Raw genomic sequence first — 57,671 nt, 5'->3', positions numbered from 1 at the left:
ACGCGGCCTTCTGCTGCACGACCGGTGCGGGGTCCGCGTTCAGGTCGTCGCCGCATGCGCTGAGGAGTGCGATCAGTGCAAGCAGGCCGGCGACCGCGATGGGCCGTAGGGCCGACTTTCGCATATCGTATCTCCGTGGGGGGGACGACGTGGCTCGAGCGCAGGAACGCGCCGGCCATCTCGACGGCGAGATGCTAATTACGGTGTGTTACACGGCGGTGTCGCACGGAGAGGCTTACAACGGGCTTAACGCGATGCGGCAGGCCATGCCATGCATGGCGACAAGGAACGGATTGCAGCGGCGAAAACGCAGCGTCCGGCAGGCCCGTGCGACGCTCGCTCGCGTGGCAATACGATCGAAGCGGCGGCCTCGCCATGGCGAAAACACGGCGCGTCGCCAGGCCGCCTCCGCAAGCCCGCGGCCACCGGCCCGCGTATCGCGTATCGCGCCAGCCCCGCTCAACGCGCGGCGTCGACGCTCAGCTCGCCGAGGCTCGTCGCCAGCTTGAGGCGTCCCGTATGCCATTTCGACACGGCCAGTGCCTGCAGCTTGCGTGCGTCGGCAAGCGCCGACTGTGCGGCCAGCAGCTCGGTCATCGTGCCGACGCCGGCCCTGTAGCGGCCTCGCGCGACGTCGAGCGATTGCCGCGCATCGGCGAGAAGCTGCTCGGTATTGTCGAGATTCGACGTGTCGGCCTGCAAATCATGAAAGCCTTTCCAGACGTCGAGCGAGACCTGCAGCTCGCTGCCGTGCAGATCCGCCTCCGCCGCATTCGCCTGCTCTTGCGCCGCCGCGATCTGGTACCCGGACGAGAACCCGTCGAACAGCGGAATCGACACCTGGATGCCGATCGTGTTGCCGCGGCTGCTCTTCACCGGAATTTGCGAAGGTTGCTGCTGATACGACGGATTGTTGAGTGCCAGGCTGCCCGTCAACGAAACGCTCGGCCGATTCTGCGCGCGCACGACGTCCACGTTTGCGCGCGCGGCATCCAGCTTCGCGCGCGCCTCGAGCAGTTGCGGATTCCGATCCATTGCCACGTCCATCGCCCGTGACACTTCCCGGACCACGTCATCGGGCGCGACGCGCGACGCTTCGGGCGCAAGCTGCAACGGTGCATCGGCCCTCAACCCCATTGCCACCGCGAGCGCTCCCCGCGCCGACTCGATGGCGCCGTCCGCGCTCACCCGGTCGAGCACCATCCGGCGATAGCTGGTTTGCGCCTGCAACTGGTCGCTCAGCGTGCCCGCGCCCGCGTCGTGTCGAGCCCGGGCTTCATCGAGGCTTTCCCTGGCCGCCGCCTCCGACGCCCGCGCCGCGTCGGCCGTCGCCTGCGCATCGCGAAGATCGTAATAAGCCTGCGCGGCATTGAACAGGACGGTCTGCAACGCGGACGCCTCCGCGGCATTGGCGGCCTCCAGCAGATCGCGCGCGTGCCGCACGCTGGCGCTGCGGCGCCCGAAATCGAACAGCAGCCAATTCAACTGGAGCATCAGATACCGGCTCGTGGAATTCTGCGACTGCGTGACCCCGCCATAGCCCGGCTCGGCGTAGGTCGTCGACAGGTTGTCACGCTCGACGCCCGTCGTCGCGTCGAGCCGCGGCAGATACGCGGCTTCCTCGACGCCGACCTGGGCGGCCTGGGCACGCGCGTTCGCCCACGCCTGACGGGCGAGCGGGCTCGCGCACACCGCCTGCAACATCACGTCGTCCAGATCGACCGGGCGATTTTCGATCGTCGGCTCGCATGACGCGTTCCGCAATACCGGGGCCGCGGGCGATGCGCCGGTCATGCCCCGGGTCCCGTACACGTCAAGCAACTGGGCGTCGGCGTATCGCATCGGCATCAGTGCGACGATCAGCGCCACGGCCACCCTGGCGAGGAACTCAGCCGACACGCGCGGCTCCCCCGGCGGTTGCCGCTGCTCCGTCACGTGCCACCTTTCCGGCGTCCATCACGATCACGCGCGACGCGGACGCGATCGTCTCCTGACGATGCGCGACGATCAGGCGGGTCATCCGCAACATGCCGATCGCCGTATTCACCTGCTGCTCCCGATCGACGTCCAGGTGACTCGTCGCTTCGTCCAGCACCAGGATGCGCGGCCGCTTGTAAAGCGCGCGGGCCAGCAGCACACGCTGCCGCTGCCCGCCGGACAGCACCGTTCCCATGTCGCCCACCAGGGTGTTGTAACCCATCGGCATCGCCGCGATGTCGGCGTGGACGGCAGCCATGCGCGCGCACTCGCGAATCCACTCCGGATCGGCGTCCGGTGCGAAGAAGCTGATGTTGTCGGCAATCGAGCCGGCGAACAGCACGTCGTCCTGCAACACCGTGCCGACCATCGAGCGCAGTCTTTCCTTGCCCAGATGCGCGATGTCGACGCCGCCGATGCGCACCGAGCCGGCGCTCGGCTCGACAATGCCGAGCAGCAGGTTCACCAGCGTCGTCTTGCCGCAGCCGGACGGGCCGGCGAGCGCGACGGACTCGCCGGCCTCGATCCGGAGCGACAGGCCGTCGAGCACCGCCGGCTCGCCGTCCGCGTATCGGAACACGATATCCCGCGCCTCGATGCTCGCGTCGAGATCGTCGGCTTCACCCGGCACGTATCGCGGGACGCCATCCGATTCCGCTTCGGCGAACACGATATCCGACAGGCGTTCGCCCTGCAGCTGCAGCATCTTCACGTCGAAGAATTTGTCGATCAGGCTGCCGACGCGACCGTCGAACTGCCCCTTGTAAGCATTGAAGGCCATCAGCGCCCCGACCGTGAAATGACCGTCCAGAACCAGCCGCGCACCCAGCCAGACGATCAGCACGCCCTCGACGCCGAACAGCAGGCCGTTGGCTTGCTGAAACAGCAATTGCAGCTTCTGCACGTGCAGTCCCGCGTTGACCTGGTCGACCAGCAGCGCGAGCCAGCTCGACCGGCGCTCGTTCTGGCGGTTGAACAGCTTGACGGCCTTCACCCCGCGCACGGTCTCGAGAAAATAGCCCTGCTGTCTGGCCGCATGCGTGATCTGGTCTTCCGCGGCGCGTTTCAGCGGCAGGTACAGGAACCCGCGCAACGCCGCATAGAGCGTCATCACGACCACGGCGATCAGTGCGAGCCGCCAGCTGTAGACGAACATCATCGTCAACGTGACCGCCGTCATGATCCCGTCGAGCACGGCGCTCAGGAACGAGGTCGTCAGCGTCTGCTGGATCGTGTCGATCGATCCGAATCGCGACACGACATCGCCGAGACGGCGGCGCTCGAAATACGCGACCGGGAGATTGAGCAGGTGCGTGAAAACGTTGATACGCCACTGCACGTTGAGCGTCGTGCCAAGATACATCATCGCCCACGATCGAAGCGCCTGCGTCGCCTGCTGCATCAGCATCAGCAACCCGAACCCGAGTGCGAGCAACGTGAGCAGATCCCGGTCCGCGCCGACGATCACCTCGTCGATCACCCATTGCAGAAAGAACGGGGACACCAGCGCAAATATCTCGATCACGGCGGACAGCACCAGCACCTGTCCCAACGAACGGGTCAGGCCCGTGACCGGCCCGAGCAGCGACCGCAGCCTGATGTTCGGCGCCGCCTTGCGCGGCGCGAACGCGCCGGTCGGCCAGACTTCCAGCGCAACGCCGGTGAACGCGCGGGACATCTCGTCGAACGACAGTCGTCGAACTCCCAGGGCCGGGTCGTGAATCGTCACGCTCCGCGCGCCGACCTGCTGGAGCACGACGAAATGGTTGAAGTTCCAGTGGAGCAGGCAGGGCACGCGCAGATTCCCGATCTGATCGAGATCCAGCTTGAGCGCCCGCGTGCCGAGATCGATCTGATGCGCGATCTCGATCACGCGTGCGAGACCGGTCCCCTTGAGCGAGACCCGATAGCGGTTTCGCATCTCCGCCAGATCGATGTGGTGGCCGTAATACCCGGCGATCATCGCGAGACATGCCAGCCCGCACTCCGCGGCCTCCGTCTGGAGCACCATCGGCAGCTTGTGTTGATGGCCGAAAGCAAGGCGATCTAGATTGAACATGAACGTTCCGGTCAGAGTTTGCCGGTCAGGCTGTAAAGCGGCGCCAGCACCCATTCGTACAGATGGCGGCGTTCCTGAAGGATGTCGGCCTGCAGCGCCATGCCGGCCTGCAACGGCTGCCGCTTGCCGTACGCGACGACAGATTCGTCCTGCAAGGCAACGGTGACCCGGTAGTAGAGCGCCCCCGCGGCCGCGCCCGCCGGGTATCCGCTGACCGCCAGTTCCGCCGCCGACAACGCGACATGTGCGATCGACAGGACATGCGCGCGGTACTGGCCGAATTTCTGATACGGGTAGGCCTGGTAGCGAATCAGGACCGGATCGCCGGTCCGGACAAATCCGATGGCGGCGCTCGACACGAACAGTTGCGCCTGCCAGTGCGAGCCGTCGGGCACGATGCTGGCCAGCGGATGCTCCGTATCGACGAACTGGCCGGGTTGCGCGATCATCGCGGTCGCGATGCCCGCCTCGGGTGCGGTCGCAACCAGAGTGCTTTTCGCTGCGCTTTCGATCAGCGACTGATCGACGTCCATCACGCTGCGGTCGATCTGCGCGAGCTGGTTCTGCTGCTTGAGCGGGAGTCCGGCGAGATCGCTCGTCGCGGCCGCGAGCTGCTGCACGATACCGGCGCGATCGCGCTGCAGACTTCGAAGCTTCGATTGCTGATCGAGGCTGTCGGCGTCGCGCTGCTGCGCCTGATCCTTCGACACGTAGTCCTGGGCCAGAAGCCCTGCATAGCGGGTGGCCGCGTCGGCCGCGATCGCCGCGCGCGTGCGCTGAGCCGCGATCTGGTCGTCGATGCCGGCCAGATCGGCCCGCAAGCTGTCGACCTTCGCCTGCGACGTACGTCGCTCGTCGCCCTGCAATTCGCGCGTGGCCGCGATTTCATGCTGCAGCGACGCCTTTCGCTCGTGCGCCTGCGTCATGAGCGCCGCCTGCGTCGGTCCGGCGCCCTCGCTGCGCACATCGGTCGAAATCGTGTACAACGCCTGTCCGCGCGCGACCCGCGCGCCTTCGACCGCCGCCTTGCTCAACACGAGACCCGGCTGCTGCGCATAGATCTTCACGAGCCCCGCGTCGGGAACGACCAGGCCGTCGACCGTCGTCCTGCGCGTATAGGTGCCGCATGCGAGCAGCACGATCACCGCCACCCCCATGCATGCGGCGACGGCCGTCATCACGGTCAGCGACAACGGTCGGATCAGCAGGATCTCGCCCAGGCTTCGCGCCTCCTGAGCCTGCCTGGCCTCCGAACGAAAGAGCGACGGCGGGGGTGTCACGGCACCGATCTCGATAAAAGGAGTGGAAACGATGCGACGCGGCATGCAGAACCCGCGACACGCAATTCGTCTGAATATTTATAAAACATCACGAACGGGAAAAACCGAAACGCGGCTTCAACCGAAACCCGTCATTTGAAATTGCCGACTCAATGCCGCGCAATTTATTTTAATCAGCCGCCAATCGATTTATTGTCATCTACCGCACACAAGCGCCGCGATCTTTAAATTACGCTGGCAGGTTTTGGCGATTTTTCCGGCTTTACCGACATGTCCGGAAATTTCAACGGCATCCGGTCGCGCCGCCGCGCCTCCTTGTGCGCCGCGAGGGCGGCAGCATGTCACTGCCGCCCTCGCGTTCCGCATCAGCTCTGCGTAACCGTGCTGTTACCGGAGTTGCCGGAGTTGCTGCCCGAGCAGCCCGACGACGGTGCGCCCGACCTGCAGCCATGCCGCGAATCGACGACATGGGTCACGCAATGGGCGACTCCGCCCGGAAGGCACGACGTGCCGCCCGAGACTGCCTGGATTTCCTGTTGATTGAGTTCCTGCATGGGTAAGTCTCCAAAAAAATTGAACGGACGCCGGCTCGATGCGAAAGACACGACCAACGCTGCAAACGAAGGTCCACACTGTTTCAAGGCGCCTGAATTTCTATTTTTCAGATGACTGGTTGCGTGTAAATCTTCATGGCGAAACATACACCCAACCGAAATTCTTCAAAGTGGTCCGGATAGTTAATTTACATTCAATGAAATTTCTTTGACGAAAATTTTAATTTTTAAAGGGGGGAGAATCATTCATTCCGCCTCGATCATCTACCTTCGTGGAATTCCCCAAAAAATTACTCATCGAGGAGAATCAATCGGCGTCCTGCGCTTCGCCGCGCACCGGCGATCGAGGCGTGCAGACAAAGAGGGGATGGGAATGGGAGGCCGCCGCAACCCGGCGCGTCCAGGGAATGACCGGACACTTCCGGCGGCAGGCCTGGTATCGCGGGCGCCGGTTCGGCATGCGGGAGGATCGGCGTGACGGGCCGTCCGAGGAACGATATCCGTGCGGAACGACGGGCTCACGCACATGCGCATCGCGGGTCCGGCGCGGCCGTCCGAAACACGTGACGCGGTGAAACAGCCGGCCCCGGATCGCCGCACGTCGGGTCGTGCGGCGATCCGGGGCCGGTCAGGCGCGTTGGCGAACGTCGGTCAGGCGTCGCTCATCATCAGCAACTGCGCACCGTCGGCGACCTGGTCGCCGACGCCGTACAGCACCTCCGCGACGACGCCCGCATTCGGCGCGCCGATCGTGTGCTCCATCTTCATCGCTTCCATCACGATCAGCGGCGTGCCGGCCTCGACCTTCTGGCCGGGCTCGACCAGCACCGCGATCACCTTGCCGGGCATCGGCGCGGTCAGGCGGCCGCCGCCCTGCTCCACGTCGCCCGCATGCGCAAGCAGGTTGCGCCATTCGAACGTCTCGGCCGCGCCCTGCGTGAACACATGGAACGTATCGCCGTCCGCGTACACGCGGCCGCTGCTGCGCACGCCGCCGAGCGTCACGTCGAATTCGAGCGGCGTCGCGCCGCGCGTCCATGCAAACGGCTGCGCGGCCGCATCGCCGATCGCGAGGCGCGCACCGGCGCCGTCGTTTTCATACGCGATCGTCACGTCCGCTTCGCGATCGACCGCATGCCATTCGAGCGTACGGCGATAGCCGCCGTTCAGCCGCCAGTCCGGCAGCGCGCCCCACGGCGACGCCCCCTGCGCGGCCGCCCCGCGTTCGCGTGCGAGCAGCGCCGCGCAAGCAAGCGCCAGCGTTGCGCGCGGCGGCTGTTGCGGCGCGAACAGCGCCTCGTGGTTGCGCTCGATCAGGCCCGTGTCGAGGTCGGCCGTCGCGAACGGGGCGCACGCGACGATCCGCTGCAGGAACGCGGCGTTCGTATGCAGGCCGACCACCTCGCACGCACGCAGCGCGCGCAGCATCAGGCCCAGCGCTTCCGCCCGATCCGTGCCGTGGACGATCAGTTTCGCAATCATCGGATCGTAGAACGGCGTGATCGCATCGCCTTCGCGCACGCCGCTGTCGACGCGCACCGCCGCGCCGATGGCGAACTCGACGCCGGCCGGCAGCCGCAGGTGCTTCAGCGTGCCCGTCGACGGCAGGAAGCCGCGCGCGGGGTTCTCCGCGTAAAGCCGCGCCTCCAGCGCGTGGCCCTGCACGCGCAGTGCGTCCTGCCGCAGCGGCAGCGGCTCGCCCGACGCGACGCGCAGTTGCCATTCGACCAGATCGAGCCCCGTGACCATTTCGGTGACCGGGTGCTCGACCTGCAGACGCGTGTTCATTTCCATGAAGTAGAACGCGTCGCCGGTCATGATGAATTCGACGGTGCCCGCGCCGACATAGCCGACCGCGCGCGCGGCCGCGACCGCCGCCTCGCCCATCGCGCGGCGCACGTCGCCGGGCAGGCCCGGCGCCGGCGCTTCCTCGAGCACCTTCTGGTGACGGCGCTGCACCGAGCAGTCGCGGTCGAACAGGTACACGGTATTGCCGTGCGTGTCGCCGAACACCTGCACCTCGACGTGGCGCGGCCGCGTCAGGTATTTCTCGATCAGCACGCGGTCGTTGCCGAAGCTGCTCGCGGCCTCGCGCTGGCACGACGCGAGCGCCGCCGGGAAATCGTCGGAGCGCTCGACCACGCGCATCCCCTTGCCGCCGCCACCCGCGCTCGCCTTCAGCAACACCGGGTAGCCGATCGCATCGGCTTCGCGATGCAGGTGCGCCGCGTCCTGGTCGTCGCCGTGGTAGCCGGGCACGAGCGGCACGGCGGCCGCATGCATCAGCGCCTTCGCGGCGGCCTTCGAGCCCATCGCCGCGATCGCGTCGACCGGCGGCCCGATGAAGACGATGCCGGCCGCTTCGCACGCATGCGCGAAATCCTCGTTCTCCGACAGAAAGCCGTAGCCGGGATGGATCGCCTGCGCGCCGGTCGCGCGCGCGGCTTCGATGATGCGCTCGATGCGCAGGTAGCTGTCCGCGGCGGCCGGGCCGCCGATGTGCACGGCTTCGTCGCACGCGGCCACGTGCTTCGCGTTCGCGTCCGCGTCGGAGTAGACGGCGACGCTCGCGATCCCGAGACGTTTGCAGGTCGCGGCGACGCGGCACGCGATTTCGCCGCGGTTGGCGATCAGAATCTTGTCGAACATGGCTTCGATGTCGTCCGGAAAGAGGGGGGCACGCGATCTGCGCGATCAATCACGCCACGACGGCGTGCGCTTTTCGAGGAAGGACGCAATCCCTTCGCGCGCTTCCGCGCCGGCGCGGGTGCGCGCGATCCAGTCGGCGGTCTGCTCGATCAGCGTCGCGTCGAGCGGGCGGCCGGCCACGTCGGCCACGAGCCGCTTGCATGCGCGCACCGCGTCGGGGCCGTTCGCGACGAGCGTCGCGGCCAGTTTCGCCACCGCGTCGTCGAGCGCCTCGGCCGGCACCGCGTCGTGAATGAAGCCGAGCGACGCCGCGCGTGCGCTGTCGAACACCTCGGCCGTCGTGAAGTAGCGGCGCGCCGCGCGCTCGCCCATCGCGCGCACCACGTACGGCGCGATCGTCGCGGGAATCAGCCCGAGCCGCGCTTCCGACAGGCAGAACTTCACGCCGTCGGCGGCAATCGCGATATCGGCCGCAGCCACCAGGCCCACCCCGCCCGCATAGGCATCGCCATGCACGCGCGCGATCACCGGCTTGCCGCAGCGATGGATCGCCTCGAGCATCCGCGCGAGCTTGCGCGCGTCGGCGCGGTTCTCGTCGTCCGAGTAACCGGCCATCTTCTTCATCCAGTTCAGGTCCGCGCCCGCGCAGAACGCGACGCCTTCCGCCGCGAGCACGATCGCGCGCACGCCTGCGTGCGCGTCGAGCCATTCGAACGCGGTGGTCAGCTCCGCGATCGTCGTCTCGTTGAACGCGTTGCGCACGTCGGGACGCGCGAGCGTGACGGTCGCCACGCGGCCGGCTTCGCTTACCTTGATCGTTTCGTATCGCATCGGTCAGTTCTCCCGGCCGTTACATGCGGAACACGCCGAAGCGCGTCTCGTCGATCGGCGCGTTCATCGACGCGGCGAGGCCGAGCCCGAGCACGTCGCGCGTCTGCGCGGGGTCGATCACGCCGTCGTCCCACAGCCGCGCGCTCGCGTAGTACGGATGGCCCTGGCGCTCGTACTGATCGCGGATCGGCTGCTTGAACGCGTCCTCCTCTTCGGGCGACCACGCGCCGCCCTTCGCCTCGATGCCGTCGCGGCGCACCGTCGCGAGCACCGACGCGGCCTGTTCGCCGCCCATCACCGAGATGCGTGCGTTCGGCCACATCCACAGGAAGCGCGGGCCGAAGGCACGGCCGCACATCCCGTAGTTGCCGGCGCCGAACGACCCGCCGATGATCACCGTGAACTTCGGCACCTTCGCATTCGACACGGCCGTCACCATCTTCGCGCCGTGCCGCGCGATGCCCTCGTTCTCGTACTTGCGCCCGACCATGAAGCCTGTGATGTTCTGCAGGAACACGAGCGGAATCTTGCGCTGGCAGCACAGCTCGATGAAGTGCGCGCCTTTCACCGCCGATTCGGAGAACAGGATGCCGTTGTTCGCGACGATCCCGACCGGGTGGCCCCAGATGTGCGCGAAGCCCGTGACGAGCGTCGTGCCGTAGCGCGCCTTGAATTCGTCGAACTCGGAATCGTCGACGATCCGCGCGATCACCTCGCGCACGTCGAACGGCTTGCGCGTGTCGACCGGGATCACGCCGTACAGGCTCTTGGCGTCGTAGCGCGGCGGCTTCGGCTCGCGCAGCGCCACCGGCGACGCGATCTTCGGCGCGAGGTGATCGACGATGTTGCGCGCGATCGACAGCGCATGCGCGTCGTTTTGCGCGAGATGGTCGGCCACACCCGACAGGCGCGTATGCACGTCGCCGCCGCCGAGATCCTCGGCGCTCACTTCCTCGCCGGTCGCGGCTTTCACGAGCGGCGGACCGCCGAGGAAAATCGTGCCCTGGTCCTTCACGATGATCGACTCGTCGCTCATCGCCGGCACGTATGCGCCGCCCGCCGTGCACGAGCCCATCACGACGGCGATCTGCGCGATCCCCGCCGCCGACATCGTCGCCTGGTTGAAGAAGATGCGGCCGAAGTGATCGCGATCGGGAAACACGTCGTCCTGGTTCGGCAGGTTCGCGCCGCCCGAATCGACGAGGTACACGCACGGCAGCCGGTTTTCGGCGGCGATCTCCTGCGCGCGCACGTGCTTCTTGACCGTTATCGGGTAGTAGGTGCCGCCCTTGACCGTCGCGTCGTTGCACACGATCACGCATTCGCGGCCGGCGATCCGGCCGATCCCGGTAATGACGCCCGCGCCCGGCGCGTCGTCGTTGTACATGCCGTTCGCCGCGAGCTGCGAGAACTCGAGGAACGGCGCGCCCGGATCAAGCAGTTGCGCGATGCGCTCGCGCGGCAGCAGCTTGCCGCGCGACAGATGCTTGTCGCGCGCGGCCTGGCCGCCGCCCTGCGCGAGCTGTTCGATCTTCGCGCGCAGATCGGCGACGACCGCCTCGAGCGCGGCGGCGTTCGCGCGGAAGTCTTCCGAGCGCGGGTTCAGTTTCGATTCGATGATCGGCATCGACGGGGCTCCGTTCGCGTGACGTGGGGCGTTACATCGTTTCCGCGAACAGCTCGCGGCCGATCAGCATCCGGCGGATCTCGCTCGTGCCGGCGCCGATCTCGTACAGCTTCGCGTCGCGCCACAGGCGCCCGACCGGGTATTCGTTGATGTAGCCGTTGCCGCCGAGGATCTGGATCGCCTCGCCGGCCATCCACGTCGCCTTCTCGGCTGTGTAGAGGATCACGCCCGCGCAGTCCTTGCGCACCTGGCGGATGTGGTCGGTGCCGGCCGAATCGAGGTGGCGGCCGACCGCGTACAGGTACGCGCGGCATGCCTGGAACGTGGTGTACATGTCGGCGACCTTGCCCTGGATCAGCTGGAATTCGCCGATCGCCTGGCCGAACTGCTTGCGGTCGTGGATATACGGCACCACCGCGTCGAGGCACGCGGCCATGATGCCCGTCGGGCCGCCCGACAGCACCGCACGCTCGTAGTCGAGCCCGCTCATCAGCACCTTCACGCCGCCGTTGAGCTGGCCGAGGATGTTTTCCTCCGGCACTTCGACATCCTGGAACACCAGCTCGCCCGTATGCGAGCCGCGCATGCCGAGCTTGTCGAGCTTCTGCGCGACCGAGAAGCCCTTCATCCCCTTCTCGACGATGAACGCGGTGATGCCGCGCGGGCCGGCTTCGATGTCCGTCTTCGCGTAGACGACAAGCGTGTCGCAATCGGGGCCGTTGGTGATCCACATCTTCGTGCCGTTCAGCACGTAGCGATCGCCGCGCTTGTCGGCGCGCAGCTTCATGCTGACGACGTCGGAACCCGCATTCGGCTCGCTCATCGCGAGCGCGCCGATGTGTTCGCCCGACACGAGCTTCGGCAGGTATTTCTGCTTTTGCGCGTCGGTGCCGTTGCGGTGAATCTGGTTCACGCACAGGTTCGAGTGCGCGCCGTACGACAGGCCGATCGACGCCGACGCGCGCGAGATCTCTTCCATCGCGACCATGTGCGCGGTGTAGCCCAGGTTCGCGCCGCCGTATTCCTCGGCCACCGTCATGCCGAGCACGCCGAGATCGCCGAATTTTTTCCACAGATCCATCGGAAACTGGTCGGTCCGGTCGACCTCCGCCGCGCGCGGCGTGATTTCCTTCGCCGCGAACGTCGCGACGGCGTCGCGCAGCATCTCGATGTCCTCACCGAGCATGAATTGCACACCGGGCAGGTTGATCATGTCTCCTCCGTCTCCAGAAAGTGTGTGGCACTCACCGATTTCTGAGTTTCGCTCAAATCGAATGAATGCGCAGATTCATTGACCAATACAGCGGAAATTTTGCACAGTTTCGCGCCTCGTCGGGTCGGGCGTCAATAGTTTTTTGAGTGTTACTCAGATATCATGCCGAGATGACAGCCGCTACCGCCGACACCATGACCGCCACCGTCAAAGCCGACCGCGCCGACGCGCCGCGCGCGCCCGCCGGGCGCAAATCCCAGCAGCGCGTGCAGGACATCCTGCGCGCCGGTCGTGAAGTGTTTGCCGAAAAAGGTTACGAACATGCGACAGCCGCCGAGATCGCGCAGCGCGTCGGCGTCTCCGAGGCGACGGTCTTCAGCTACTTCCGCGGCAAGCGCGAGCTGTGCGCGCGCGTCATCGCGGACTGGTACGACGAAATCATCGCCGCATTCGAACACGGGATGCCCCAGGATGCGTCGGTGCAGCAGCAGTTCGCATTCATCGTGCGCACCCACCTGCGGCTGATGCTGGTGAACGGCACGGGGCTGTGCGCGCTGGTGCTGTCGGAAGGCCGCGCGAAGCAGCATGCGCTGAGCGACGAGCTCACCGCGCTGCAGCGCCGCTATACGGCGCCGCTGATGGACGTGCTCGCGCGCGGCCAGGCGGCCGGGCAGGTCCGCGCAGATCTGCCGCTGAGCCTGCTGCGCTCGATGGTGTTCGGGCCGATCGAGCACGTGCTGTGGGACGCGATCCTCGGGCACCGCAAGCTCGATACGGAGGCGACGGCCACGCAGCTCGTCGACATGCTGTGGGCCGCCGTGCAGCCGCCCGCGCCGGAACAGGCGGCGCTCGTGCGGTTCAGGAACGAAGTCGCGGAAGCGATGCGGCGGCTCGAAGGCGACGGCACGCGCGGGTGACGCGCGGCCGCCGGACGGCGGCACTGCGATGCCGCCGCCGTGGCGCGCCGGTCAGTTGGCGAGGCGGCAGTGCGTCAGCTTCAGTCCCGGCAGTACAGGAGCGTCGATATAGCCTTCGTTCAGGCAACTGAAGCGAAAGGCCGCCGACGTGACGAACGGCTTGATCTCGCCGCCGGGGAATTTCGGCTTCAGCGCATCCTGGTCGGCCACGTCGAAATGCGTGTCGAACTGTTCGCCGTCCGCCGTCAGCGCGCCGAAATACGTGCCGCCCGGGTCGCCGCCCATCCGGATCACGGCGCCGACGAACACGAGGCGCTTGCCGTCGTACTTCGTCTTCGCGGCGGCCATGTCCTGTGTATAGGCTTCGATCACGGCGCCGTAATGGGCGTCGATCGCGGGTCCGGCGTCCGGAGCCGCGCAAGCGGTCTCGTGAACGCCCGCCAGCAGCGTGCATGCCGCAAGCGCGGCCGCCGCGAACGGCGCGGAAATCTTCTTCATGGGTGGTCTCCCGTCCAGCGTGGTGGTTGAAGTGATTGAAGCCCGGCGCAATGCCGGATGAATTCGCTTCCGTTGCTTTAATCGTTCGAATGGCGGATGACGGCTGCGATCACTTCATCGCCCGCATGGTCGTGCGCGGTGCGTGGCGCCGCGCGGAACGCGACGTGACAGGAAGATGACATGGTGCGGCCCCCGGTTCTCTCATTGAATTTCACTGCGTCTGATTTTGGCCGCTACGGTAGCAGACGGCCGACGCCCCGACAACCAACGCCCGCGTACCGCCACCCGCCTCATTACAATTGAAAATGATTATCATTACGTTTATCATACGCACCCCGGCCGCTGCGAAGCCCCTCGGCCCGCGACACGATCCTTAGTACTCCGTTCCGCATCGATTCATGCCATCCCGTCGAACACTCCACCACGCCCGGCCCCTCCGTCCGTGGCGTACCAGCCTGCCTGCCCTGATCACCCTTTGCATCGCGAGCGGCACCCATGCGTCCGCCGCCGAAAACGCCGCCGCCGAGCCCGCCGAGCCGACCTCTTCCGCCAGGCCATCCGCGCGGCCGGCCGTGCGCCAGCTCCCGGCGATCAGCGTCAACGCGGCCGCGACCGTCGATCCGACGGTCGGCTATCAGCCGCGCACCACGAGCATCGCGGGCGGCAGCGACCGACCGCTAAAGGAGATTCCGCAATCGGTCGCGGTGGTCAGCAGCAGCGTGATGCAGGACCAGCAGGCGCGTTCACTCGACGACGTGCTCGGCAACATCAGCGGCGTCACCCAGACGAACACGCTCGGCGGCACGCGCGACGCGTTCATCAAGCGCGGCTTCGGGTCGAACAACGACGGCTCGGTGCTCGTCGACGGCGTGCGCACGCCGGTGCTGCACAGCTATCTCGCGACGATCGACCGCGTCGAGGTGCTGAAGGGCCCGGCGTCGCTGCTGTACGGGATGCAGGATCCGGGGGGCGTGATCAACCTCGTCACGCGCAAGCCGGAAGACACGCTCGGCGGCTCGATCTCCGCATCGCGCACGAACCACGGCGGCAGCAGCGCGCAGTTCGATCTCACGGGCCCGCTCGGCAAGCCGGGCCAGGTCGCGGGCGGCACGCTCGCGTTCCGGCTCACCGGCGAATACGACACGAGTCGCTACTGGCGCAGCTTCGGCCGCGAGCGCAACGCGCTGATCGCGCCCGCGCTGTCGTGGCACGACGCGAACACGTCGATCGACGTCAGCTACCAGTACGTCGACTACACGATGCCGTTCGATCGCGGCACCGTGCTCGTGAACGGCCAGCTCGACGACGCGCTGCGCTACCGCCGCTACGAGGAAGCGTGGTCGCAGAGCAGCGGCATCCAGGAAACGCTGCGTACGCGCATCGAGCACCGCTTCTCCGAGGCGTGGCGCGTGCGCGCGACCTACGGCTGGGGCCGCGACCGCTACGACCAGTACATCACCCGCGCGACCGCGTTCAACAGCAGGACCGGTGCGATGACGCGCTCGTCCGATGCGAACCTCGGGCGCAACGACTCCGACCAGATCGCGACGCTCGGCCTGCTCGGCAACGTGACGCTCGCCGGGATGAACCACGCGATCTATATCGGCGGCGAATACGAGCGGCAGCGCAGCTTCCGCGGCGACACGATCCGCGGCAAGGCGTCCCCGGGCTTCGACCTCTACGATCCCGTCTACGGCATGCTCGCGCCGGGCGGCATGCCCAACCCGAAGCAAAGCGACTCGCGTTCGGTCGTGCGTGCGTATTCGACGATCGTGCAGGACTCGGTGAAACTCACCGACCGCCTCACCGCGGTGGGCGGGCTGCGCTGGGAAAACTGGCAGCAGGAATCGGGGATGGGCCGGCCGTTCGTGTTCGCCGACCGCTCGCACGGCAACGTGTGGCTGCCGCAGTTCGGTCTCGCGTATGCGCTGACGCCTTCGCTGACCGCCTATGCGAACGTGAGCCGCTCGTTCAAGCCGAACGTCGCATCGAACGTCGCCGCGCCGCTTGCGCCGGAGTACGGCCGCGTGCTCGAGGCCGGGCTGAAGTTCAGCCTGAAACCCGCGATCACCGGCACGCTCGCGGTCTACCAGATCGACAAGCGCAACGTCGCGGTCACAGTCGGCGACATCACGTCGACGATCGGCACCGCGCGCTCGCGCGGGATCGAGCTCGACGTCGCCGGGCAGATCACACGTCACCTCAGCGTGATCGGCAGCTATGCCTATACGAATGCGACCGATCGCGACAGCAACACGCCGCTCGCCAACGTCGCGCGCCACACGGGCAGCCTGTTCGCCGTGTACGACACGGCCATCGCGAACCTGCCCAGCCGCTGGCGCTTCGGCGGCGGCGCGCGCCTCGTCGGCGCACGTTCCGGCGACACCGCGAACAGCTTCACGCTGCCCGGCTACGTAACCGTCGATGCGTTCGCGGCCTACGAAACGACGATCGGCAAGTTCCCGACGCGCTTTCAGCTCAACGTGAAGAACCTGCTCGACAAGACCTACTACCCGTCGAGCAACAGCAACCTGATCGTCGCGGTCGGCGAGCCGCGGCTCGTCACGCTGACGACGACGGTGTCGTTCTGATGGCCTGATGTTCCGATGGCCTGATGCGTGCGTGGGTCGGCCCGAACGCGGCAGCCCACGTACAACGCCCGCATCCACAGCCGCTCGCTACGCGTAGCGGCTCGCCCATTCTCCCCGGCACGTCATCCCCGCCGCTTCGCGACCTGTCACGGCGAATCCGCGCGCGTGATGCCGGGCAACAACGAACCACCCGGCGACAAAACATCGCCCCATCACCGGGCGAAACGAAAACGACAGCGACGCGCCCCGTTGCTCGCCGCCGACACCCGCGCCAGATTCCGCTTGACCGGCGTCTCGCGCGACACGTAACGCCATCATCCACGCGCCTCTCCGGCGCCCGCTTCGCCGCCCGCAAAAATGCATCCGGACGATGCAATTCTGCCCGCTCCCGAACCGCATCGCACACCGTATGATCGCCCCGGCCTTGTCTCAGGGCTGCCCTATGCGCGCCGTCATGTCCCTCCGCTCACGCGCTTCGCCCCAACCACCCAGCAAACATGTCCAACTTCTCACTCATCCTCGTCGTCTCCATGTTGAGCGCCTTTGGCCTGATCGCGTCCGACGTCTACCTGCCCGCGATGCCGTCGATGGCCCACGAATTCTCGATCGGCGCGTGGCAGATGCCGCAAACGGTATCGGCCTACCTGATCGCGCTCGCCTGTGCGCAACTGTTCTACGGCCCCCTCTCCGATCGATGGGGACGCAAACCCGTGCTGACGGCCGGGATCCTCCTGTACATCGCCGGCTCGATCGGCTGCGCAAGCTCGGGCGGCTTCGCGAGCCTGCTCGGCTGGCGCATCCTCGAAGCGCTCGGCGCGGCGTCCGGTCTCGTCATCGGGCGCGCGATCATCGCCGACACCTGCGACAGGAACGCATCCGCGAAGGTCTACAGCATCGTGTATCCGCTCGTGTCGCTGTCCCCGGCAATCGCGCCCGCGATCGGCGGATACCTGGCGGCGTGGTTCGGGTGGCGCAGCGATTTCCTGTTCGTCGCCGCGTTCGGCGTCGTCGCACTCGCGCTCGTGCAGTTTCTTCTGAAGGAAACGCGCCCGCCGGTCGCACCGGGGCAACATCGTGCCGCGCCGCTGGCCGGCTTCTCCAACGTGCTCGGGGATCGCGCGTTCATCCGCTACACGCTCGTCGTCTGTGCAATCTATTGCGCGTGGTTCGTCTACCTGACGCAGTCGCCGTTCATCTTCTCGGGCCTCGGCCTGTCGGAACAGCAAAGCGGCTGGCTCTACCTGCCGCTGACCGCCGGCATCGTTTCCGCCAACCTGGTCTCGCGCCGGATGCTCGACCGGCTCGCCTACGACTCGATCGTCATGGCCGGCGTGGGCTGCTTCGTCGCGGGCGGTATCGCGTTCGTCCTGTGCGAATCGTTGCATGTCAGAGGCGTCGTCGCGATCGTGCTGCCGATGTTGCTCGTCAGCCTGTCGAACGGATCGTCGCTGTCGCTCGCGGTTTCGGGCGCCATCGCGAGCGAACACGGGCGAGCGGCCACCGCGTCCGGGCTGGTCGGGTTCTTCCAGATCGGCAGCGCGTCGCTCGCGGCCACCCTGTCCGGCGGACTGCTCGGTACCGGCAGCCACGTGCTCGCCACGGCCATCCCGTTCTTCGCGATCGTCGCCGCCGTCGCGATCGTGCCCCGCTGGCATGCCGCGCGGCGCACGCCGTCGATGCGCAAGACCCTGCCGCGCTGAGCACGCGGCCTCGCGCCCGCGAACGGCCGGCCGCTATCGATAACGGTCGAACGACGCCGCGATCGCGGCGGTCACCGCCCGCACGCGCGCGGTCCGGTTCAGGTCCGTATGCGAGACGAGCCAGACCTGGTACGGTGCGGCTCGCGTCCGGTCGGGCCAGAGCCGCACCAGCGAATCGTCGTCGTGCGCCATGTACGACGGAAGCTCGCCGATGCCGATGCCCGACCGGATCGCGGTCGCCAGCATCAGGCTCGAACTCACTTGCGCGACCACGCGGCCGCCCTCCATCGGCTCGCCGCACAGCGTGTGGCCCTGGTTGGACGTGACGGAAGGCTGATAGACGACCAGGTCGTGCCCCGCGAAAGCCGCCCCGATCTCGGGGGCGCCGCGCGCATCCAGATACTCGCGACTCGCGAACAACCCGACGTCCCATTCGGCCAGTTTGCGGCGAACGAGATCGGGGTTCTCCGGCATCACGGTCCGGATCGCGAGATCCGCATCGCGCCGCGTCAGGTTGAGCACCTGCACGGTGGTCGTCAGGACCACGTGGACCCCGGGGCATGTCTGCCGGAGCTCCCGTATCGCCGGCACGACGAAGTCCATCGCCAGCGAGTCGGTCGTCGTCACCCGGACCTCGCCTTCGAGTCGGTCGTCCGAACCGTGCGCGCCCCGCTCGAACTCGCACGCCGCCCGCTCCATCGCTTCCGCCGCGCGCAGCGAATGCTCGCCGATCTGCGTCAGCGCATAGCCCGACGACGTCTTCAGAAACAGCTTCGCACCCAGCGCCTTCTCCAGTGCGGTCAGCCGCCGCCCCACCGTCGCCTGATCGACATCGAGAACGACCGCGGCCTCGCGCAGCGTCCCCGCGCGATGAACCGCCAAAAAGACCCGTGCATCGTCCCAATTCATGAATAACGCTCTCTCTCGCCAAAGCCCTGTTGCTCCGTCCGGGACCGATTATACAAGCCGGGCATCGGCCACTCCGACCATACGATCAGGTATCCGAATCAATTGAATCTCCCGCGACTTCCCGATGCGACTCGTCCGCCGCGTCCCGAGCCGACGCACATCGGCTCGCCACAACGTCGCGACGGTTCGGCGACTGAATGCGTCGCGCACGGCAACCGCCGGGGGAACCCGGCGACGCCAGCCGGAAGCCGTCCGGTCGCCCGCCGACGCGACGAAGCAACGAAGCAACGAAGCAACGAAGCAACGAAGCAACAATACACACATCCCTCGCGCGGCCGTCGCCTCAATCATCGGACCCCCGAATACCTCCCATCCGCTATCGCGATTTCCGCTGTCACCGGGATGCCTCTAGACTGGCTACGCCGCACGGCACCGCGGCACGCCCCACAAAAACGATTCCGGGAGATACCCCATGTCCGACCGGCAGGCGCGCCGAGGCGCGCTCAAGACACTCGGCCTCGCGGCCGGCACCGCATTGCTCGCGGCCACGCGCCAGGCTCATGCCGCCGCCCCCGAAACCGGCGCGCTGCTGCCCGGCAGCGCGACCCGCCTCGCCGACCTCACGCGCCGCCTCGCGGCCGCGCCGCGACGGCGCGATTTCAAGACGGTGCCGATGATCCTCGAGCGCCCCGATCAGTGGGATCACGCGGCGCTGGCCGAAGTGATCGGTTATCGCGGCGGGCCGAAGCAGGCGTGGGACAACACCGATCTCGGCGGCCCGTGGCTGAACCTGATGCGCAATTCGCTGAACGCGCAGATCTGGTCGTACGGCCATCCGGATTTCCTCGTCGTGTCGGCGACGCACGGCAGCGCGCACCTCGCGCTGTTCGACCAGGCCGCGTGGGACAAATACGGCCTCGCGAAATTCGCCGGCGCCGCGTTCCCGGCCAACACGCTGCTCGACGCGAAGCCCGCGCAATCGAACGGCGCGCAGGGTCACGAGTCGCCCGACGGCGCGTTCTCGCTGCACGACAACAGCATTGCCGCGCTGCAGCAGCGCGGTGTCGTGTTCCTGTCGTGCCACAACGCGATCTGGGAGCTCGCGGACCGGCTCGACGGTGCGAACGCGAACCCCGACAAGCTGCCGCTCGACGCACTCGCCGCCGACCTGACCAACCACGTGATTCCGTCGGCAATCGTCACGCCGGGTGCGGTCGGTACGCTGCCCGAGCTGCAGCTGGCCGGTTTCACGTACGCCAAATGAGCCCCGCAATGACATCGATCCAGACGCCCCCTTCGACACCGCGCAGCCCGCGCCGCGCGCTGCGCGCCGTGCTGGCCGCGTGGCTGTGCTGCGCATCGGCGCTGCCGCTCGCCGCGCCCGCGGATACCGCCGCAACCGTCTTTCCGCCGTGGCAGGACGGCCGCAACAACGACGCGACACGGCGCGGCCTCGAATTCACGGTGCCGCAGGTCGACGTGCTCGCCGATTTCCACGGCGACCTCACCGCGCCGAAGCTGGTGCTGTTCGTCGGCGGCAACTACTTCTTCGCGATGGCGCCGCTCGTCGCGAAGTTCGAGGAAGATCATCCCGAGTACCGCGGCCGCATCTACTGGGAAACGATTCCGCCCGGCCTGCTCGTGACGCAGATCCACGCGGGCGGCACGATCACCGTCGGCAACATGACGTGGACGGTCAGGCCCGACGCGTATTTCGCGGGGCTCGGCAAGATCGACGGGCTGATCGCGGACGGCACGCTCGAAGGCCCGGCCGTGCCGTACGTGACGAACCAGCTCGCGATCATGGTGCGCGCCGGCAACCCGAAGCACATCGCATCGCTGAACGATCTCGCGCGGCCCGACGTGAAGCTCGCGATGCCGAATCCGGCCTTCGAAGGCGTCGCGCGGCAGATCCGCGCATCGCTCGTGAAGGCCGGCGGCGACGCACTCGCGCGCACCGTCTACGACGACAAGGTGCGCGCCGGCACGACCGAGCTCACGCACATCCACCATCGGGAAACCGCGCTGTTCCTGATGCAGGGGCGCGCGGACGCCGGCGTGCTGTGGCAGTCCGAGGCGGCGTTCCAGGAACAGGTCGGGCATCCGCTGATGCACATCGACATTCCGGCCGAGCAGAATACGACGGCGATCTATGCGGGGGCGATGGTGAAGGACGCCCCGCACCCGGAAGCCGCACGCGCGTGGCTCGCGTTCATCCGGTCGCCGGACGCGTTCCGGATCTTCCAGCGCTACGGCTTCGGCCGATACGATACGGCGGCGCCGCCGTCGCACCTCACGCCCGGGCAGGACCGGCCCGCCGCGGGCTGACGGCTGACGGCCGCCGCACGCGCGCCAGACGACAAGGAGGGGACACATGAACGATACGGTCGACATACCGCGACGCCGGTTCGCGCCGCTGCTGCTCGCCGCGGCCGCGCTGCTGGCCGGCCGCGCGCACGCGGACGACGCGACGCCCGGCAGGATGATCGCGACGCAGGGCACGGCCACGGGCGTCGCCGCCTGCATCGGCTGCCACGGCAGTCATGGCGAAGGCAACGCGGCGGCCGGCTTCCCGCGCCTCGCGGGCATCCACGCCGCGTATCTGTCCGCGCAGCTCGCCGCGTTCGCGGACGGCAGCCGCCAGAGCCCCGTCATGCAACCGCTCTCGAAACAGCTGTCGCCGCGCGAACGCGACGCGGTATCCGCGTACTTCGCGAGCCTGCCCGCACCGGCCGGCGTCCCGACGCCCGACGGCGCGTCGATCGATCCGGCGAACACCGGCGCGTGGCTCGCGACGCGCGGACGCTGGTCGCAGGGGCTGCCCGCGTGCGCGCAGTGCCATGGCCCCGGCGGCCTCGGCGTGGGCGCCGCGTTTCCGCCGCTCGCGGGGCAGCCGGCCGCGTACCTCGCCGGCCAGTTGCACGGCTGGAAACACGGCCTGCGCCCGCCCGGGCCCATGGCGTTGATGCCGATGATCGCCGGCAAGCTGTCCGACGCCGACATCGACGCGGTGGCGGCCTACTATGCGCGCGGCGGCGCCGCCCAGGGAGACAAGCGATGATCGACCGCACGACGCTGATCCGCACCGCCCGCGCGACGCTGCTCGGCGCGGCCTGGCTACCCGCGCTCGCCTTCGCGGCCGCGCCGCAGGACGCCCCGGCCGCCGCCTCCACGCCCGCCGCGACCACCGCCACGGTGGCGGCGACGAAACCGTTCGCGCCGCCCGCCGAATCCGCGATCCCCGCCGACGCGTTCGGCAAGGCCGTGAAGCTCGGCGAGCAGATCTTCCTGCACACGCCCGAGTTCGCGGGCAAGTACGTCGGCAACAAGCTGACCTGCGCGAGCTGCCACCTCGACGCGGGCCGCCGGCCCGACTCGAGCCCGATGTGGGCCGCGTACCTGCTGTATCCGGCGTACCGCAACAAGAACGGCCACGTGAACACGTTCGCGGAGCGCCTGCAGGGGTGCTTCCGCTACAGCATGAACGGCAAGGCGCCGCCGGCCGGCGACCCGATCCTCGTCGCGCTGGAAACCTATTCGTACTGGCTCGCGACAGGCGCGCCGGTCGGCGCGAAGCTGCCGGGGCAGGGTTTCCCGAAACTGCCGCCGCCCGCGCGGCAGGCCGACTATGCGCGCGGCGCCGCGGTCTACACGCAGCACTGCGCGCTGTGCCACGGCGCGGACGGCCAGGGGCAGTCGAGCGGCGGCCACGCGGTCTTCCCGGCGCTGTGGGGCGCGCGCTCGTTCAACTGGGGCGCGGGAATGGGCGACATCCGCAACGCGGCCGGCTTCATCAAGGCCAACATGCCGCTCGGGCTCGGCGGCACGCTGACCGATCAGGAGGCGTGGGACGTCGCGACCTTCATGGACAGCCACGAGCGTCCGCAGGACCCGCGCTTCACGGGCTCGGTACAGGACACGCGTGCGAAATTCCACGACGCGCCCGATTCGATGTACGGGCGCAGCGTGAACGGACATGTGCTCGGCGCGCCCTGACGCGGCGTCCGGGCGTCCGGGCGGCCGGCGCGGCGCGGCCCGGGCGCTCACGGCCGCCAGCGATACACGATCATGCTCGTGCCGTTGTAGTTGTCCTTCGTGATCACGTATTCGCCGGTCGAGCGCAGGTACGCGCGGATCCCGTACATCGAGTCGACGTCGTTGCCGACGTCCATCGCCGACGCGTTCGAGTTGGTCAGCGTCGCGACGAGGGCGCCGGTGTCGAGATCGAACACGTCGACGTTCGGCACGGTGTGCACGTAGCCGACGAACAGGTAGCGGCCGGCCGCCGCGATCGATTTCGGGTTCGCGCTCGTCAGGTCGATCACCGGGTTCGGCGCGCCGGTGTTGCCGCCTTTCCAGCCGTGATAGACCTCGATGTGCCCGTTCATCGCCGTCCAGTCCCAGCTGCCCGCGAGCCCCTGCGCGAGGATCATCGTGTCGCTGTCCGACTGGTAGACGATGCGCGTGACCGGCGCCACGGTGCCCGGCACGGCGGTCGTCGACGGCTTGCCCCATGACGGCTTGCCGGTCGCGTCGAAGCCCGTCATCGGGTAACGGGTAATCGCGTCGGTTCCGTTCAGCCCGGCCCAGACGTCGCCGTTGCCGTCGATCGCGAAGCCCGCGGTGACCTGCAGCGTCGTGTTGAACGGCTTGCCCGGCAGCGAGCCGGCCGGATTCGCGATGTAGCCGCTCGCGGGAGTGAAGTAGTAGAAGTTGAAGTTGCCGGGGTTCTGGCCCGACGCGACGAGAATCCGGTTGCCGCCGACCGTCACGAGCTGGCCGAAGTGCTGGCCGCGCTGGTAGTCGTTCATGTCGAGGCGCGGGTCCTTCGGGTACGTGAACGGATCGATCGTGTTCGCGACGAACGTGCCGCCCGCCGAGCCTGTATACACGTTGTTGCCGCTGTAGAAGAACGCGCCGTCGGTCGACGGGTCGGGCGCGGCGATCGCCTCGAAGTTCAGCGCCTGCAGCTTCCATTGCAGCGCACCCGTCGGGCCGTACGCGTGGAGGTCGGTGCTGCCGTTGCGTCCGAGATCCCAGCCCCCGCCCCACGCGTTGTCGAGCACGTACAGGTTGCCGCCGGAATCCTTGCCGATGCCGACCACGCGCGTGAAGCGCTTGTCGCCGACCTGCCCCTTGATGCCCGTCGTCGTGTCGAGATAGCCGCCCTGCACGCCGAACGTGCCGATCTGCTGCGGCGCCCCGGCGAGACGGTAGATCTTGATGTTCATGTCCGGGCCCTGGTCGCCCACCATCAACTGCCCCATCGACGCATCGAAATACAGCGCCGACGGCCGCGCGCCGGCCGCCACCTGGATCGTGTTCATCAACGTGCCGGTCGGGCTGTACTGCACGACCACGCCCGCGCTCATGCGCGCCACCCACAGGTTGCCCGCCGCATCGAGCGCCAGCGCGCCGGGCCCGGTTACGCCGATGTCGCGCTGCCAGACGCCGTCCGTCGTGTAGACGCGCACGCGGTTGCCGTAGAAATCGCTCGCATACAGCAGGTTGCCGGCCGTCGCGAGGCCGGTGATCACGTCCGGGTTCGGGAGGCCCGTCCACGTGCTGACCGGGATGCGCAGGTCGCGCCGGTTCGTCGTGCGGTCGTAACGGCCGACCGAGCCGCTGCCGAAGGTGCGGTTGTAGCCGAGCGCGACGAAGATCGACGTCGCGTTGCCGGTAATCGCGCCGCCCTGGAGTTCGTCGTGAATGCCGATCGTGCCCATCGTCTGGCCGTTCCGGTAAAGCGCGACGCCGCCCGCGTTCTCGTCCCAGCGCGATGCCGTGTAGACCACGCCCTCGGGCGCGACCCACATCGAGCGCGCGGCGTTGCCGACATGCGCGGCCAGCGTGCCGTACGTGTTCGCGAGCCAGTCGGTCGAGTACCCCACTTGTGCGTGGCTCGCAGGCGTCAGCATCGCCATGCACGTTCCGAGCAATACCGCGCGAATCCGTTTCATCGACATGAATAGTGCTCCCGGACGATCGTTTGCCGATACTGTAAATCGCAGCACATTAAATATGGATGATTCAGGCCGATACGCATTGTCCGTTCCCCGAATTGTTCGGCACATTTTTTTATCCGCCGCGCCACTCCGCCAGAGACGGTCAGTCCCGCTCGATGCGCCGCCGCGGCTTGCCGGGCGCACCGTTCCGGTAGGTTTCACCGGCATTTTCTTCCGCACCACACGCACGCAAATGCGTCATTTTTCCTGAAGCGACCGTATTGCCTTTTTCATTCCACAAAAACGGTTCCGATGATTACAAATCGAAATTTAAATGAAAGAGAAAAAATAATGCTCGGCGCAATCGCCATAACGCGATCCGGCGCGGCAGCAGGAATGGGGGAAAGGCGGGAACGCCGCGCGCCGGCCATGCCGGCACGCGGCCGCAGTCATTCGGACAATGACGTCGAACGTCGGGCCGCTCCGGTCGTCGACGGATTCCGACGGCGCATCGGCGACGTCGCGGGCGCAAGCGTGCCGCGCAGCCCGTATCGGCTGCCGACACCGTTGCGCCCGCAACGATCGTGCCGCGTCGGGACAGCCGTCAGAACTTCTGGCGCAGGCCGACGCTGACGATCGCCTGCGACCGCGAATCGGACGAGTGACCGTTCGCCTTGTCGGACACCGACGCGGTCGCGGCCACCGGGCGGCCGAGCGCATCGAGCGTCATGCCCGACGCATGCTGGTACGCGCCGAGCAGGTACACGCTGGTGCGCCGCGACAGATCGTAGACCGCGCCGAGCGTCACGTTGTGGTATTGCGCGCGGTCGTCGATGCCGTCGACATCGCTGCCGCGCGTGTAGCTGTAGCCCGCGAACAATTGCGTCTGCGGCCGCACGTTCCAGCGCGTGAACACGCCCGCGACGTTGAACGTCGCGCGGCCGGTGAACAGCGACTGGCCGCCGCTGCGGTACTGCACGTTGCTGTAGTTCACGCCGACGACGGCCGCGCCGAAGTCGTACGTCGCGCCGGTCGAGACGATCTGCTGCGACTGCGCACTCGCGTAGCCCTCGTTGATCGACGAGTTGAACAGGCCGTCGTCGGTGCCCTGCCACTTGCCCGTCGTCGGGTCGGTCGCGCCGGTCTTGCTGTTGTCCGCGCGCTCGTAGCCGACGCCGAACCGCAGCGGGCCTGCCGCGTACGCCGCGCCGACGCTCCACGTGTTGCGCTGCTTCATGCTGCCCGGCTGGCTGCCGAAGCCGTACAGCGCACCGAACGTGAAGCCCGAGTAGTTCGCGCTGGTGAACTTGATCGAGCTGTCGACGCGCGCGGTCTGGTCGAGATCGTCGATATCGCCCGGGTGCGCGCCGAACCCGCCGATGAACGACGACGGGCCGACCGGGCTCACGAAGTCGTCGAGCGACGTGTACTGGCGACCGAGCGTGACCGTGCCGTAACGGTCGCTGCCGACGCCGAAGAACGCCTGGCGGCCAAACTGGCGGCCGCCCTGGCCCGACGTGCCGTTCGTGATGTCGAAGCCGTTCTCGAGAACGAACAGCGCGCGCATCCCGCCGCCGAGATCCTCTTTACCCTTGATGCCCCAGCGGCTGCCGGTCAGGTTGCCGGTCGTCAGCGCGACGTCCGAATGGCCGGTGTACGCGCCCGCCGAGCCGACCCGTTCGTTGCTGCGATAGGTCACGCCTGCGTCGACGACGCCGTACAGCGTCACGGAGCTTTGCGCGGACGCGATGCCCGCGAACGAGAGCAGCAGCGGGGCTGCGATCAGTTGCTTGTTCATGATTGTGTGTCTCCGGGCGTCGAACCCGTTGTTCTGGCTGGCTGTTGCGAGTAGTGGTGACGCGCGCGGGCGACGAGATTCGCCGGCGGTGCGAGGCCGGCGCCGGCCGCGCGCGACGACGCGGCGGGCATGCCCGCTGCGGCCGCCATGGTAAATGGAACCGGTTCCATTCGAAAGCAAGACAATGAAAACAGTTTCTTGCCAGAATTGAGATAGTCGAACGGGAGCGCCGTGTACGCGATGCGCCGTGCCTGTATGCCGCGCGTGGCGCTGCGCCCCGCCGATCGTCGAACGCATCCATCGGGAGTGACTTCATGCACGAAACGACCCCGCTGCACTTCGCCGGCATCGCGCCCGCCGGCCCGGCCGGCGGCTCGCGCTGCGGCGTGCGCCGCGCGGCCCGCGGCTTCGCGGGCGCAATGCGGTCCGGCCGCGCGCTGCCCGGCGCACACGCGGCGCAACCGCCGAAGCGCGCGGGCGTGCCGTGCCTCGACCGCACGGACGGCACGCTGCGGCTCGCGCCGACCGGTTCTCCGGCGCCGTACCGGCGTCAAGCCGCGTAGGGGGCCGCGCCGATGAGAATCGCCGCACCGCCCCGCTCCGGCGTACCGGGCCTGACACTCCGCCAGCTCGAACGCGCCGACCTCGACGCGTGGTACGCGTATCTGACGAACCCCGACGTCTTCCGCCACACGAGCTGGAACCTGCGCTCGCCCGACGATCTACTTCCGCTGTTCGACGCCATCGAATCGGTCGACCCCGATTCGGTCCGTCGTCTCGCCGTGATCGACGACGCATCGGGCGCGCTCGTCGGGACGATCGGCCTGCATACCGTATCCACCGTGAACCGCTCGGCGGAGATCGCGTACGATCTCGCACCGTCGCACTGGGGGCGTGGGATCGCGAGCGCACTGTGCGAGGCCGTCACCGCGTGGGCATTCGCGGACGGCGGCTTCATACGCATGCAGGCCGTCGTGCTGACCGGCAACGCGGGCTCCGCGCGCGTGCTGCAGAAGTGCGGCTACCGCTACGAAGGGTTGTTGCGCGCGTACAAGATGGTGCGCGGCACGCCGGGCGATTTCGCGATGTACGCGCGCCTCGCGACCGACTGACGCGCAGCCTGCGGCCCCGCCCTCGCCCGCCATTGGACGGCCCGCGCCGAATTGGCGACAATCGCCGTTCCCTGGCCCGACGGCCGCCATGAAGATTGCCGCGCGCTCCGACATCCACGGCAAGCTCGACGCGGTGCTCGACGGCGTCCACCGCCGCGTCGCGCGGCCGCGACGACTGGAGCGTCGCGCTACGCACCGGCCGGTGCTGACGCCCGCGCATTCTCCCTCCACCCCGCTTCGTTTCCTGGAAAACCGCGCCATGCCTGTACCGTCGCAACTGCTCTTCCTGCCCGGCGCCTCGGGCAGCACCGCCTTCTGGCAACCGCTCGCCAGCCGCCTGACGCATCCGGCCGAGCGCCGGATCGTCGGCTACCCGGGCTTCGGCGACACGCCGCGCGATCCGTCCGTCGACGATTTCGACGGCCTCGTGCGTCACGTGCTGGCACCGATCGACCGGCCAACCGCCGTGATCGCGCAATCGATGGGCGGCGTGATCGCGATGCGCGCGGCGCTCGACAAACCCGGCCTGATCACGCACCTCGTGCTGACGGTCACGTCCGGCGGACTCGACATGGAAGGGCTCGGCGCGCAGGACTGGCGCACCGGTTTCGCGGAAGCCAACCCGCAGCTTCCCGACTGGTTCCTGACGTTCCGCGCCGACCTGTCGCGGGACATCGGCCGCATCGCGCAACCGACCCTGCTGCTGTGGGGCGACGACGACCCGATCAGCCCCGTCGCGGCCGGCCGGCGCCTGCTCGAACGCTTGCCCGACGCGCAGCTGCATGTCGTGCCGGGCGGCCGGCACGATCTCGCGGCCGTGCATGCGCAGACGCTCGCGCCGCTCGTCGATGCGCATCTGCAGCGCGTGTGACGTCGCACGCATCGGCTTCGGCTTCGACTTCGACTTCGACGTCAGCTTCGGTTTTGGTTTCGTCGCGCCCCGGACACCGCGCGGCTCACACGCCGTCCCTCGTCACCCCGCATTGCGCAGCGTGAGCCGCGCCTCCAGCCCGCCACCGTCCGCCCGGTTGCTCAGCACGAGCGTGCCGCCCATCGCAAGCGCGAGTTGCCGCGCGATCGCGAGGCCGAGCCCGGTGCCGCCCGTCTCGCGGTTGCGCGACGTTTCCACGCGCCGGAACGGCTCGAACACCGCGTCGAGCTGATCGTCCGGAATGCCGGGCCCGCGGTCGAGCACCGCGATCACCGCGCCGCCGTCCGGCGCGGCCTGCACGTCGATTTCGGCGGCGCCCGCGAACTTCAGCGCGTTGTCGACGAGGTTGCCGACGATGCGGCGCAGCGCCTTCGGCCGCGTGACGAGCGCGAGCGGCGCGCGGCTGTGCAGCGCGACGTCCTGCCCCGCATCCGTGTAGTCGCACACGATGCTGTCGAGCAGCGCATCGAGATCGATGCGGCGCGCGGCCTCCTCGGTGCCGTGCAGCGTCCGCGCGTACGCGACGCCCTCCTTCACCAGATGCTCCATCTCCAGCAGATCCTGGCGCAGCTTCGCGCCTTGCGCGTCGTCGTCCATCACGTCGACGCGCAAGCGCATCCGCGTGATCGGCGTCTGCAGGTCGTGCGAAATCGATGCGAGGATCTGCATGCGTTCGGTCATGTACTGCGCGATGCGGTCCTGCATCGCGTTGAACGCACGCGCGGCGCGCGCGACCTCCGACGGCCCGCCTTCGTTCAGGCGCTCGCCCTTCAGGTCGGGGCCGAGCGCGTCGGCGGCCTGCGCGAGCTGCTTGAGCGGCCGGGTCGCGAGCCGCACCGCGAGCCAGCAGCACGCGGCCAGCACCGCGAGCTGCACCGCCAACACGACCGGCAGCCAGCCCGACAGCGGCACCGTCGACATCGGATGGATGTCGATCGTCAGCGGCGAGCCGTCGGTCAGGCGCAGATGCACCTGCAGATGCTCGCGGTCGCCGGGGATCGCGTTCGCGGTCAGCGGGTAGTCGCCGCCGATGCCGTCCGAGATCGACCGCTCGACGCGCGCCGACAGCCGCGCTTCCGGCGGCGTGCCGGTCTCGCCGGGCCCGAGGATGAACGCATAGCTGCGCCGCGCGAGGCGCGGCAGCCAGGCCGCCCGCTCGGCGGGCGGCAGGTGGTCGAGCAGCGCGACCGAGCTTGCCACCTCGCGCTCGATGTAGCCCATCATCAGGTTGGTGGTCGCCTGGTCGCGCTCGGTCACGGTGAGCCAGAACGACAGCGTCTGCGCGAGCGCGAGGCCCACGCACAGGATCAGCGCGAGCCGCGCGAACAGCGAGCGCGGCCAGCGCCACGGCATACGCGCGCTCATGGCGTACCGTCGACGGCGGTCACGGCCGACGAGAACACGTAGCCCTCGTTGCGCAGCGTCTTGATGTAGCGCGGCTCGCGCGCGCCGTCGCGCAGGCGCTGGCGCAGCCGGCTCACCAGCAGGTCGATCGAGCGGTCGAACGGGTCGGACTGCCGCCCCTGCGTAAGGTTGAGCAACTGGTCGCGGGTCAGCACGCGTTGCGGATGGTCGAGAAACACGCGCAGCAGCCGGTATTCGGCGCCGCTCAGCGCGACCAGCGTGCCTTCGGCGTCGAGCAGGTGGCGCCCGGTCGTGTCGAGCCGCCATTCGCCGAACGCGAGCATCGCGGCCGTTTCCGTCACCTGCATGCCGGGCGGCAGCATGCGCGCGCGGCGCAGCACCGAGCGGATTCGCGCCAGCAGCTCTCGCACCGCGAACGGCTTGGCCAGGTAGTCGTCCGCGCCCATCTCGAGGCCGATGATGCGGTCGGTTTCCTCGCCGCGCGCGGTCAGCATCAGCACCGGCACCGTGCGGAACCGGCCCGCGCGCAGGTCGCGGCACAGCGCGAGGCCGTCCTCGCCCGGCAGCATCAGGTCGAGCACGATCAGGTCCGGCGCACCGTCGTCCAGCGCGTTGCGCATCTCGCGGCCGTTCGCGGCCAGCGACACGCGCATGCCGTTCTTCTCCAGATAGTCCGCGATCAGTTCGCGGATCGCGCGATCGTCGTCGACGATCAGCACGTGATCGATCTTGTCCATGGGTCGTGTCGGGTTCGAGGTGGCCGGGCAGGCGATGCCCGCTTTTATACCGCACGGCGGGCCCGCGTTTGTATCCCAATGTATCGCGCCGCCATGACGACACACAACGTTGCACACGCGCGGCCGGCCGGACACATCGCAGATACGTCCGCGCCGCCTAATGGGGCCTGTCGAAACCCGTCCGGCCGCCGCCTCCGCGCGGCGGCCTCCCGCTCAGGAGAACGCCATGCCGACCCGCCTCAAGACCGCCGCCCTCGTCATCGCCCTCGCCGCCATGGCCGGGCTCGCCGCCTTCGCCGGCACCCGCGACGACGCCGGCATGCCGGCCTCGCAGGCCGGTACGGCGGCGCCCGATTTCGCGGGCATCGATCGCTGGCACAACAGCGCGCCGCTCACGCTCGGCCAGTTGCGCGGCAAGGTCGTGCTCGTCGATTTCTGGACGTACTCGTGCATCAACTGCATTCATACGATTCCGTACGTGAAGGAATGGGACCGGAAGTATCGCGACCAGGGGCTCGTCGTGGTCGGCGTGCATACGCCCGAATATCCGTTCGAACGCGACGCGGGCAACGTCGCCGACGCGATCCGGCGCTTCGGCATCCGGTATCCGGTCGCGCAGGACAACCGCTACGACACGTGGCGCGCGTACGGCAACCAGTACTGGCCCGCGCTGTACCTGATCGACGCGCACGGCAAGGTCGTCTATACGCGCTACGGCGAAGGCGGGTACGACACGACCGAGGCCGCGATTCGCGAAGCGCTCGCGCAGGCGGGAGACGGTGCGAAGGGCGCACCGCACGCGCAGTGACGCGCCGGCGCGCGGGCCCGCCCGCTCCGGGCGCTCACGTGCGCTTCGCGTCCGCCGCCTCGATCATCGCTTCCCCGATCGCGAGGTTGCCGTTCGCGACCAGCGCGTCGCCCGCGCCGCGGATATCCGCCTCGTCCTTGTTCTGCCCGAGCTTGCGCTTGCCGACGAACCGCGTGATCTCGATCTGCAGCCCGACGATCGACTGCACCATCATGTCGAGATAGTCCTTCGGCGCGTCGCCCATCTTCCACGGCGCCGGCTGCGACGCTTCGTGCGTGCGCGTCAGCCGCGCGACCACGCCGCGCACGAACTTCTCGTCGTCGCGCACCGTGATGCGCCCGTGCGCATGCACGACCACGTAGTTCCACGTCGGCACCTGCCGGTGCGCGACGTGCTTGCTCGGATACCAGGTCGGCGAGATATAGGCGTCGCCCCCACGAAAGATCACGAGTACCTCGTCGCCGTTCGCGACCTCCTGCCAGACCGGATTCGCGCGCGAGACGTGCGCGTGCAGTTCGCCGAGCCCGCCGTCGACGCGTACCAGTTCGAACGGGATGTGAATCGCGTCGAGTCCGTTCCTGCCGTGCGTGATCAGGCTGCCGAACGGGTGCTGCACGATCAGGTCGTGCAGCACGTCGGGGTTGGGCTCGTTGAATTCGGCGGGGACGTACATGTCGGCTCCATGGTCGTGCGGGGTTGAACGGGAACGGGCGCCGGCCCGTCATCCGCCGATTGTGATCGCAAACTGGTTTATGCTGTAGAACCGGTTTGGAACAATTTGAGCAGACCAGAATCATGGCAAGAACGGCCCGCAACGTCGACATCCCGTCGCTCGGCGCGCTCGATCGCTCGGCGGGCGACCTGAGCCGCCAGCTCGCGCAGGCGCTGCGCGACGCCGTGCGCCGCGGCGACGTCCGCCCGGGCGACACGCTGCCGTCCACACGGCTGCTGGCGGCGGCGCTGCAGGTGGCGCGCGGCACCGTCGTCGATGCGTACGCGCAACTGATCGCCGAGGGCTTTCTCGAATCGCGCGGCGGCGCGGGCACGCGGGTCGCCCACGCGCTCGCGGAGCCGCCGCCCGCCGACGCGCTCGTGCCACCCGCCCGGCGCCGGCCGGCGCCCTCCGGGCTGCCCGAGCCGGCCGCCACCTTCGCGCGGATCGCCGACGAGTTCCGCCCGCTGCCGGCGATGCCGTTCGCGATCTCGGTGCCGATCGGCCTCACCGCGCCCGACGACATCTGGCGCCGGCTCGGCAACCGCCTGCGCGCGCGCGGCGCGGGCGCGCCGTCCGGCTATGCCGATCCGCAAGGCGCGTTGCCGCTGCGCGAGGCGATCGCCGACTACGTGCGCCGGTCGCGCTCGGTGCGCTGCCATGCCGGCCAGGTCGTGATCACGAGCGGCACGCAGCAGGGGCTGCATCTCGCGAGCCGGATCCTGCTCGGCGAACACGATCGGGCCTGGGTCGAGAATCCGGCCTATCGCGGCATCACCGCGCTGCTCGAAAGCTCCGGGCGACCCGATGCGATGGTGCGCGTGCCGGTCGACGCCGACGGTCTCGACGTCGATGCAGGCGTGCGCGTCGCGCCGGATGCGCGCGCCGCGTTCGTCACGCCGTCGCACCAGTACCCGCTCGGCATGCCGCTGAGCATGGCGCGGCGCAACGCGCTGCTCGCGTGGGCGCGCACGCATCGCGCGTGGATCGTCGAGGACGACTACGACAGCGAGCTGCGCTACGAAGGCCATCCGTTCCCGTCGCTGCAAGGCCTCGATCCCGATCGCGTGATCTATCTCGGCACCTTCAGCAAGATCCTGTTTCCGTCGCTGCGGCTCGGCTACGTGATCGCGCCCGACGATCTCGTGCCGGCATTCTGCGGCGCACGCGCGCTGATGGATCGCCATGTACCGACCGCCGACCAGCACGTGCTGGCCGCGTTCATCGCGGAAGGCCATCTCGACCGCCACATCCGCCGCGTGCGCGGCGTGTATGCGGAGCAGCGCGCGCATCTGATCGACACGCTCGGCGCGCGGCTGCCGCGCGAACGCGCGTGGGTGCAACCGGGCGACCAGGGAATGCACGTCGTGCTGTGGCTCGCGGAAGGGATCGACGATCTCGACGTGGTCGCGCGCGCGGCGCAAGCCGGCGTCGCGGTGCGCGCGGTGTCGCCGATGTTCGCACCGGGCACCGCCCGCCCGGGGCTCGTGCTCGGCTTCGGCGGGTTCGGCCGCGCACAGATGGAAGCGGCCGCGCAGCGGCTCGCGGACGTGGTCGCCACAGCCGCCGGCGTCGCGCCGCGCTGATCGGGCAGCCCTCGCGCGACGCCCGGCCGGCCGCGATGCGCGGCCCCGCGTTGCCGGCGCGCGCGCCGACCGCGCCGGCATGCGGGCCGGTGGCCGGCTTCAGCCGCGCGTCGTCGTCGCGCGCCCGTCCGCGTACAGCCAGACCGACACGCCGTCGTCGCGCATCGCCGCGACCGGTTCGCCGTTGCGCCAGCGTTGCGCGATCGCGGCGCGGCGGACATGCCAGGGCATCAGAAACGTGCGCGCGGCGTTGCCGTCGAACAGCGCGTCGTCGCCGATCCTCGTGTATCGGGCCGGATGCAGCACGGTGCCGTCCGCACGGAACACGCCCGCGCGCATGTCGCCGCCGTCGCACTCCACGCCGGCCAGCCAGCCGTAACCGTTACCGAAGAACAGGCCGGCCACATCGTCGCATCGCCCCAGCGAAATCGTTGCGCCCGCATCCAGATCGCAGATCGCGAACCGCACCGGCTCGGCCGACTCGATGCCGACCGCATAGCGCGTGAACAGCTCGCGCGGCACCGCCGCGTCGTCCGGCAACCAGGACAGCGCGCCCATGTTCAGGAAGTCGAACGGCGTCAGCACCCGGTCCAGCCCGTCGACGATCGCGCAGCGCCCGTCGCCGCGCCGCACGATGTGGCGAATCGCGCCGGGCTCGGCCACGTCCTCCGTCCGCCCGTCGTCGATCAGCTTCGCGATTTCCGCGTAACGCGGCGCGACGACCGTCCGGCCCTTCAGATCGACGAGGCCCGTGTGCCCGCCCCGCTCCGCGAGAAACGCACCGCATTCGGACGACCATTCGAGCGACGTCCATTCGGGCCGCGCCAGCCATTGCCCGTCGCGGCCGGCCAGCCCCCAGTGCTCGCCCTCGCGCACCGCCACGGCCTTGCCGTCCACGAACTCGTGCGTATCGTCGAAGCGCGGCGGAATCACCCACGCGCCGTTCGTGTCGACGAAGCCCCAGCGCTCGTCCACGCTCGCGGACACCAGCCCGTCGGAAAACTCGCCGACATTGTCGAGCACCGGTTCGAGCATCCACGCGCCGTCCGGGCGCACGAACCCGAAGCGCTCGCCGACGCGCACGCACGCGATGTCGTCCGTGAAGTCCCACACCTCGTCGAACGCGGGCTCGCGCAAAACCTGCCCCCCGGCGACGCCGGCGGACAGCAAACCGACCCGGCCGTCGCGCGCCGCCCACAGCACGAGATGATCGCGCGCGCCGCTGCGCCACAGGCCCGTCCATTCCGGCGGCACGATCACCTCCCACGCATCGTCGCTTTCGCGCCGCACGCCCCACAGGCCGTTGCGCCCGCGAAAGCTGAACGTGTCGTGGTCGAGCCAGTTGCCCTGCACCTCGGCGGGATCGAACATCCCGGCGAACGTCACGCCGCGCGGCGGCTCCTGGCGCGCGAAATAGTGATGCGACAGGCAACCGAAACCGAACCCCCACGCCCAGTCGCGCCAGTCCGGCCGCGCGTCGATCTCGAGCGCATCGCGCACGCCGCGCACGTCGCGAAAGTCCATGCAGTTCGCGACCCGCCACCACAGGCGCGTGCAGGTCACGCGCTCCCGGTCGATGTAGTCGTCCGGATTGCCGTCGAGCCACGACAATTCGTCGAGATTCGCGGAAATCCGCGGCGCGCCGTGCGCCTCGCCGAGCGCGTCGATCGTTTCGCCGAGATGGCGCACCAGCGCATCGAACTGCCGCGCAAGCGCCGGATCGTCGCCGGGCAGCGGATGCGCGACGACGAACGACGCCAGCCGGTCGATGCGCGCCAGCGCCGCACGCGCATCGCTGGCGAGATTCGGCGTGCCGGCGTCGCCGAACACGCGCTGATCCGTGATCGCTTCGCCCGCGCCGCCGTCGGCGAGCAGCAGCCGCCACAGCAGCGGAAAGTGATTGTTGGATTCCGCGAACTCGATCGTCCGCGCGTCGTCGCCGTCACCGGCCTGGAGATAGAGCCATGCTCGATTGCCCATCGGAAGGGTCGCCCTCGTCGTTGTCGTGTCGTCTCGCGCCGATTCGTGCCGATTCGGCCGATTCGCGCGCAACCGGGCGCCAATATAGCGAACGCACGCGAACCGTGCCACACGACACCCGACCGGCAGGGCGCCCGCTCGGGCCGCCGGCGGGCCGATCCTCGGCCGGCGGACACCCGCCCGGCGCTCAGCCCGCCGCGAGCGCGGCGGCCAGCGTGTCGAATTCCGGCGCCCACGCCGCGCGCCACGCGGCCTTCGTCGCGTCGTCCACCCACGCGCCGTCGATCCCGTTCAGCATGAACTGCTTCAGCTCGGCAACGGTGAAGCCGAAATGGCCGAACATCAGCTCCCACGCCTCCGACGGGTTCACCTTGTGCAGCGTCGGATCGTCGGTGTTCGGATGGATCTTCAGGCCGAGGCCCGGCATCTTGCGCATCGGATGCAGTTCCGCCCATTGCTCCGGCGGGAGCGTGCGCAGGTAGTACGAATTCGTCGGCACGACGGTGAAGACGATCCCGCGTTCCGCGTAGCGCGCGCACAGTTCGGGGTTGTCGACGATCGTATAACCGTGGTCGACGCGATCGACCTGAAGCAGATCGACCGCCGTCTCGACGTTGCGCCACGGCATCCCGAACTCGCCCGCGTGCGCGGTCGTGCGAAATCCCGCCGCGCGCGCATTGCGGTAAGCCTTCCAGAACAGTTCCGGCGGCCGGTCGTTCTCGCGATAGTCGATCCCGAGCCCCGCGACTTCGTCCGCGCGATGCGCCTTCATCCACTCGACGATCGCAACCGCCTCGTCCGGGTCCTGCTCGCGGTCGATGCTCGGGATCAGGCGCGCACCGATCCCGAAGTCGCGCGCGGCGTCGCGGATCGCCGTCACGATCGCGGCCTGCGCGTCCGCATACGCGATGCCCGACACGCGCACCGTGCCCGTCGGGTTCCAGAAGAATTCCGCGTGCCGGACGTGGTGCGCGGCCGCGTCCTCCAGATACTCGTACGCGATCCGCCGCAGGTCGTCGGGCCGCGTGAGCAGATACTTGTCGAGCGCGCGCAGCACGTGCAGCACGCCCACCGGCTTTTCGCCGCGCGCGTAAAACGCGTCGATTTCCGCGCGCTCGATCGGCGCGCCGCTGCGCGCCGCGAGCGCGACGAACGTTTCGTGACGCACCGCGCCGAGCAGGTGGCAATGCAGCTCGACCTTCGGCAGCGCGTGGAAGAAGGCGCGATGCGCGGGCGTGATCTCGATGCCCGTGCGCGCGGCCGGGACGTTCCCTGGTGTTCCGTTCATGTCAGTCTCTTGTTGCGGTGGTGCCGATGCGTCGCGCAAGCCGTCTCTCAGTGCGGCTTCACGACGGTCCAGAAGTAATAGCCGAGCGGCATCGCGAGCACGACGAGCCCCCACGACACGTCCCGCCGGCGGCCGGCGAGCAGCTTGACGAGCACGTAGCACAGCAGCCCGCCCGCGATGCCGGTGCCGAAGCTGTTCGACATCAGCGTGAGCAGCACCATCGACATCACGGGCAGCGCATCGGTGAAATCGTCGAAATGCGTGTGGCGGATCGTCGCGAACATCGACAGCCCGATCAGGATCAGCGCCGGCGCGGTGGCCTCCTTCGGGATCGCGAGCGCGACCGGCACGAACAGCAGCATCGCGGCGAACAGCACGGCCGCGGCCAGCGACGACAGCCCGCTGCGGCCGCCGGCCTCGACGCCCGCCGCCGATTCGATCAGCGCGGTCAGCGCTGGGATGCCGAACACCGGCCCGATCGTGGCGGCGAGCGAATCGACGAGGAACGGCCGGTTGATGTTCGGCAGGTTGCCTTGTTCGTCGAGCAGGTTCGCCTTCGCGCCGACCGCGAGCGCGGTGCCGAGCGTCGAGAAGAATTCCGCCGCGAAGAACGCGAACAGGTACGGCGCGGCCGCGAGGCTCAGCGCACTGCCGATGTCGAGCTTGAACGCGATCGGCGCGATGCTGTGCGGCAGCGACACGAACGACGCGGGCAGGTGCGTGACGCCGAGCGGCACCCCGGCCGCCGCCGCGGCCAGAATCGCGATCAGGATCGCGCCGGGCACCTTGCGCGCCTGCAGCACGATCGCGACCGCGAGGCCGATCAGCGCGACGAGCGCGCCCGGCCGCGAGAAATCGCCGAGCGCGAATGCGTTGGTCTTCGCGTTCGCGACGACCATCCCCGCGTTGCGCAGCCCGAGCATCGTGACGAACAGGCCGATCGACGCGCCGAGCCCGAGCTTGATCTGCACCGGGATCAGCTTCATCACCACGCCGCGCGCGCCGAGGATCGTCAGCAGGAAAAACAGCACGCCCGACACGCACGCGATCCCGAGGCCCGTCTGCCAGCCGACGTGCTCGGTGGTCGCGAGCGTCACGCCGATGATCACCGAGCCGCCGATGCCGGGGCCGACGAGGAACGGCAGGTTCGCGTAGAGCCCCATCAGCGTGGTGAACAGCACGAATACGACGATCGTCGCCGTCGTCGCCGCGCCGCGCTCCATGCCGCCCGTCGCGAGCAGCGACGGGATCACGACGAGCAGGTACGCGGCCGCGAGAAACGACGTGACGCCCGCGATCGTCTCGGTGCGCACGCTCGTGCCGCGCGCCGCGAGCGCGAAGCGGCGTTCGAGCCAGTTGGCCGGCGTGCGCGCCGGCATCGTGTCAGTCGCTGACATGGTGGTTCTCCCGTGATTCCGAATATTGTCCTGTGTCGGTTCGCGCGGCGCGGTCTTATACTGCCGCGTACCGCATCCCGACCGTTATTGCCCGATGTCGTCCGATCGCTCGTCGCTGCTGCCCGCGCTCACGCTGCGGCAGGTGCAGCACTTCGTCGTGCTCGCCCACGCGCGCAGCTTCACGCAGGCCGCGCAGGCGCTGTCGCTCACGCAACCCGCGCTCACCGCGTCGATCCGCCAGATCGAGTTCCTGCTCGGCGGGCGCCTGTTCGCGCGCTCCGCGCACCGGCTCTCGCTGACCTCCGCCGGCGAAGCCGTGCTGCCGCTCGCCGAACGCCTGCTCAACCAGGCGCGCGGCACCTTCGACGACATGACGCGGCTCATCGGCGAACGCATCCAGACGGTGCGGATCGCCTTCATCCCGTCGGTCGCGGGCCGCCTGCTGCCCGCGCTCAACGCACTGCGCGCCGCCCACCCGACGCTGCGCTTCACGCTCACCGACCTGCCGAACAGCGCGCTCGTCGAGGCCGTGCGCGACAGCGTCGCGGATCTCGGCATCGGCGTGCGCGAGCCGGACGGCGACGACGGCACGCTGCGCTACCGGCAACTCTTCGAGGACGAGATCGTGATCGTCGTGCGGCGCGACGATCCGCTCGCCCGCGCGAAAAGCGTCACATGGGCGAAACTCGTCGATCGCGAGCTTGCGGTGTTCGTGCGCGGCAGCGTCAGCGAATCGCTGCATCGCACCGGCGGCGCCGAGAAGCTGCGCCTGAACGTCACGTACCGGATGGAATACACCGAGCCGCTCTACGCGCTCGCGCGCAACGGCCTCGCGACCGCCGTGCTGCCGAGCCTCTACACGATGCATCTGCACGACCCCGAACTCGTCGCGCTGCGCGTCGACAAGCCGCGCGTCACGCGCGCGATCTCGCTGATCTCGCTCGCCGGCGACGATCGCGGCCCGCACGTGCGCGCATGCCGCGAGTGGATCGCGAAACACATCTGACGCGTCCGCCCGCCGCGCCCGCACTCAGGGCAGCTTCGCGATGCGCTCGACGAGCGTCGCGTAGAAGCGGTCCGCGTCGACTTCGTTGATCCACGTCGCGTTCGCCGCGCGGCCGCTGCGCCCGTTCCAGTCGACCACCGTCTCGCCGAGCGTCCACTGGCCGGCCGTCTCGACCGCCACGTTCACCTTGCGTCCGCCGAACAGCGTCGGATCGACGAGATAGCCGACCGCGGTCGGGTCGTACATCGGCGCGTCGTCGACACCGCGACGCTTGCGGTTGTACGCCAGCTCGGCCGTCATGATGTCCGCGACGATCGCGCCGCAGCGGTTGCCGAGCGCGCGGAACGGCGCGACGCGCGCCGGCGTGATCGGCGCCTTCACCGCGACGTCGCGCGGCAGCACGACGATCGGCACGCCGCTGCCGAACACGACGTCGGCCGCCTGCGGATCGACGTAGATGTTGAACTCGGCGGCCGGCGTGATGTTGCCGCGCTCGAAGAACGCGCCGCCCATCAGCACGATTTCACGCAGCGCGCCGCGGATCTGCGGCGCTTCGACCAGCGCGGTCGCGATGTTCGTCAGCGGGCCGAGCGCACACAGCGTCACGCTGCCCGGCGCCGCGCGGCCCAGCGTGTCGACGAGGTACGACACCGCGTGACCGGCGGCGAGCGGCGCCAGCGGCTCGTGCAGTTCGACGCCTTCGAGCCCCGTCCTGCCGTGCACGTTCGCGGCCGTCACGAGTTCGCGCACGAGCGGCCGCGGGCAGCCCGCATAGACGGGCAGCGTCTTCGTGCGGCCGGCCCAGTCGCGGACGATCCGCGCATTGCGTTCGGTCAGGTCGAGCGGCACGTTGCCCGCGACGGCGGTCAGCGCGCGGACGTCGAGCCGGTCCTGCGCGCCCAGCGCGAACAGGATCGCGATGGCGTCGTCCTGCCCCGGGTCGGTATCGATGATCACCGTGCGGCGAGCGGCGTCGCCGCCGGCGGCGAACGCGCCCGTCCCGGGCAGCAGCGCGGTGCCGGCCAGCGCGGCGGAGCATTTCAGGAAGGTGCGTCGGGATGCGATCGGATGGGTCATGGTCGGGCTCAAAAGACGTGCCGGATGCCGAGCGTCGCCATCATCTGGCGCGTGCCGGTCGAGCGTGCGTACGCGAAGATCTGCGCATGCTCCGCGTCGCCGGCCGCCTGCTGCGCGATCACGGTCAGCGCGACGTCGGTGCGTTTCGACAGGTAGTAATCGGCCTGCAGGTTCACCTGGTGCCACCGCGGACGCTTGTCGATCACGTCGTACTTGCCGTTCGTGAACGCATACGCGGCGCCGAGAAAGAGCTGCGGCGTCATCGTGTAGACGACGTTCACGCCGAGGTTCTGCAGGTGCAGATGCGTGTTGTCGAGGTAATCGTAGCGCACGTCGGTGAACATCGCGGCGAACTGCGCGCGGCCGATCGTATAGAAACCGCCCGTGCCCGCGATCCGCTGCCGGCTCGCATACGCGGCCGGCGTCATCGCGCTCTTGCTGAAGATCAGCAGCGGCGACGCATAGTCGTTCGCGATCGCGCCATCCTGGTTCGTCGCGCTGTACGGATGGTTGTACTGCGCATAGACCGCGCTCCAGCGCAGCGCCCCATGCTCGTAGCCGAGCCCGAAGCTGTACGCGCTGTTGTTCGCGAAGCCCGTTGCGTTGCTGAAGCCGTACAGCGCGGTGAATTTCAGGCCGCGGTAATCCGGGCTCACGTACTTCACCGAGTTCTGCACGCGGATGTCGTTGTAGCCGTTGTCGTTGTCGCCGATGTTCACGCCGTTGCTCGCGATGATCACGGGCCCGATGTAGTCGTGGATCGCATCGTACTGGCGGCCGAACGTCAGCGTGCCGTAGGTGCGGTCGGCAAGGCCGACATAGGCCATGCGCCCGAACTCCCGGCCGTTCTGCGCGGCCGTGCCCGTCATCACGTTGAAGCCGTTCTCCAGCTGGAAGACCGCGGACAGCCCCTGCCCGAGATCTTCCTTGCCCTTCAGCCCCCAGCGCGGGTTCTGGTTCGTGCCGGACAGCGCCTGCCAGGCGTTCTTGCCGCCCTGGTTGGTCGCGAACCCGACGCCGGCCGAGATGAGACCGTACAGCGTGATGCTGCTTTGCGCACTGGCATGCGTCGCGAAGGCGCCGAGCATCGCGAGCGGGGCGAGCTTGTAGAAAGTTTTCATGCGGGTCGTGTGATCGGTGGTGGTCCAGGCGCGGCAGGGTTCCGCGAAACTGGCCTCGACTATACGAACCCGGATCGGATAATAAAAGTTTGCTTTTCTTATGTGTCGATAAAACGGATTTATTCTCAACCCGGCCGCGCCCGCACCCGCCCGGCCGGCCGGCGTCAGTCCGCCGTGTCGCCGCTCTTCGGCACCTTCGACCACGCCTTGCGCCCCGGCAACGGCGACCAGCCCGGGCGCGTCTTGCGCGCGCTGTCGATCACGACCAGGTAGCGGCCCGCGATCGGCGTGATGTCGCGATCGCGGCGCAGCACCCACAGCGACTTGCCGGCCTCGACGCGCGCCTGGTAATCGTCGTCGAGCAGCCCGTGCCGGTCGAAGAACACGTTCAGCGACGCGGGAATCCGCACGCACCCCTTCGAATGCCGGATACCGAGCAGCGGCTCGAGGCGATCGGGGTCGGTCGCATGCATCTGGAAGCGCATCGGCGAGACGCCGCCCTTGCCCCAGCCGCGCTCGCCGTCCACCCAGCCGAAGTCGTAGATCCGCAGGTCGCGGCGGCCGTAGCCGCGAATGCCGTTTTCGTTGGTCGTGCCTTCCGCACGGAAATCCATGTTGTCCGGCGAATGATGGAATACGCCGAGCGGCGTCAGGAAATGATCGTACTGGCCCGGCCGCCCGGTGCCGACCGGCGATGCGCCGATCATCAGCCACGCGTCGGCCGGCGTCGCGCGGAAATAGATGAAGAGCGCCTGCACGTTCGGCGCGCGGTCGACCAACGCGACGTATTCGCCGGCCAGGTCGCCGAGATCCGCATCGGCGAGCGCTTTCTGGAGCCGCTCGCCGTAGGCGCGCTGCTCGCTCGCGGGCACGTTCAGACGCCGCGTGACTTCCTGCGTGAAGCGCTTGCGCATGTCGACCGCGCGCGCGGTCGCGTTTTTCGCCTCCTCCGCCGACAGCGGCGGATGCCGGCGCGGCGGGATCGGCGCAGCCGGCTCGGCCTCGCCGGCAGGCGCGGGGGACGCGGCCGAAGCAGGCGCGGCGGCGGAAGCGGCCGATGCCGCCGATGCCGCCGATGCCGCCGATGCGCCCGACGCCGGGACGGCAGGTTCCGCCGGATGCGCGGATGAGGCCGCAGACGCAGGAGGCTGCGCGGCGGAAACGCCGGACGATGCACGCGCCGGCGCTGCGGAATGCGCACGGGAAGTCGCTACCGCGGGCGGCTCGATCGAAGAGGATGACGCCGCGGCGGGCACTGCCGTGTCGGACGCCGCAAGGGCCGGCTGCCCGACAAGCACGGAAATCGGCAGCGCGGCGGCGAGCCAGAGACACGCGGCCGCTGCGCGGGCAAGGCAACGCGGCTTCGCAAATGGCCGCGTCAGGCTGAAAGGCATCATGGGTTCGAAACCACCGGCCGATCCCGCCGCCGCATGCTGCTGTCGCGAACGGCGCATCTTCCGCGCGAGCCGTCGACACGCCGGGCACATCGTGCGCGCCCGACGCCGACGCCTCTTCGCGGCGGAGCCGTTCGCCGTTGCAACGCGGATGGTCCGATGGCGGCTAATGAGTCGTCAGGTCTTTTATTTTACGCGTCCGCACGGAAATCGGCAGCGACGGCAATCGCGCTTTACGGCGGATTTGCGCTTCGTCACGCTTTGTTTCAACCGGTTGCCGTTCGCATTTTCGGCATGTGGCAATCTTGCCGGTCGGGCGTTCGAACCCGACACGCAGGCCAACTCCTTTTCGGAACGATTCGATCGCATTGCGCCAATCGATTCGGATATCGAATCATTTTCCATGCCACATTGCCCGACGCAACCATATCGCACGCGTATCGCGTACCGCGTGCCGCATGAAACGTGCGGCACGCGCGTACGGCCCGCCGTTACCGCGAAATGGTTTCGAGCGCGATGCCCTTCGTGCGCGGCCCCATGAACCCGATCGCGGCCATCACGACCACCATCGCGCCCGCGATGAACGCGAACACGCCGAAGGTCCCGAAGCCCTTCAGCACGGCCGCGATCACGAACGACGAGAAGATCGCCGAGAAGCGGCTCCACGAATAGACGAAGCCGACGGCCCGGGCGCGGATCGAGGTCGGGAACAGTTCGGCCTGATACGCGTGGAAGCTGTACGACATGATGTTGCTCGCGAGCGTGAGGCCGATGCCGAGCACGATCAGGAACACGCCCACCGTCGTCTGGCTGAACAGCAGCCCGCAGACGACGATCGCCGCCGCCATCGCGACGATCACCGACTTGCGCTCGAAGCGATCCGCGATCACGAGGCCGATCAGCGGGCCGATCGGGGCCGCGAGCGCGATCACGCTCGAATACATCAGGCTCGACGTGATCGTGATGCCCTGCTTGATCAGCAGCGTCGGCACCCAGTTCGCGAAGCCGTAGAAGCCGACCGTCTGGAACACGTTGAAGATCGTCATCATGATCGTGCGGTTGCGATACGGCTGCACCCACATGTCGCGGAAGCTGCCGCGCGGCGGCACCGGCTCGGCCGGCGCGGGCGGCGGCAGCGGCCGCCCGTATTCGGCCTCGACCTTCGCCTCGAGCGCGCGCATGATGCGGTCGGCTTCGTCGACCCGCCCCTGCTGCGCGAGCCAGCGCGGGCTTTCCGGCAGTTCGCGGCGAATCCACCACACGAACAGCGCGCCGTGCGCGCCGATCAGCACGACCCAGCGCCAGCCGTCGAGGCCGAACGGCGCGTGCGGCACGAGCAGGTACGCGAGGAACGCGACCACCGGCACCGCGACGAAGCCGACCGCCTGCTCGCACGCGAATGCGCGGCCGCGGATCTGCTTCGGCACGAGCTCCGAGATGTACGTGCCGATCGTCACCATCTCGACGCCGAGGCCGAGACCGACGACGAAGCGCCAGAAATTCAGCCCGGCCGCGGTGTCCTGGAACGCCATCACGACGTTGGCCGCCGTGTACCACAGCAGCGACCACGTGAAGATCGCGCGGCGGCCGAAGCGGTCGGCGAGGAAGCCGCACGCGATCGTGCCGATGAAGAGCCCGGAGAACAGCGCCGCGATGAAGCTCGCGACGCCCGTGGTGCCGAACAGGCCGTGTGTCGTCGCCGACAGGATGCCGCTTTTCACCAGGCCGGGCGCGACGTAGCCGCTGTACAGCAGATCGTAGAGTTCGAAGAAAAAGCCCAGGCTCAGCAGGACGACGAGTTTCCAGACGGTGCGGGTAGGCGGCAGGCGGTCGAGGCGGGCCGAGATCGCGCCGGGGTCGATCGCCCCGGAACGGGCGGCGTCCGCTGCGGCAAGCGGGGCAGGCTGGGTGGATGCCATGGTGGCAAGTCTCCGGATTCTTGATTGTCTTGGCGCCGCCAGGGGAAAGCTGGCGAGCGGCTCCGCGCATTTTAGCGAGGCGCACGCTTCCGTTCACTCATATTGCGACGACTCCGACCGGATCGACGCCAGCAGGTCCGGCGGCGACACGAGATGCCCGCGGCCCGCCGGCACCGGAAACACCGAGCACAGCCTGCGATCCTTCGCCATCCCGGGGAGCCAGCGCGTCAGGAATGCGTCGAGCGGAATCGCCTCCGGATGGAAGCACGCCCATTGCGCGTCGGCGCAGATCGCCGCGAAGTCCTGCTCCGGCCAGACCGGGATCGCGATGCGGCCATCCGCGCTTGCGGTCGCCCACCCCGTATCGAACAGGCCCCACACGACCTCCGAATCGGCGATCCTGCGAATGAAATAGTCGAATCGCGCGCGAGCGTCGAGCCGCAGTACGCTTTCGATCTTCTCCCGGTGAACGGCCATTCATCGCCTCGATTTCGATGTCGGGTCCGACGGACATCGGCCACGTTCAAGTCGCCCGATTCACGCGGCGGGCACGCCTGCTCCGCTTATCCGGTTCGATCCCGCGCCGATCGCATGTAAATTTCGTAACCATCTGTCCCGTCGCGGGCTGCCGGAAATACGCCCGTTCCGGCGCAACCCGGACGCCACGGCCCCTGTAAAACGGGGCGAAAGGGACTTTCCGTGCCCGTCGCGCATGCCCGGCTGAGGGCCCCCACGGATGCACATCCGGAAATCGTACATCGCCACACCCCGGTAACATGCTACCGGACCAACCACCGGCTTCCGGGCGCCTTTCGGCGATCGGCACTGTCGGCAAATCGTAAGCATTCCATGTCCACATCACGACTCTTCACGTACGCCCGCCGGATCGCGCTGATCGCGCTGCTGCAGTTCGCGGCGGTCGCGACGGCATCGGCGCTTCCGGCGGCCGCTTCCGCGCCCGTCGCGAGCGGCGTCGGCGCCCCCGCGCCGGCCATCTCGCTGCCCGACGCGCTCGCGCAGCTCAAGCAGATGCAGGTCGAACTCGACCGCATCAAGCAACAGACGTCGACAACGTCCAACAGCAAGGAGCTGGACGCGCTCGACGATTCGGCGCAGGAACTGGGCGCCGACGTCGCGCAGTTGCAGAACGACCTCGCGCCGCAGCGCGCGCAGGTCCAGGCGCAGCTCGACGTGCTCGGCCCGCCGCCTGCCGACGGCGCCGCGCCGGAAACGCCGGCCGTTGCGCGGCAACGGGCCATGCTGAATGCGCGCAAGACCCAGATCGACGCGGCGCTGAAGCAGGCCGCCGACCAGAAAACCAGCCTCACGAACCTGGCCGAGCAATTTGCGAAGCTGCATCGCGGCCTGTTGAAAAACCAGCTCGCGTTCCGTTCGGGCGGCATCTTCAGCGCGCAGTTCTGGCTGCCGCTGTTCCACCTGTCGCCGGACGACCGCCAGCGGCTGGAAGATTTCGACGACGAATTGCACGACATGGTGCGTTCGTCGTGGGTGCCCGGGCAACGGGCGATCACCTCGCTGCTGCTGATCGCCGCGCTCGCGGCATGGGTCGGCGGGCGCCGGCTCATCGAGCGCGGGCTCGGCTGGCTCTGCCTGAACCGCCTGCCGGCCACCCGCCTGCGCCGCAGCGCGCTGGCGCTGTCGACCGCACTGTCGACGCTGATCGCCACGGCCATCGCCGTCCAGATCCTCTACCTCGCCGTCGCGCGTCACTACGAACTCACGCCGGCGCTGACCGACCTGTGGGACCAGTTCGCGAAGCTGGCCGCCACTTGCGCGCTGATCGCCGGGCTCGGCCGCGCGCTGCTCTGCACGAAGCATCCGTCGTGGCGCCTGCCCGCGCTCGCCGATCCCGTCGCCCGCGCGATGAAGCCGTTTCCCGGCATCCTGGCCGCGCTGCTGCTGATGTCCGGCACGCTCGAATCGATCAACCGCATCGTCGACACCAGCCTGTCGGTCACGCTGTTCGGCCGCGGCATCGTGTCGCTCGTCGTCGCGCTGACGGTCGGCGCGTCGCTGCTGCGCTCGAACCGTGCGCGCAGCGCGCTCGCGGCGGCCGGCGAGGCGCCCGAGCAGCGCTCGACGCTCGCCGGGCTGATCCACGCCGGCGTCACGCTGGCGATCGTCGTGTCGCTGATCGCGCTGCTGATCGGCTACATCACCGTCGCGCGCTTCATCACCTACGAGCTGGTGTGGTTCGAGATCGTGCTGTGCGCCACCTACATCCTGATCCAGTTGACGCGCGACGCGAGCGAGAGCCTGTTCTCGTCGAGCCTGCCGACCGGCCAGCAGATCAAGCACCTGTTCGCGCTCGAGGACCGTCACCTCGACCAGGCCCGCACGGTCCTGTCCGGCTTCGGCACGAGCCTGCTGATGCTGATCGCGGCGATCGCCCTGCTGACCGGCGGCTTCGGCACGACGCCGGGCGACCTGCTGGACAGCGCGATCGCGATGATCGGCAGCCAGCGGCTGCAGAGCCTGAACATCATGCCCGACCGGATCATGAACGCCGTGATCGGGCTCGCGATCGGCCTCTACCTGCTGCGCTCGCTGCGCCGCTGGCTCGACGGCGAGTTCATGCCCGCGCTCGGCATGGATACCGGGATGCGCGTGACGCTGATCACGCTGTTCACCAACGTCGGCTACGTGCTGCTCGTGCTGATGACGCTCGGGCTGCTCGGCGTCAAGTGGAACAATCTCGCGTGGATCGTCAGCGCGTTGTCGGTGGGTATCGGTTTCGGCCTGCAGGAGATCGTGAAGAACTTCGTGTCCGGGCTGATCCTGCTGACCGAGCGCCCGGTGAAGGTGGGCGACATGATCAGCATCGCGGGCGTCGAAGGCGACATCCGCCGCATCAACGTGCGTGCGACCGAGATCCAGCTCAGCGACCGCTCGACCGTGATCGTGCCGAACTCGCAGCTGATCTCGCAGAACCTGCGCAACGTGACGATGGGCAACAGCACGCAGGGCGTCGCAACGCTGGCGCTGACGTTCCCGCTGAACACCGATCCCGAGCAGGTGCGCGACCTGCTGCTGCACGCGTATCGCACGCATCAGGCGATTCTCGAGAAGCCCGCGCCGTCGGTGACGTTCAGCCAGCTCACGCCGGACGGCATCACGCTGAGCGTGACGGGGTACGTGTCGAGCCCGCGGATCGCAAGCTCGACGAAAAGCGATCTGCTGTTCGAGATCCTCAAGCAACTGCGCGCGGCGGGAATCACGCTGTCGAGCCCGCAGGTGCTGGTGGTGCAGAACATGCCGGCGGCGGAGCACTGACGCGGTACGCGCTGCCCCCGGCAGGGCACGCCGGGGCCGCTGCCTCGATCACGCGCCGGCGGCACGCCGAAGTCCGGATGCGATCGCCCGATGCGCGCCGACAACGGGAAACGGCAGCGAGATGCGTCGAGCCGCCAAATCCACGCCCCGGCCACGAGCGCAGGCCCAAAACAAAAGAGCCGGGCCCCGTGTCATACGGAACCCGGCCCTCGGCCGCCCAGCTACGTGGTGCCGGCCCGGTTGGCGGCCCGTGGCATCGCCGCGCGACGCCACGGGCTGCGCGACGTTACACGTCGAACTTCACGCCTTGCGCCAGCGGCAGTTGCCGGCTGTAGTTGATCGTGTTCGTCGCGCGGCGCATGTACGCCTTCCATGCATCCGAACCCGATTCGCGGCCGCCGCCCGTTTCCTTCTCGCCGCCGAACGCGCCGCCGATTTCCGCGCCGCTCGTGCCGATGTTCACGTTGACGATCCCGCAGTCGCTGCCCGCTGCCGACATGAACTGCTCGGCCTCGCGCATGTCGTTCGTGAAGATCGCCGACGACAGCCCTTGCGGCACCGCGTTGTGCAGTTCGATCGCGTCGTCGAAGTTGTCGTAGACCATCACGTACAGGATCGGCGCGAACGTCTCGCGCTCGACCACCGCCGATTGCTTCGGCATCCGCACGATTGCCGGGCGCACGTAGTACGCATCCGCATGAGCGCCGACGTCGACGCGCTCGCCGCCCTTCACTTCACCGCCCTGCTCGCGCGCATCGCCGAGCGCCTTCTGCATCGCGTCGAACGACGCGCGATCGACCAGCGGGCCGACCAGCGTGCCTTCCTCGAGCGGGTTGCCGACCTTCACCGAGGCGTAAGCCTTCTCGATGCGCGGCAGCAGTTGCTCGACCAGGCTGCGGTGCACGATCAGGCGGCGCAGCGTCGTGCAGCGCTGGCCGGCCGTGCCGACCGCCGCGAACGTGACCGCGCGCACGACGAGATCCAGGTCCGCGCTCGGCGCGACGATCATCCCGTTGTTGCCGCCGAGTTCGAGAATGCCGCGCGCGAGACGCTGGCTCAGCACCTTCGCGACTTCCTGGCCCATCCGCACGCTGCCCGTCGCGCTGACGACCGGCACCTTCTTCGACGCGGTCAGCACCTCGCCGACATCGCGCAGGCCGAGCACCAGCTGGCTCAGCTCCGCCGGCGCGACGCCCGGATGCGTCTTCTCGAACTCGCGGATCGCCTTCTGGAGCAGCACATGGCACGCGATCGCGGTGAGCGGGGTCTTCTCCGACGGCTTCCACACGACCGAATCGCCGCACACGAACGCCAGCGCCGCATTCCACGCCCACACCGCGACCGGGAAGTTGAACGCCGAAATCACGCCGCACACGCCGATCGGGTGCCACGTTTCCATCATCCGGTGGCCCGGGCGCTCGGACGCGATCGTGAGGCCGTAAAGCTGGCGCGACAGGCCCACCGCGAAATCGCAGATGTCGATCATTTCCTGCACTTCGCCGAGGCCTTCCGACGTGATCTTGCCGGCTTCCAGCGTGACGAGGCGGCCGAGTTCGGCCTTGTGCTCGCGCAACACGTTGCCGAACACGCGCACGAGTTCGCCGCGCACCGGCGCCGGCACCGTGCGCCACTTGAGGAATGCGTCGTGCGCGGCGTCGATCTTGCGCTCGGCGTCGGCGGGCGTGTCGACGGCCAGCGTCGCGAGCGTCGCGCCGTCGAGCGGCGAACGCGCGGTCAGCGCATTGCCTTTCCACTGGGCGAGATCGATATCGAGCGCGGCAAGAATGTCGTTGAATTGCATCACTTCCTCTTCAGGGACAGATTGATCGGTGCGGCGGCGACGCCGCCCGCGTGATTCGATTGGAGCGCGTTCGCGCGCCCGGTGCAAGCGGATGCACCGCGCGGGAGGGCCGGTGCGCCGCCCGGCGCATCGCGCTGCGCCGCCGCCGGCAAGCCGGACGGACGGCGCGCGCCCGCCTCGCGACGCACGATCCATGAAATACATTGTCGGTGGCCACAAGTCGGGCCGCTATTGATATTAACTCACGACTTCATTCCCAAAACGCAACACCTCGGCGAGCGAACCGGGGGTGTTCCTTCATGTATACGGGACCCTTCCGAAGCCTGCAGCCGGGCCGCCGCGCGGGTTGCGACGACGCCCGGGTTGATGACAAACCCGCATTACCCTGTGCGGAAATATCGTTTGCCGCCCGCACCTCGGGCACACACAATCGTTGCGGCGTCGAGGTGCAAAGCACCCGGCGCGCCGCCGGCCGCCGCCACCGCAGCCGGACGACCGACGAACGCGACACGCATCGCGGCCCGGTTCATCCGGCCCGCCCCCGTCCCGCATCACCGCTGCCCGGCCCGCAGCCGGCAACGCGTCGCGCTTCGTCACCGAAAAAACAATTCCGGAGACAGCGCCCAGCGCCCGCCATGCATTCAGATGCCCGACCCGATTCGTCCCGTCCGTCCGGTTCGCCGCCCGCGAAACCGTCCCTCCACCGTGCGCTGCAGGCCCGCCACCTGCGGATGATCGCGATCGGCGGCTCGATCGGCACGGGCCTGTTCGTCGCGTCCGGCGCGTCGATCTCGCAGGCCGGCCCCGGCGGCGCGATGCTCGCGTACATGGTGATCGGCCTGATGGTCTATTTCCTGATGACGAGCCTGGGCGAGATGGCCGCGCTCATGCCCGTGTCGGGCTCGTTCGCGACCTACGGCGCGAAGTTCGTCGACGAGGGCTTCGGCTTCGCGCTCGGCTGGAACTACTGGTACAACTGGGCCGTGACGATCGCGGTCGAGCTCGTCGCCGCCCAGCTCGTGATGAACTACTGGTTCCCGCACGTGCCGGGCGTCTGGTGGAGCGCGCTGTTCCTCACGCTGATCTTCGCGCTCAACGCGCTGTCGGTGCGCGGCTTCGGCGAAGCCGAATACTGGTTCGCGCTGATCAAGGTGCTGACGGTGCTCGCGTTCGTCGGCGTCGGCCTGCTGATGATCTTCGGGATCATGCAGGGCGGCCCGAGCGCCGGCTGGGGCAACTTCACGATCGGCGACGCGCCGTTCGCCGGCGGCTGGGCGACGATGCTCGGCGTCGCGATGATCGCGGGCTTCTCGTTCCAGGGCACCGAAATGATCGGCGTCGCGGCCGGCGAATCGGAAAACCCGCGCACGACGATCCCGCGCGCGGTGAGCCAGATCTTCTGGCGCATCCTGCTGTTCTACGTGCTGGCGATCTTCGTGATCGGCGTGCTGATTCCCTATACCGACCCGAGCCTGCTCAAGAGCGACGTGACCGACATCGGCGTGAGCCCGTTCACGCTCGTGTTCCGCCACGCGGGCCTCGCGTTCGCGGCCGGCGTGATGAACGCGGTGATCCTGACGGCCGTGCTGTCGGCCGGCAACTCGGGCATGTATGCGTCCACGCGGATGCTCTACAACCTCGCGGTCGAAGGCCGCGCGCCGAAGCTGTTCGCGAAGCTGTCGCCGGGCGGCGTGCCGCGCAACGCGCTGTACGCGACGACGGCCGTGGGCGCTCTGTGTTTCCTCACGTCGCTGTACGGCGACAAGACCGTGTACCTGTGGCTGCTGAACACGTCGGGCATGGCCGGCTTCATCACGTGGCTCGGCATCGCGGTCAGTCATTACCGCTTCCGCAAGGGGTTCCTGAAGCAGGGCTACCGGCTCGACCAGTTGCCGTACCGGTCGAAGTGGTTCCCGTTCGGCCCGCTGTTCGCGTTCGCCCTGTGCGCGATCGTCGCGCTCGGCCAGGACTACCAGGCGTTCCTCTCCGACCGGATCGACTGGGTCGGCGTCGCCTCGACCTACATCGGCCTGCCGTTCTTCCTCGCGACCTGGCTCGGCTACGCACTCGTGCGCAAATGCCGCCTCGTGCGCTATGAGGACATGGAAATCGCGCCGTGGATCGAACGCAGCGCGACGCCCGAAACCGCGCCGCGGGCCGACGCCGGCTACGCGAGCTACGTCGCCCGTCCGGCCAACCCGACGCCGGGCGCCTGAAGCACGGCGTCATGCGTCGCACCGGCCGCCGCCCGCGCGCGGCAGCCGGCGCCCGGACATCCCCCATTCGACGCGGCGCGCGCGTTCAGGCAAGATCGACGCGCGCCGTCCGTCTATCTGCCGTTACGAATCAACGAAACCGCATGCAGAACTTCTACGAAGCCACCGTCACCCGCCAGCCCTACCCGCCCCTGTCCGGCACGACCGACACGCAGGTCTGCATCGTCGGCGGCGGCCTCGCCGGCCTGTGCACCGCGCTCGGGCTCGTCGAGCGCGGCGTGCGCGACGTCGTCGTGCTCGACGCCGAACAGGTCGGCTTCGGCGCGTCGGGCCGCAACGGCGGCTTCGTATTCGGCGGCTACAGCCTCGACAACGCCGACCTGCTGCGCACGCTCGGCCGCGACGAAGGGCGCAGGCTGTACCGCCTCACCGTCGATGCGGTCGACCTGATCCGCGCGCGGATCGCGCGCTACGGGATCGATTGCGACATCGTCGACCAGGGCGTGATGCTGGCGAACTGGTTCGACGATCCCGCCAGGCTCGACAGCGTGCGTGCGCTGATGAAGAACGAACTCGGCGTCGACTGGGAGCCCGTTGCAACCGATGCGCTGCGCAAGCGGCTGAAGACGTCGCGCTATTACGGCGGCCTGTTCGAACCGAATGCGTTCCACTTCCATCCGCTCAAGTACGTACTCGGCGTCGCGGCGGCCGCGGCGCGCGGCGGCGCGCGCGTGTACGAGCGCTCGGCCGCGCTCGGCATCGCCCGCGAAGGCGCCGGGTACGTCGTGCGCACGGCGCAGGGCGCGGTGCGCGCGAAGGACGTGGTGTTCGCCTGCGGCGGCTATGCGCGCGGCGTGTCGCCGCGCATCGAGCGCGCGGTGCTGCCGATCGCGACCTACGTGATCGCGACCGAACCGCTCGGTGCGCGCCTGCCCGATGCGATCGATGCACCGTACGCGATCTACGACACGCGCTTCGCGTTCGACTACTACCGCCCGCTGAACGACACGCGCATCCTGTGGGGCGGCCGGATTTCCGTGCTCGACCGCGGCCCCGACGCGATCGCGCGCCTGCTGCGGCGCGACCTGCTGCGCGTGTATCCGCAACTGGAAGACGTGAAGGTCGAATACGCATGGGGCGGGCTGATGAGCTACGCGCGGCACAAGATGCCGCAGATCGGCCGCGACGCCGACGGCGTGTGGCACGCGATCGCGTTCGGCGGCCACGGAATGGCGCCGACCACGGTGGCCGGCGAAGCGCTCGCGGCCGCGCTGGCCGAAGGCCGCCCGGTGCCGGACGGCTTCGCGGCGTTCGGGCTCACGCGCACGTTCGGGCTGGCGGGCCTCGCCGCCGCGCAGCTCACATACACCGCGTACCAGGCCCGCGACGCGCTCGCGTCATGCCGCCGCTGAGCGCCCCAGGCAGCCGGAACGGCCCGTCCGATTAGAGCGGAAGGTCGGCCGGGCGGGGTTTTACCGCATGCTAGAATGCCTTTTCCAAGCCGCCGAAGCCACAATAAAGTCACATGAAAGCAGGAAGCAAGGCCGCCACCTCCGAGACCCGCACGCTTCCGTCCGATGCGCGGCGCAAATACGATCCCGAGCAAACCAGGCGCAACATCCTCGACGTCGCCACGCAGGAATTCTCCGCGATGGGTCTCGCCGGCGCGCGCGTCGACGCGATCGCCGAGCGCACGAACACGACCAAGCGCATGCTCTATTACTACTTCGAGAGCAAGGAAGGCCTGTACGAGGCCGTGCTGGAGAAGGTGTACGGCGACATCCGCGCGCTCGAGCAGGAACTGCACATCGGCGACATGGAGCCGCGCGAAGGCATGCGCCGCCTCGTCGAATTCACGTTCGACTATCACGACAAGCATCGCGACTTCGTGCGCCTCGTGTCGATCGAGAACATCCACGGCGCGAAGTATCTCGAACAGCTCAAGTCGTTCAAGAACCGCAACGTCAGCATCATCAAGACGCTCGAGGAACTGGTCGAGCGCGGCGCGGCGAGCGGCGCGTTCCGCAAGGACATCGATGCATTCGACCTGCACCTGCTGATCAGTTCGTTCTGCTTCCATCGCGTGTCGAACCGCTACACGTTCGGCGCCGCGTTCGGCCGCGACCCGTCGGCGCCGCGCCTGCGCGCACGGCATCGCGACACGATCGCCGACGCCGTACTCCGCTACGTCGCCGCATAAGCGGCGGCGGCCGGCTTCCCCCGGCCAGCCCTGCCTCGGGCGCGCGACATCCGCGCCCGTCGCTCTCCCGTGCGTCAGTCCGTCGGCGCGGTCGACGCCAGTGCGATCCGGGCCTTCTCTTCCGGGCTTCCCGCCACGTAATACTTCTTCGCCCAGCTCGAATCGGGCGCGAGCGCGAGCCGCGCATGCGCGCCCGTGCCTCCGTCCGTGCCGCCGTGCCGTTTCGCATTGATCGCCAATGCCCGCGCGCGATAGTGCTCGTACAGCCGCAGGAATTCCGCGAGATAGATCGCCGCGATCCGCCGATCGCGGATCTCGAGCAGGTTCTCGTCGTTGTACTGCTCGGAATTGCGGCTCATGTTCGCCGAGCCCGTATAGACGACCGGATTCGCGCCCTCCGCATCGATCACGATGAACTTGTGATGGATCACGACGGGCGGAAAGGCCGGCGCCGGTTCACCCGGGAACAGGCGCAACTCGGGCTCGAAACCCTGCGGCACTGTGGCCGGCGAGAAATACTCGGCGTCGATCACGTCGTGGTTGTCTTCGTTGCGGTGGTACAGCTCGAGGTTCGCGAGCGTGGCCGCATCGATCGTCTGGCCGGCCTGCTGCTCGGCATCGGCCTTCGTCGCGCTGCCGACGTTGATCTTGTTCACCAGGCCGAACATCATCAGCCCGCGGTCGCCGGCCGCGAAGCACGCTTTTCGCAGCTCTGCGTCGGTCGGCATGAACAGGCAGAAGCACACCGAATGCTTCGCGGCCGCGATCGCGGCGACGATCGTGTCGATTTCGGTGCGCTGCCCCGCCGGCTCCGGCGAAAACGCGAGTCGCACCTGCGCGCTGCCGATCGTCATCGGTTCCGACCAGCCCGGCGACAGCTTCGCGGTCTCCGCGATCGACGGATTCCCGGCCAGCGCCTGCGCGCGATCGTTGTACAGCGCGGCAAGCGCGGGGGAATCGAACGCGTGCAGCACGTTCGCCTGCTCCGTGAGCCCCTCGGTCGTGAAATTCGCGGAGCCGGTCAGCACGCGTGAGGGCGCCGCGTTCGACGACGCGTCGGTCACGATGAACTTGTCGTGCATGATATGCGTCCTGTTGCGCGGCGCGAGCGTCGCGAGCCCCTGCAGCGCATCGACGGCCGGCTGGTTCGGCGACGGCAGCGGCGGTTTGCCCTTGCGCGCCGTCGTATGCGCGTCGTAGACGATCGCGAGCGACGCTTCGCCGTGCTTGCGCCCGAACGCTTTGAACGCGGGCAGCGCCCACAGCGTGTCGGTCAGGTGATAGACGGCCGACGCCGCGCGCGACGCCGGGTCGAGCATCTCCGCGAACACCTGCTCCATGTCGTTCGCGAGCCACGTGCGCAGCTTCAGCGCCTGCGCGGCGCTCGGCGCCGCATTCGGCGCGAGGCCGAGCGCCGCGACCTGCCTCGCGAATGCCTGCGAGCTGACCACCGCGCGGTTGAACCACGTGCCGACGCCGTCCTCGATATGCGCGGGCAGCACGACGTCGCACACGCCGGCCTGCGCGTCGAGCACCTGCAGGTTCGCCGGCGTGCCGACGACGGGATACACGTCGTAGCGGAACGCCGCGCCGCGGTCCTGCGGATCGATGCGCGCATCCCACCACATGAATTTCTGGATCGGCGCCTGGTCGGTCGGCGCATCGCCCTGCGTGTGGGCGGCCGGGCCCTCGAACGTCAGGCGGTTCGGCAGCCAGCTGTCCGGCGCGCGCGTCTTGCCGTCGGCCGACCAGAATCCCGGCGTGCGCCGGATCGCGAAGCCGAGGAAATCGGTACGCGACGCCGCATCGGGCCAGTCGAAGGCCAGCAGGACCAGGGTGGGGGAAAGATAGCTGCGCACGCTGACGGTCATTCGTTGCTCCCTGGCCTGCCGGCCGATCGAGATGAATGGGTCAGTCTTGACGGTGCTTCTTCCCGCAGGATGACGGTTCGATGAACCTTGTATGTCGGACGCGCGTCAGTCGCACACGAGCAGCTCGATCCCGCGCGCGGTCAGCGCGCGGCGCACGGCCTTGTCGGGCGCGCGGTCGGTCACGAGATAGCGGGCGGCGGCCGTGCCGTTGATACGCACCGGCGTCACGCGGCCGAATTTCGAATGGTCGGCGACGATGAGCGTCGTGCCCGCCGCCGCGATCATCCGGCTGCGCACCTCGGCCGCGAGCCGCGAGTAGTCGGTGCATTCGCCGTCGGGCGTGATGCCGCCGGCGCCGACGAACGCGAAATCGACGTGGTATTGCGCGAGCTGCTGGATCGTGTCGAGCCCGAAGGTGGCGTCCTCGTCGTCGGACAGTTCGCCGCCGAGCAGCGTCACGCGGTTGCCGTTGCGCCGCGCGAGCACGAACGCGGTGCGCCAGTCGTTCGTGTAGATCGAGAGCCGGTGCCGGTCGGCGAGCGCGAGCGCGACCGCATGCGGCGTGCTGCCCGAATCGATCAGCACCGATGCATCGTCGGGCACGAACTCGGCCGCGCGCCGCCCGATCGTGCGCTTCGCCTCGGCGTTCGCGGCTTCGCGTTCGGACAGGCTGGGCTCGCGGCGGTCCGCGGCCAGCGCGCCGCCGTGCGTCATCACGAGCAGGCCGCGTGCGGCCAGCGCGTTCAGGTCGCGCCGCACGGTCTCGCGCGACACGTCGAGCGAGCGGACCAGTTCCGCGACCGACAAGGCGCCCGACCGTCCGAGCTCCGACAGGATGAATTGATGACGTTGTTCCGCCAGCATCGCGTGTGCGCCCGAGGCGACTGGTAATGGGTAAGCCGGCCATTGTATTACGCCCGTTTGACCGGCATTTGACGGCGGCGCGAAACCGCACCGGCCGCGCCGGCCGAATGCGAAATTCATTATTGCCTGATGCGCGCGAATCGGCGCGGCGCCGGTTGCTACACTTTGCGTTTCGCAGAATGACCGACCCAGCAGAGAGACTCGCGCCATGTATCGCAAAGGCAGTGTGATCGAAATCCAGTTCCCGCCCGAACGCCTCAACGACGGGGCCGGCGATCCGTACTGGATCGACCTGACGCTCGACGAGGCCCGCCGGCTCTACGAACAGCTCGCCGCGCGTTTCGCGACCGACGCCCGCGCCAACCAGCCGCTCGACACGTTCTCGATCGACTGACCGGCACATCCGCGCGCCCGCCCGCACCGCGTGCGGGGCGGTGCGCGCCC

Annotated in this window: 46 protein-coding genes (1 of these 46 running past the window's edge); 18 read left to right on the top strand and 28 right to left on the bottom strand. The window is 68.5% G+C overall.

Features of this window, described 5'->3' with window-relative positions; all coding sequences use genetic code 11:
• From GQ56_RS0127165 to GQ56_RS0127125, 9 genes are all read right to left on the bottom strand, one after another.
• Positions 1–124 carry the 5' portion of a hypothetical protein gene (locus GQ56_RS0127165; RefSeq protein ID WP_031401649.1) on the bottom strand. It extends 80 nt beyond the left edge of the window, so 124 of the gene's 204 nt are visible here — the first part of the coding sequence; its start codon is at positions 122–124; its stop codon lies off the left edge, out of view.
• A 335-nt stretch (positions 125–459) separates the two neighbouring features.
• Positions 460–1,848: a TolC family protein gene (locus GQ56_RS0127160; RefSeq protein ID WP_052007343.1), complete on the bottom strand. Its 1,389-nt coding sequence runs from the start codon at positions 1,846–1,848 to the stop codon at positions 460–462.
• A gap of 40 nt (positions 1,849–1,888) precedes the next feature.
• Positions 1,889–4,036 (bottom strand): peptidase domain-containing ABC transporter, encoded by a 2,148-nt coding sequence (locus tag GQ56_RS0127155; RefSeq protein WP_052007342.1) that lies wholly within the window; start codon positions 4,034–4,036, stop codon positions 1,889–1,891.
• Between the two features lie 11 nt (positions 4,037–4,047).
• Positions 4,048–5,316: an HlyD family secretion protein gene (locus tag GQ56_RS0127150; protein WP_031401646.1), complete on the bottom strand. Its 1,269-nt coding sequence runs from the start codon at positions 5,314–5,316 to the stop codon at positions 4,048–4,050.
• 365 nt (positions 5,317–5,681) lie between these two features.
• A complete protein-coding gene (locus GQ56_RS44765; protein ID WP_152601867.1) occupies positions 5,682–5,870 on the bottom strand; it encodes a hypothetical protein in 189 nt (62 codons plus the stop codon).
• Positions 5,871–6,521: 651 nt separating this feature from the next.
• Positions 6,522–8,519, bottom strand: a complete 1,998-nt coding sequence (locus GQ56_RS0127140) for an acetyl-CoA carboxylase biotin carboxylase subunit (RefSeq protein ID WP_031401645.1) — start codon at positions 8,517–8,519, stop codon at positions 6,522–6,524.
• A gap of 45 nt (positions 8,520–8,564) precedes the next feature.
• Positions 8,565–9,350 (bottom strand): enoyl-CoA hydratase/isomerase family protein, encoded by a 786-nt coding sequence (locus GQ56_RS0127135; RefSeq protein ID WP_031401644.1) that lies wholly within the window; start codon positions 9,348–9,350, stop codon positions 8,565–8,567.
• A 19-nt stretch (positions 9,351–9,369) separates the two neighbouring features.
• Entirely contained in the window at positions 9,370–10,977 is a 1,608-nt protein-coding gene (locus GQ56_RS0127130; protein ID WP_031401643.1) for a carboxyl transferase domain-containing protein, read from the bottom strand.
• Between the two features lie 31 nt (positions 10,978–11,008).
• On the bottom strand, positions 11,009–12,190 hold the full coding sequence (locus tag GQ56_RS0127125) for an isovaleryl-CoA dehydrogenase (RefSeq protein ID WP_031401642.1): 1,182 nt from the start codon (positions 12,188–12,190) through the stop codon (positions 11,009–11,011).
• A 170-nt stretch (positions 12,191–12,360) separates the two neighbouring features.
• Here GQ56_RS0127125 and GQ56_RS0127120 point away from each other — a divergent pair, with 170 nt between their 5' ends.
• Positions 12,361–13,107: a TetR/AcrR family transcriptional regulator gene (locus tag GQ56_RS0127120; protein ID WP_031401641.1), complete on the top strand. Its 747-nt coding sequence runs from the start codon at positions 12,361–12,363 to the stop codon at positions 13,105–13,107.
• Between the two features lie 51 nt (positions 13,108–13,158).
• On the opposite strand, the gene GQ56_RS0127115 is transcribed toward GQ56_RS0127120, so the two are convergent.
• On the bottom strand, positions 13,159–13,605 hold the full coding sequence (locus GQ56_RS0127115; protein ID WP_031401640.1) for a hypothetical protein: 447 nt from the start codon (positions 13,603–13,605) through the stop codon (positions 13,159–13,161).
• 398 nt (positions 13,606–14,003) lie between these two features.
• Here GQ56_RS0127115 and GQ56_RS0127105 point away from each other — a divergent pair, with 398 nt between their 5' ends.
• Positions 14,004–16,196, top strand: coding sequence for a TonB-dependent siderophore receptor (locus tag GQ56_RS0127105; protein ID WP_031401639.1), 2,193 nt, complete (start codon positions 14,004–14,006; stop codon positions 16,194–16,196).
• A gap of 497 nt (positions 16,197–16,693) precedes the next feature.
• Positions 16,694–17,896: a multidrug effflux MFS transporter gene (locus GQ56_RS0127100; protein WP_031401638.1), complete on the top strand. Its 1,203-nt coding sequence runs from the start codon at positions 16,694–16,696 to the stop codon at positions 17,894–17,896.
• A 33-nt stretch (positions 17,897–17,929) separates the two neighbouring features.
• Here the strand turns inward: GQ56_RS0127100 and GQ56_RS0127095 are convergent, their stop codons facing one another.
• Positions 17,930–18,805: a LysR family transcriptional regulator gene (locus GQ56_RS0127095; protein ID WP_031401637.1), complete on the bottom strand. Its 876-nt coding sequence runs from the start codon at positions 18,803–18,805 to the stop codon at positions 17,930–17,932.
• A 472-nt stretch (positions 18,806–19,277) separates the two neighbouring features.
• Between GQ56_RS0127095 and tetH the strand changes: the two genes are divergently transcribed.
• The 4 genes from tetH to GQ56_RS0127075 are packed head-to-tail and all read left to right on the top strand — an operon-like array spanning position 19,278 to position 22,801.
• Positions 19,278–20,069: a thiosulfate dehydrogenase gene (gene tetH, locus GQ56_RS0127090; protein WP_031401636.1), complete on the top strand. Its 792-nt coding sequence runs from the start codon at positions 19,278–19,280 to the stop codon at positions 20,067–20,069.
• Positions 20,070–20,077: 8 nt separating this feature from the next.
• Positions 20,078–21,133, top strand: coding sequence for a molybdate ABC transporter substrate-binding protein (locus GQ56_RS0127085; protein WP_031401635.1), 1,056 nt, complete (start codon positions 20,078–20,080; stop codon positions 21,131–21,133).
• 46 nt (positions 21,134–21,179) lie between these two features.
• Entirely contained in the window at positions 21,180–21,866 is a 687-nt protein-coding gene (locus tag GQ56_RS0127080) for a c-type cytochrome (protein ID WP_031401634.1), read from the top strand.
• Positions 21,863–22,801: a c-type cytochrome gene (locus tag GQ56_RS0127075; RefSeq protein WP_031401633.1), complete on the top strand. Its 939-nt coding sequence runs from the start codon at positions 21,863–21,865 to the stop codon at positions 22,799–22,801. Before GQ56_RS0127080 ends, GQ56_RS0127075 begins: the two co-directional genes overlap by 4 nt.
• A 47-nt stretch (positions 22,802–22,848) precedes the next feature.
• Here GQ56_RS0127075 and GQ56_RS0127070 read toward each other — a convergent pair whose 3' ends face one another.
• The 3 genes from GQ56_RS0127070 to GQ56_RS0127065 all read right to left on the bottom strand — a co-directional run bounded on the left by GQ56_RS0127070 (position 22,849) and on the right by GQ56_RS0127065 (position 26,548).
• Complete coding sequence (locus GQ56_RS0127070; RefSeq protein WP_031401632.1) at positions 22,849–24,771, bottom strand: SMP-30/gluconolactonase/LRE family protein; 1,923 nt, start codon at positions 24,769–24,771, stop codon at positions 22,849–22,851.
• A gap of 142 nt (positions 24,772–24,913) precedes the next feature.
• Positions 24,914–25,051 carry a hypothetical protein gene (locus GQ56_RS45675; protein WP_160257555.1) on the bottom strand — a complete coding sequence of 46 codons (138 nt, stop codon included), beginning with the start codon at positions 25,049–25,051 and terminating at the stop codon, positions 24,914–24,916.
• Positions 25,052–25,354: 303 nt separating this feature from the next.
• Positions 25,355–26,548, bottom strand: a complete 1,194-nt coding sequence (locus GQ56_RS0127065; protein ID WP_031401631.1) for a porin — start codon at positions 26,546–26,548, stop codon at positions 25,355–25,357.
• 314 nt (positions 26,549–26,862) lie between these two features.
• On the opposite strand from GQ56_RS0127065, the gene GQ56_RS0127060 reads away from it, so the two are divergent.
• The 3 genes from GQ56_RS0127060 (at position 26,863) to GQ56_RS0127050 (ending at position 28,531) form a co-directional block, all read left to right on the top strand.
• On the top strand, positions 26,863–27,111 hold the full coding sequence (locus GQ56_RS0127060) for a hypothetical protein (protein ID WP_031401630.1): 249 nt from the start codon (positions 26,863–26,865) through the stop codon (positions 27,109–27,111).
• Positions 27,112–27,123: 12 nt separating this feature from the next.
• Positions 27,124–27,660: a GNAT family N-acetyltransferase gene (locus tag GQ56_RS0127055; protein WP_031401629.1), complete on the top strand. Its 537-nt coding sequence runs from the start codon at positions 27,124–27,126 to the stop codon at positions 27,658–27,660.
• Between the two features lie 259 nt (positions 27,661–27,919).
• Entirely contained in the window at positions 27,920–28,531 is a 612-nt protein-coding gene (locus tag GQ56_RS0127050) for an alpha/beta fold hydrolase (RefSeq protein WP_031401628.1), read from the top strand.
• Positions 28,532–28,633: 102 nt separating this feature from the next.
• On the opposite strand, the gene GQ56_RS0127045 is transcribed toward GQ56_RS0127050, so the two are convergent.
• Positions 28,634–29,956 (bottom strand): ATP-binding protein, encoded by a 1,323-nt coding sequence (locus GQ56_RS0127045; RefSeq protein ID WP_031401627.1) that lies wholly within the window; start codon positions 29,954–29,956, stop codon positions 28,634–28,636.
• Positions 29,953–30,693 (bottom strand): response regulator, encoded by a 741-nt coding sequence (locus GQ56_RS0127040; protein ID WP_031401626.1) that lies wholly within the window; start codon positions 30,691–30,693, stop codon positions 29,953–29,955. Before GQ56_RS0127040 ends, GQ56_RS0127045 begins: the two co-directional genes overlap by 4 nt.
• A 226-nt stretch (positions 30,694–30,919) precedes the next feature.
• Here GQ56_RS0127040 and GQ56_RS0127035 point away from each other — a divergent pair, with 226 nt between their 5' ends.
• On the top strand, positions 30,920–31,501 hold the full coding sequence (locus GQ56_RS0127035; protein WP_031401625.1) for a thioredoxin family protein: 582 nt from the start codon (positions 30,920–30,922) through the stop codon (positions 31,499–31,501).
• A 34-nt stretch (positions 31,502–31,535) separates the two neighbouring features.
• Here the strand turns inward: GQ56_RS0127035 and GQ56_RS0127030 are convergent, their stop codons facing one another.
• Positions 31,536–32,174 (bottom strand): FMN-binding negative transcriptional regulator, encoded by a 639-nt coding sequence (locus tag GQ56_RS0127030; protein ID WP_031401624.1) that lies wholly within the window; start codon positions 32,172–32,174, stop codon positions 31,536–31,538.
• A gap of 122 nt (positions 32,175–32,296) precedes the next feature.
• On the opposite strand from GQ56_RS0127030, the gene pdxR reads away from it, so the two are divergent.
• On the top strand, positions 32,297–33,799 hold the full coding sequence (gene pdxR, locus GQ56_RS0127025) for a MocR-like pyridoxine biosynthesis transcription factor PdxR (protein ID WP_031401623.1): 1,503 nt from the start codon (positions 32,297–32,299) through the stop codon (positions 33,797–33,799).
• A 99-nt stretch (positions 33,800–33,898) separates the two neighbouring features.
• Here the strand turns inward: pdxR and GQ56_RS0127020 are convergent, their stop codons facing one another.
• The 3 genes from GQ56_RS0127020 to GQ56_RS0127010 form a co-directional block, all read right to left on the bottom strand.
• Positions 33,899–35,779 carry a WG repeat-containing protein gene (locus GQ56_RS0127020; RefSeq protein WP_031401622.1) on the bottom strand — a complete coding sequence of 627 codons (1,881 nt, stop codon included), beginning with the start codon at positions 35,777–35,779 and terminating at the stop codon, positions 33,899–33,901.
• A 187-nt stretch (positions 35,780–35,966) separates the two neighbouring features.
• Positions 35,967–37,067 carry an adenosine deaminase gene (gene add / locus GQ56_RS0127015; protein WP_031401621.1) on the bottom strand — a complete coding sequence of 367 codons (1,101 nt, stop codon included), beginning with the start codon at positions 37,065–37,067 and terminating at the stop codon, positions 35,967–35,969.
• A 47-nt stretch (positions 37,068–37,114) separates the two neighbouring features.
• Positions 37,115–38,464, bottom strand: a complete 1,350-nt coding sequence (locus GQ56_RS0127010) for an NCS2 family permease (RefSeq protein ID WP_031401620.1) — start codon at positions 38,462–38,464, stop codon at positions 37,115–37,117.
• A 94-nt stretch (positions 38,465–38,558) separates the two neighbouring features.
• Here GQ56_RS0127010 and GQ56_RS0127005 point away from each other — a divergent pair, with 94 nt between their 5' ends.
• On the top strand, positions 38,559–39,470 hold the full coding sequence (locus GQ56_RS0127005; RefSeq protein WP_031401619.1) for a LysR family transcriptional regulator: 912 nt from the start codon (positions 38,559–38,561) through the stop codon (positions 39,468–39,470).
• Between the two features lie 24 nt (positions 39,471–39,494).
• Here the strand turns inward: GQ56_RS0127005 and GQ56_RS0127000 are convergent, their stop codons facing one another.
• From GQ56_RS0127000 to GQ56_RS0126980, 5 genes are all read right to left on the bottom strand, one after another.
• Entirely contained in the window at positions 39,495–40,547 is a 1,053-nt protein-coding gene (locus GQ56_RS0127000; RefSeq protein ID WP_031401618.1) for a nucleoside hydrolase, read from the bottom strand.
• 8 nt (positions 40,548–40,555) lie between these two features.
• Positions 40,556–41,668 carry a porin gene (locus GQ56_RS0126995; protein WP_031401617.1) on the bottom strand — a complete coding sequence of 371 codons (1,113 nt, stop codon included), beginning with the start codon at positions 41,666–41,668 and terminating at the stop codon, positions 40,556–40,558.
• Positions 41,669–41,832: 164 nt separating this feature from the next.
• Positions 41,833–43,122 (bottom strand): hypothetical protein, encoded by a 1,290-nt coding sequence (locus tag GQ56_RS0126990; RefSeq protein ID WP_052007341.1) that lies wholly within the window; start codon positions 43,120–43,122, stop codon positions 41,833–41,835.
• A gap of 431 nt (positions 43,123–43,553) precedes the next feature.
• On the bottom strand, positions 43,554–44,981 hold the full coding sequence (locus tag GQ56_RS0126985) for an MFS transporter (RefSeq protein WP_031401615.1): 1,428 nt from the start codon (positions 44,979–44,981) through the stop codon (positions 43,554–43,556).
• 93 nt (positions 44,982–45,074) lie between these two features.
• Complete coding sequence (locus tag GQ56_RS0126980) at positions 45,075–45,458, bottom strand: DUF2750 domain-containing protein (protein ID WP_031401614.1); 384 nt, start codon at positions 45,456–45,458, stop codon at positions 45,075–45,077.
• A 372-nt stretch (positions 45,459–45,830) separates the two neighbouring features.
• Between GQ56_RS0126980 and GQ56_RS0126975 the strand changes: the two genes are divergently transcribed.
• Positions 45,831–48,275: a DUF3772 domain-containing protein gene (locus GQ56_RS0126975; RefSeq protein WP_031401613.1), complete on the top strand. Its 2,445-nt coding sequence runs from the start codon at positions 45,831–45,833 to the stop codon at positions 48,273–48,275.
• A 286-nt stretch (positions 48,276–48,561) separates the two neighbouring features.
• Here the strand turns inward: GQ56_RS0126975 and amaB are convergent, their stop codons facing one another.
• The gene (gene amaB / locus GQ56_RS0126970) at positions 48,562–50,076 is read right to left on the bottom strand and encodes an L-piperidine-6-carboxylate dehydrogenase (protein WP_031401612.1); all 1,515 of its coding nucleotides are present in this window, start codon (positions 50,074–50,076) and stop codon (positions 48,562–48,564) included.
• Between the two features lie 635 nt (positions 50,077–50,711).
• Between amaB and GQ56_RS0126960 the strand changes: the two genes are divergently transcribed.
• The 3 genes from GQ56_RS0126960 (at position 50,712) to GQ56_RS0126950 (ending at position 54,492) form a co-directional block, all read left to right on the top strand.
• The gene (locus GQ56_RS0126960) at positions 50,712–52,292 is read left to right on the top strand and encodes an amino acid permease (RefSeq protein WP_031401610.1); all 1,581 of its coding nucleotides are present in this window, start codon (positions 50,712–50,714) and stop codon (positions 52,290–52,292) included.
• A gap of 143 nt (positions 52,293–52,435) precedes the next feature.
• Positions 52,436–53,704, top strand: a complete 1,269-nt coding sequence (locus tag GQ56_RS0126955) for an NAD(P)/FAD-dependent oxidoreductase (protein ID WP_031401609.1) — start codon at positions 52,436–52,438, stop codon at positions 53,702–53,704.
• Positions 53,705–53,817: 113 nt separating this feature from the next.
• Positions 53,818–54,492, top strand: coding sequence for a TetR family transcriptional regulator (locus GQ56_RS0126950; protein ID WP_031401608.1), 675 nt, complete (start codon positions 53,818–53,820; stop codon positions 54,490–54,492).
• A gap of 74 nt (positions 54,493–54,566) precedes the next feature.
• Here GQ56_RS0126950 and GQ56_RS0126945 read toward each other — a convergent pair whose 3' ends face one another.
• Both GQ56_RS0126945 and GQ56_RS0126940 read right to left on the bottom strand, forming a co-directional pair.
• Entirely contained in the window at positions 54,567–56,363 is a 1,797-nt protein-coding gene (locus GQ56_RS0126945) for a phospholipase D-like domain-containing protein (protein ID WP_031401607.1), read from the bottom strand.
• Between the two features lie 105 nt (positions 56,364–56,468).
• On the bottom strand, positions 56,469–57,227 hold the full coding sequence (locus tag GQ56_RS0126940; RefSeq protein ID WP_031401606.1) for a DeoR/GlpR family DNA-binding transcription regulator: 759 nt from the start codon (positions 57,225–57,227) through the stop codon (positions 56,469–56,471).
• Between the two features lie 208 nt (positions 57,228–57,435).
• Between GQ56_RS0126940 and GQ56_RS0126935 the strand changes: the two genes are divergently transcribed.
• Positions 57,436–57,621 (top strand): hypothetical protein, encoded by a 186-nt coding sequence (locus GQ56_RS0126935; RefSeq protein WP_031401605.1) that lies wholly within the window; start codon positions 57,436–57,438, stop codon positions 57,619–57,621.
• The last annotated feature ends 50 nt before the right edge of the window (positions 57,622–57,671 follow it).

The sequence above is a fragment of the Burkholderia paludis genome (assembly GCF_000732615.1).
Classification (GTDB): domain Bacteria; phylum Pseudomonadota; class Gammaproteobacteria; order Burkholderiales; family Burkholderiaceae; genus Burkholderia; species Burkholderia paludis.
The sequence above is the reverse complement of the archived record's forward strand: the minus strand, read 5'-3'. Positions and strand labels throughout refer to the sequence as shown.

Excerpts from the sequence above, each read along its gene's own strand:
- GQ56_RS0127160 (WP_052007343.1), bottom strand. The coding sequence starts at position 1,848 with ATGCCGATGCGATACGCCGACGCCCAGTTGCTTGACGTGTACGGGACC.
- GQ56_RS0127155 (WP_052007342.1), bottom strand. The coding sequence starts at position 4,036 with ATGTTCAATCTAGATCGCCTTGCTTTCGGCCATCAACACAAGCTGCCG.
- GQ56_RS44765 (WP_152601867.1), bottom strand. The coding sequence starts at position 5,870 with ATGCAGGAACTCAATCAACAGGAAATCCAGGCAGTCTCGGGCGGCACG.
- GQ56_RS0127140 (WP_031401645.1), bottom strand. The coding sequence starts at position 8,519 with ATGTTCGACAAGATTCTGATCGCCAACCGCGGCGAAATCGCGTGCCGC.
- GQ56_RS0127135 (WP_031401644.1), bottom strand. The coding sequence starts at position 9,350 with ATGCGATACGAAACGATCAAGGTAAGCGAAGCCGGCCGCGTGGCGACC.
- GQ56_RS0127130 (WP_031401643.1), bottom strand. The coding sequence starts at position 10,977 with ATGCCGATCATCGAATCGAAACTGAACCCGCGCTCGGAAGACTTCCGC.
- GQ56_RS0127125 (WP_031401642.1), bottom strand. The coding sequence starts at position 12,190 with ATGATCAACCTGCCCGGTGTGCAATTCATGCTCGGTGAGGACATCGAG.
- GQ56_RS0127120 (WP_031401641.1), top strand. The coding sequence starts at position 12,361 with ATGACAGCCGCTACCGCCGACACCATGACCGCCACCGTCAAAGCCGAC.
- GQ56_RS0127115 (WP_031401640.1), bottom strand. The coding sequence starts at position 13,605 with ATGAAGAAGATTTCCGCGCCGTTCGCGGCGGCCGCGCTTGCGGCATGC.
- GQ56_RS0127105 (WP_031401639.1), top strand. The coding sequence starts at position 14,004 with ATGCCATCCCGTCGAACACTCCACCACGCCCGGCCCCTCCGTCCGTGG.
- GQ56_RS0127100 (WP_031401638.1), top strand. The coding sequence starts at position 16,694 with ATGTCCAACTTCTCACTCATCCTCGTCGTCTCCATGTTGAGCGCCTTT.
- GQ56_RS0127095 (WP_031401637.1), bottom strand. The coding sequence starts at position 18,805 with ATGAATTGGGACGATGCACGGGTCTTTTTGGCGGTTCATCGCGCGGGG.
- tetH (WP_031401636.1), top strand. The coding sequence starts at position 19,278 with ATGTCCGACCGGCAGGCGCGCCGAGGCGCGCTCAAGACACTCGGCCTC.
- GQ56_RS0127085 (WP_031401635.1), top strand. The coding sequence starts at position 20,078 with ATGACATCGATCCAGACGCCCCCTTCGACACCGCGCAGCCCGCGCCGC.
- GQ56_RS0127080 (WP_031401634.1), top strand. The coding sequence starts at position 21,180 with ATGAACGATACGGTCGACATACCGCGACGCCGGTTCGCGCCGCTGCTG.
- GQ56_RS0127075 (WP_031401633.1), top strand. The coding sequence starts at position 21,863 with ATGATCGACCGCACGACGCTGATCCGCACCGCCCGCGCGACGCTGCTC.
- GQ56_RS0127070 (WP_031401632.1), bottom strand. The coding sequence starts at position 24,771 with ATGTCGATGAAACGGATTCGCGCGGTATTGCTCGGAACGTGCATGGCG.
- GQ56_RS0127065 (WP_031401631.1), bottom strand. The coding sequence starts at position 26,548 with ATGAACAAGCAACTGATCGCAGCCCCGCTGCTGCTCTCGTTCGCGGGC.
- GQ56_RS0127060 (WP_031401630.1), top strand. The coding sequence starts at position 26,863 with ATGCACGAAACGACCCCGCTGCACTTCGCCGGCATCGCGCCCGCCGGC.
- GQ56_RS0127055 (WP_031401629.1), top strand. The coding sequence starts at position 27,124 with ATGAGAATCGCCGCACCGCCCCGCTCCGGCGTACCGGGCCTGACACTC.
- GQ56_RS0127050 (WP_031401628.1), top strand. The coding sequence starts at position 27,920 with ATGCCTGTACCGTCGCAACTGCTCTTCCTGCCCGGCGCCTCGGGCAGC.
- GQ56_RS0127045 (WP_031401627.1), bottom strand. The coding sequence starts at position 29,956 with ATGAGCGCGCGTATGCCGTGGCGCTGGCCGCGCTCGCTGTTCGCGCGG.
- GQ56_RS0127040 (WP_031401626.1), bottom strand. The coding sequence starts at position 30,693 with ATGGACAAGATCGATCACGTGCTGATCGTCGACGACGATCGCGCGATC.
- GQ56_RS0127035 (WP_031401625.1), top strand. The coding sequence starts at position 30,920 with ATGCCGACCCGCCTCAAGACCGCCGCCCTCGTCATCGCCCTCGCCGCC.
- GQ56_RS0127030 (WP_031401624.1), bottom strand. The coding sequence starts at position 32,174 with ATGTACGTCCCCGCCGAATTCAACGAGCCCAACCCCGACGTGCTGCAC.
- pdxR (WP_031401623.1), top strand. The coding sequence starts at position 32,297 with ATGGCAAGAACGGCCCGCAACGTCGACATCCCGTCGCTCGGCGCGCTC.
- GQ56_RS0127020 (WP_031401622.1), bottom strand. The coding sequence starts at position 35,779 with ATGGGCAATCGAGCATGGCTCTATCTCCAGGCCGGTGACGGCGACGAC.
- add (WP_031401621.1), bottom strand. The coding sequence starts at position 37,067 with ATGAACGGAACACCAGGGAACGTCCCGGCCGCGCGCACGGGCATCGAG.
- GQ56_RS0127010 (WP_031401620.1), bottom strand. The coding sequence starts at position 38,464 with ATGTCAGCGACTGACACGATGCCGGCGCGCACGCCGGCCAACTGGCTC.
- GQ56_RS0127005 (WP_031401619.1), top strand. The coding sequence starts at position 38,559 with ATGTCGTCCGATCGCTCGTCGCTGCTGCCCGCGCTCACGCTGCGGCAG.
- GQ56_RS0127000 (WP_031401618.1), bottom strand. The coding sequence starts at position 40,547 with ATGACCCATCCGATCGCATCCCGACGCACCTTCCTGAAATGCTCCGCC.
- GQ56_RS0126995 (WP_031401617.1), bottom strand. The coding sequence starts at position 41,668 with ATGAAAACTTTCTACAAGCTCGCCCCGCTCGCGATGCTCGGCGCCTTC.
- GQ56_RS0126990 (WP_052007341.1), bottom strand. The coding sequence starts at position 43,122 with ATGCGCCGTTCGCGACAGCAGCATGCGGCGGCGGGATCGGCCGGTGGT.
- GQ56_RS0126985 (WP_031401615.1), bottom strand. The coding sequence starts at position 44,981 with ATGGCATCCACCCAGCCTGCCCCGCTTGCCGCAGCGGACGCCGCCCGT.
- GQ56_RS0126980 (WP_031401614.1), bottom strand. The coding sequence starts at position 45,458 with ATGGCCGTTCACCGGGAGAAGATCGAAAGCGTACTGCGGCTCGACGCT.
- GQ56_RS0126975 (WP_031401613.1), top strand. The coding sequence starts at position 45,831 with ATGTCCACATCACGACTCTTCACGTACGCCCGCCGGATCGCGCTGATC.
- amaB (WP_031401612.1), bottom strand. The coding sequence starts at position 50,076 with ATGCAATTCAACGACATTCTTGCCGCGCTCGATATCGATCTCGCCCAG.
- GQ56_RS0126960 (WP_031401610.1), top strand. The coding sequence starts at position 50,712 with ATGCATTCAGATGCCCGACCCGATTCGTCCCGTCCGTCCGGTTCGCCG.
- GQ56_RS0126955 (WP_031401609.1), top strand. The coding sequence starts at position 52,436 with ATGCAGAACTTCTACGAAGCCACCGTCACCCGCCAGCCCTACCCGCCC.
- GQ56_RS0126950 (WP_031401608.1), top strand. The coding sequence starts at position 53,818 with ATGAAAGCAGGAAGCAAGGCCGCCACCTCCGAGACCCGCACGCTTCCG.
- GQ56_RS0126945 (WP_031401607.1), bottom strand. The coding sequence starts at position 56,363 with ATGACCGTCAGCGTGCGCAGCTATCTTTCCCCCACCCTGGTCCTGCTG.
- GQ56_RS0126940 (WP_031401606.1), bottom strand. The coding sequence starts at position 57,227 with ATGCTGGCGGAACAACGTCATCAATTCATCCTGTCGGAGCTCGGACGG.
- GQ56_RS0126935 (WP_031401605.1), top strand. The coding sequence starts at position 57,436 with ATGTATCGCAAAGGCAGTGTGATCGAAATCCAGTTCCCGCCCGAACGC.